Source organism: Ktedonobacter racemifer DSM 44963 (assembly GCF_000178855.1).
Classification (GTDB): domain Bacteria; phylum Chloroflexota; class Ktedonobacteria; order Ktedonobacterales; family Ktedonobacteraceae; genus Ktedonobacter; species Ktedonobacter racemifer.
This window is the reverse complement of the sequence record NZ_ADVG01000003.1, coordinates 2394898-2452568: the sequence shown is the minus strand read 5'-3', so window position 1 is coordinate 2452568 and position 57671 is coordinate 2394898. Positions and strand designations below refer to the sequence as shown.

Here is a 57671-nt window from a genome sequence, read left to right as displayed (position 1 = left end):
TGCAACGCTGGAAAGAAACCGGGTTCCCAGTCTTGCAAGGCGTCCCCACCTGGACATCCCGCGCATGCGCACGGGCGGACGCTGCCACTCTCGTTGGACCGCTCCCGCCCCAGACGCGTATGTTCCGCCTGCGCGAGTGCGTGATCGCCGTACCATCCGTGCCCAAACCCCGATCTCGTGCCCTCACCGGCTCAGATGACGTCTATAGCTTGCTTTCTACGGTCAGGCCTCCCTCATCGTGGGGAGGGTGACCGTAAAAGTCGAGCCCTTTCCGACCTCGCTGTCCACCGTGATGCTTCCCCCATGGTGCTTGACGATCTCCGAGACAATGTAGAGCCCCATGCCCAGGCCGGGGATCGCCTTCTGCCTGGGACCAGCAACCCGATAGAAGCGCTCAAAAATCTTATCGCGCTGCTCGCGTGGGATGCCCAGGCCATGATCGCGGACACGGATCGTGACCATATCGTCGGAGGCGGAGAGATCCATCTCGACCGTCTCAGCTCCCGGGGAATACTTGATGGCATTGCAGAGCAGATTGGCGAAGACCTGTCCCAGTCGGTCTCGATCCCCGATCAGACTGGTATGTACGGCACCATCCACCAGAATGCGATGACTGGGATAGATTTGCGGCAAGGTCTCGGTGACCTCCTGGAGCAACGCATCGAGATCCACGGGCTCCTGCTGATACTCCAGTTTGCCCGCCTGGATCCTGGAGACATCCAGTAATTCTGCGATCAGGCGTTCCAGTTGCTTGATGGGCCCCTCTACCTTGGAAAGTGCGGTGGCCGCCTTGTGATGGGATTGCTTTTCCAGTCGCTTTCGCACCAATTGGGTCTGCATCTTTAATGCGGCAAGCGGGTTCCTCAGTTCATGGCTGGCCATATTTATAAAATCATCTTTGCGTTGTTCCAGTTCCTTGCGGGCCGAGTTATCCAGCACAAAACCGATTGTCTGATGGGGTTGATGTGGTAAGGCGACAAGACCCATAAGCACCGGAAGGCGACTGCCATCTTGACACACGTACTCTTTCTCATAGGGGCTCGTTGATTGCTGAGCGATCAGTTCCTGGTGAGCTTCGAAAGTACGTGCCAGGCATTCTGGAGGGGTCATGTGCATCCAATTGATGCGCCCTTCATGGAGGTCCTCGCGAGTATACCCCGTCATATGCAGAAAGGCGTCGTTGGCGTCGACAATCTGCTCTCCTTCGGAGATCGTGATCCCAATAATACTGGAGTTCATCAAGGCATTCACCCGCTCCTGACTCTGGCGCAAGGCTGCCTCGATACGTTTCTGCTCCTCAATGTCGGTGTCGGTGCCAAACCACTTGATGATCTGGCCTGCTTCATCGCGCACCGGCATGGCGCGGGCTAAGAACCAGCGATACTTCCCAGTCTGAGCATTTCTGAGACGCACTTCGTGCTCAAACATGGCTCCCGTGTCCAGGGCATGCTGCCAGTGCACTCGGTTGCTTTCCTGATCATCAGGATGGACGAATTGGAGATGAGCCCATTGGTCGCTTCGCATATGCTCAAGCGTCAACCCCGTGTAGTCGCACCAGCGCTGGTTTGTATATTCGTGCGGGCCGTCGGGTCGTCTCACCCACACGAGTTGCGGGACCATTTCGGCCAGCACCCGCCAGTTCTCCTCGCTTTCCTTGAGCTGCTGCTCCGCTTGTTTCTGCTCCTCAATATCGGTGGCAGTCCCAAACCGCTTGACGATCTGGCCAGTCTCATCACGCACCGGCATGAGGCGGGCTAAAAACCAGCGATAGCGGCCCGTTTGACGCTCCTTGAGACGATATTCTCCCTCATAGGGTTCACCGGTTTCTAGCACATGACGTCGAGCTGCCTGAACACGCTCATAATCATCCGGATGCACGAACTGCCGCCATTCATCGCCCAGGAAGGAGTCAGGAAAAGCACCAAGGTAGGTAGACACATGCTGATTCGCGTACTCCAGACGGCCATCGGATCGCACAGCCCACACCAGGTGAGGCAGCGTTTCGGCCAGCACCCGCCAGTTCTCCTCGCTTTCTTTGAGCTGCTGCTCGATCCGCTTCTGCTCCTCGATATCGGTGCAGGTGCCAAACCATTTGAGGACCTGACCTGTGTCATCTTTCACTGGCAGGGCACGGGTTAAAAACCAGCGATACTCCCCAGTCTGGCCATTTCTGATCCGATGTTCGTGCTCAAACATGTCTCCTGTCGCCAAGGCATGCTGGCAGTGCGCTCGATTGCCTTCGCGATCATCGGGATGGATGCATTGGCGATGAGCCCATCGATCGCTTTGTCCAGGCTCATGCGTGAGCCCGGTGTAGTCATCCCAACGCTGGTTCGTGTACTCGAACTGGCCATCGGGTCGTGCCACCCAGACGAGTTGCGGCACCGCTTCGGCCAGTACACGCAAGCTCTCCCGGCTTTCTTTGAGCTGCTGCTCGATGCGTTTCTGCTCCTCGATATCGGTGTCGGTGCCAAACCACTTGATGATCTGGCCGGTGTCATCGCGCACGGGCAGGGCGCGGGCTAAGAACCAGCGATATTCCCCGGTCGTGCCCTGGCGCATCCGCTGTTCGTGTTCATATATGTCTCCCGTGTCCAGGGCATGCTGCCAGTGCGCTCGGCTGCTTTCCCAATCCTCAGGATGGACGGCCTGGAGATACGCACAGCAGTCACTCTGTAGCTGCTCAAGCGTCAACCCGATGTAGTCTCGCCTGCGCTGATTACAGTAGTCAACACGGCCATCGGATCGGGTCACCCACACGAACTGCGGGACCATTTCGGCCAGCACGCGAAAGTTTTCCTCGCTTTCTTTGAGTTGCTGCTCGGTGCGTTTCTGCTCCTCGATAGCTTGCTGTTTCTCTTGTACGAGACGAAACAGCTGACGGGTTTGGAGTGCGCGCCGTACGCCGGCCACAAAAAAATCGCGATCAATGGGTTTAAGGGTATAATCGTAAGCACCTTCTTGTAAGGCCTGCATTGCTAGCTCATGCTCGCCGTGTCCAGTAATAAGCAAAACTGGTATATCGGGCATCCGTTTATGAATGTTTGACAATAGTTGTATGCCATCCATCATCGGCATTTTGATGTCACTCACTACCACGTCGTACTCTCTGCTCTGTAGTTGTGCAAGAGCATCCAGTGCAGAGCTAGAAGTATCTACATCGACATCGCTCATACGTAACATGAATGTGCGAGAAAGAGCCTGTAGTGCTGCCATGTCGTCATCAACAAGAAGAATCCGCGGCTTACGTTTTTTATCGAATTGTTCTGTCTGCATTAAGGAAATGATATTTGGATGATATTCTTGTCCTATTCCTTCTTGGTGTTGCTGCACTTTGCTTCCCTCTTTCTTTTCTTAAGGAACTGTATCCCCTTTTTGCTCCAGAATGGGAAGCCGGATGATGAAGACGGCTCCTTCTCCTGGATGATTCTTAAGCTCAATAGTGCCTCTATGGTCCTGGATAATGCCATAGGTAATGGAAAGACCCAGTCCTGTTCCTAGCCCAACCTCTTTTGTTGTAAAGAAGGGATCGAAAATACGCTTTTCTAGTTCTGGCAGAATACCCGTTCCTGTGTCGCTTACATGCAACTCGACCATACTCTTTTGCATCGCACAACTGATGGTCATGCGTTTATCCCTGCTCGATGCCATAGCATCACGAGCGTTGGTGAGCAAGTTTATGAATACCTGTTCCAATTGGATCGAACTGCCCAGTACCTTCACCTCTTCAGAGGGGAAGTCGACATGCACTTCGATCTGGCGCAGGCGTAGTTGTTCCTGAAGGAGCATCAGTGCGCCTCGTACGACCGGCTCGAGTATCATTGGTTCGTGACGTGCCGAAGCCACACGCCCGAACGTACGCAGATGGGAAATGATGCTGGTTGCCTTGTGGACCTGTTGCATAGCGTTGTCCAGTTCTTGCAAAAGTTGTTGCGTCTCCGTCTCTGCCATGCCTAGTCTGATCATATCAATGGTGTTGCCCACAAACAAGCCGATACTATTCAGAGGATTATTGAGCTCATGAGCAACTCCAGTTGTCAGTTCTCCCAGCGTGGCAAGTTTGCCTGCCTGCACCAATTGTTCTTGCTTTTCAAGCAGCTCCCGCTCCTGACGTTTCACTTCCTCAGTGGTTTCCTTAAGATCGCTCATGATATGGATCATCGCTTTGCGGCTCTTTTCCAAGCGCAGATTAGAATCGTGTGAATCCTGTAGAATATGCACGAGCGCGCGCCGAGAATTGTCCAGGCGTTCTGTCTGCTGAGCCAGACTGCGGCGATCTTGCTCATAATCTGCCAGAATGTGTATCATCGCCTTACGCTGATCACAGAGTTTTTTATTGAGCTCACTCATATCATGGAGAATGTGTATGAAAGCTCGTCGTCTCTCCTCACTTTTGTGTATACGCAATTCAAGCGCCTGTCGTTGCTCCAGAAGACTTGTATGCTCATATTCCAAGCGCTGAAAGCGCTCCATCTCATCCGTAGAAATCACCACTGCATCTGGTAGATCTATCGCATTCATCTATTGTGTCCTTGCTCAAATTTCTTGCTGCTATGCATGATACTCCCTAATTGTTTTTCAAGTGCGATCATCTTCAGCTCACGGCCTACAACCACTTCTTCAAACTTCTCTAGATCTAAAATCTTTTCCTGCAGTTCTGCTTTAGATTCTTGAAGATCTCGTAATATATTCTCATAAGCTCGCATATCACGCAGAATGCCGATCGCGCCAATCACATGGCCATCGGTATCACGTAAAGCTGAAGCATTGAGCGTGGTTGGGATGACCTCTCCAGAAGCACTGCGTGGATTTAAGCGAGTATTACGGGTCACCCCGCGTTCAATAACCTCGCGTAAGGCAGCGGTAAACTCGCGGGTCTCTTCAGGACTGATGAAGCGGGAAAGAGATTGCTCCAAAACCTCGTCAGTACGGAAGCCAAGGAGTTCATAGACAGCGTCATTGGCTTGCAGGATTTTGCCTTCCAGGTCAGAGACAAAAACGGGGTCGGGTGCATTTTTGATGAGACTATCAGAGTAAGCAAGCGCTTTATCGAGCTCACGCATGTCACGCAAGATGCCAATTGCGCCAATCGCATGGCCATCACTATCGTGCAGCGCTGAGGCATTGAGACTTGTAGGAATGACTTCCCCAGAAGCACTGCGTGGATTTAAGCGAGCATTACGGATTACCCCGCGTTCAATCACCTCGCGTAAGGCAGCGGTAAACTCGCGGGTCTCTTCAGAACTGATGAAGCGGGAAAGAGATTGCTCCAAAACCTCGTCGGTACGGAAGCCAAGGAGTTCATAGACAGCATCATTGGCCGAAAGGATCTTGCCTTCCAGGTCAGAGACAAAGACGGGGTCAGGTGCATTTTTGATCAGGCTGTCGGCATAAGCACGCGCTTTATCGAGCTCACGCATGTCACGCAGAATACCAATTGCGCCAATCACACAGCCATCGGTATCACGTAAAGCTGAGGCATTGAGCGTGGTTGGGATGACCTCTCCAGAAGCACTACGTGGATTGAGCCAGGCATTACGGGTCACCCCGCGTTCAATCACCTCGCGTAAGGCAGCGGTAAACTCGCGGGTCTCTTCAGGACTGATGAAGCGGGAAAGAGATTGCTCCAAAACCTCGTCGGTACGGAAGCCAAGGAGTTCATAGACAGCATCATTGGCCGAAAGGATCTTGCCTTCCAGGTCAGAGACAAAGACGGGGTCAGGTGCATTTTTGATGATAATATCTGCATCAAGAGAACCGCGTGACTTTGCCCGGTTGAGTTTTGTCGAAGGGACGATTGTAGCACTTGCATCTAGACGATCGAACATGAAAACCTCCAACTTATGACAAGGTACAGGCTGACTGTAATATCTGTTTGGGTTGAGCAGCTTCTAACTAAGGGGTTACTATACTTTTATGCTCTACTGGTTCCATTTCCCCGTTATTCGTGATTTCCTATCATGAACAGTCTCTACGGTTTTTCATCGAATTCGCACAAGATATGACTACTTTTAGCGGGGAAGATATCCCAAGTTCCTTTGTCATTTGACATGATTAAAAACCTGTTTGCCAGATATCCTGCCACGCGGCCAAGCCGCTTCAGCGGATCGCGTCTGCCGCATAATACGGCGTGACACCAGACACTCGCCGGAGCACCAATGAATGTCATTCAGAACATACTTTTTCGTATGTCGCCGCCAGGTTATCTGGCAGAAAATGACGCCGCTCTGAAAGCGCCTTCTTCTCGGCTAACGCCATGTTGTCTGGCAAATTTGACGCCTTTCTTGCGACTTTCGTTGGAGACGAATAGATGAGCTATGATGTTTCGGCACATTATGCGGCAGAAAACACTGCTGAAAATCGGCTCGAATGGCCTCTCAAGCTAATCATTGGCATTAATCATGGCAGGAAACACCCATTCATCCTGGCAAATGACGTTATTGGGCTTTAGCCCGCCGCAAGCCACGGGGATTCATCCCGTGGTTAGGCGTTTGCGGCTTTAGCCCTTGCCCTTCCGTTTTTTCTGTACGCGAAAAGAATTGATCAGCAGTACATTGAGAACTGAATAGTGTATGGGTTCCATAGCGAAGGGCTATGGGTAAAAACGCTACCGTGTTAGCCAAAGACCACGGCTACTTGCTAAAGAGAGCAATTGCAACGTGTAGGCATTTCAATCAACGTACAAAAGTATCAGGGGATAATCGATTGCTCCCCTGTAGTTGGTCGAATGGCACGACCCACGGATAGCAGCAATGCTATGCGCGTAGCTCGCAAGGAGAAAATGTACTTGCGAGAAGCCACTGGTCTTTAGACCATGTGGAGTGTCACACACACCCACGCGTGTGCATGTCTTCCTGATCTTTGTCTCGCCTAGCCAGGAGTTTGAGAGCTCGGATGTATTTCTTGGGAGGGAGATACACCTCTAGCATCGTATAGCGTCGCCAGAGCCTGCCAGTTGTCACTGTTCCCATCGTGTGAAGGGATTTTACCCATCACATCATGAAGCCAGGTTGCGGCCGAGCGTAAAGTTCCTGCTGGGCCTCGAAGGTCTGAGCCAGATCGTCTGGAGGGGTCATGTGCAACCAGTTCATGCGCCCAGCGCGGAGGTCTTCGCGGGTAGAGCTGGTCACGCGCGGAAAGGTCTCTTTGGTGTCTACAATCTGCTCCCCTTCGGCACAAAAGATCCCGATCAGACTGGAGTTCATCAGCAGGTTCACGCGTTCCTGGCTCAGGCACAAGGCATCTTCCGTCCGTTTCTAGTCATCGAGATCTGTGCAGGTCTCTACCCACAAGACAATCTGCCCTGCTGCATTGCCCAGTGGCACACGCCGTGAGAGGAACCAGCGATACGCTCCCGTGCGTCCATCCCTGAGGCGATATGCAAGCTCGTGGGGTTCACCAGTTGTACATGCCTGGGGATGTAGGGCCAGGACACGCTTTTTATCCTCAGGATGAAGGTTCTGAAGCCACATCTCTTGCTCAGAGAGGAAACCTGTTAGCGGGCTGTGTGCGTTGCCTGTCCTGGACGCGTGGAGAGTCATCACACTGCTGATTCGCAAATCTCTCCTGTTTTCCAGTGTGCTGAAACAGCAACTGGCGATAGTCGCGCCAGCGTTGATTCTCATAGACGAGGGAACCATCAGACTGCATGAGCCAGACAAATTGAGGCAGGGCATCCATGAGTGCATGATACTCTTCTTTTCGCTCATTAATACGCAGTTTGCAAGTTGATGTGTCATTCTCTTCTTTTTTTCCTTTCATATGCCCCATCCTTGAGGAAAAAGCGGTTTTGCTTCGATGTGGTAGAGAGGGTTCTACATCACGTCTCGCCAGCATCTCTGCTGACGGATGACCTCTGACTCTTAGAGTATAGTAGAAGAGAGAGGGAAAGGCATGGATCGAAGGTGACAGAAGAAGGTGAGCAGTAACAATTGGCACCCAGCATGAAGGTCATATATCTTGGTCGATTGCCTGTGTCGGCGAAAGTGAATGCACAGGGGATAGTCAGAGAGAAAGAACGTTGCCACAGCAACAAGGAGCAAGGGATCTCCTTCCAGGGACAAGGGCCCACGCGGGTTCCAAAGCATTGACCTCCTCGCCGCACAAGGGCTAACGAGGATTCCTCCATAAAGGAGAAACGATCATGGACCATACGAACCAGAAACCACACGGCAACGCACCCGAACCTATCCCACGCGCCTCGTCTGATCCTCCGCTTGTGACAAAGTTTCTGCCCCCAGCACCTTCCCATGAGCTCATCGCTCGTCCTCATCTGCTGGCCCTGCTCCATGCTGGCCTCCGCCGACGCCTTATTCTCGTCTCCGCCGCCGTGGGCTTTGGGAAAACCACGCTCCTCGCAAGTTGGGTGCGCTCGTTGCCTCCAGGGCACCCCCCAGTGGCCTGGGTGTCGCTTGACGCCAGTGACAACATTCCCTTTCAGTTTTGGACCGATTTCCTGACTGCGCTGGACCAGTGCCAGCCTGGGCTCTCGCTGCTTCCCTTTGCGGCCCTCCACGATACCCCGCTCCCCTCCTGGCAAGCGATGCTCACGGCTTTGATCAATGGCCTTGCCCAGCGAAGCGAACCCCTGGTCCTGGTACTGGATAATTATGAGGAGATTACGGAGCCAGTGATCCATGCCCTGCTTGCCTCGCTGCTCCAGCACCTACCACCTCCCCTGTGTGTGGTAATCGCGACACGAACGGATCCCCCCTTTTCCTTGGCGCGGCTGCGCGCTCAGGCACAGATCCTGGAATTACGCACCGAGCAATTGTGTGCAACCGGAGAGGAGATGACTGCCTTTCTGCGTGATGTGATGGATCTTCAGCTTTCCGCGCAGCGAATCGAGCAAGTGGACGCACGCATCCAGGGCTGGTGGGCGGGTATGCAACTGGCGGCGCTCGCTTTCAAGGGGAGGGCGCAGCCCAAAGGTCTGCTCCAGGCGTTCCAGGGCAACCAACCCGCTCTCTTCGACTATCTGGTACAGGAGGTGCTGAACCGCCAGGAAGAAAAGGTGCAGACGTTCCTTCTGCGCACGTCCATCTTACCCCGCCTGTGCAACTCCCTGTGCAATGCCGTCCTGGAGCAACAGGACAGCCAGCTCTTCCTGGAGCAAGTGGAACGAGCTAATCTCTTTCTCAATCCCCTGGATAACCAGCGTCAGTGGTATGCCTATCATCCCCTTTTTGCGGAGGCATTACGTGCTCAGTTGGAGCAGATTGCTCCCGCAGAAGTGCCGCGTCTGCATCTGCGGGCCAGTCAGTGGTATGCGGCAGAGAAGATGCGCAGTGAAGCGATTCAGTACGCGCTGCAGGCGCACGAGTGGTCCTGGGCAGCGACACTCATGGAGCAGATTCCCGGTCAGGACCTCTGGAGTCAACTCGAGTACGCGTCGCTCCCTTCCTGGATGGAGCAACTTCCCCGCGAGGTTGTGCGTGAGCGACCTCGTTTATGCCTGGCCACAGCCCAGAGCCTCTTCTGGATCGCTCCGCCAGAGGTCACCGAAAGCTGGGTGCGCGATGCCAGAAGCGCCTGGACACGAGCCCATCGGCGAGAAGAACAGACAATCATGGCGCGAGGTGCACACGAACTAGAGGCACCAACGTCTCTCCTGGGGGAAATCGCCGCCTTGCAGGCCACGATTGTGGGTTTCTATCATGGAGATGCAGGAGCAAAGCGCGCATTCTGTCAGGAGGCGCTCACCCATCTTGAGGAGCAGCAATGGGCCGCGCGGGTCCAGATGATGTTTGCTCAGGCTCGGGCAAACGTCTCTGAGGGGTATGTCGAGCTGGGCGTGCTGCCTATGCAGGCTGAATGGAGCCGAATCAAAGCGGAGGGCGATCGAGCGCTCGAGAGTATCTATTGGCACGAGGCTGTCTGGGAAAGCCTGATGGCGGGGAAATTGCACCAGGCATGGCAATTGAGCCAGCAGGCGATCCACGCGCTCCAAACCCTCCTTGAGGGGTACCAGCCAGTTCAGCTGTGCTGGCTCTATATGTTGCAGGGCAGGATCTTGCACGAGTGGAACAGGTTGGAGGAAGCCCAACACCTCGCCGAAGAGGCGATCCAGCTGGGCGAACAAGCCGAAATCCTGGCGTTTTTGCCCCTCGGCTATACCCTGTTATTGCGGCTTGCCCTCTCGCAAGGAAGGCTGGAGGAGGCCAAAACAGCCTCGCAACAGATGGAATACGCCTGGAGAAGCATGTCATCGCCGTATCGCGCAGCGCTTTGGAGCGACGTCGATCAGATGCGTTTCTGGTTGGCAGGTGGCGATCTGGAACGGGCACAACGTTGGGTGAGCGATCTGGAGGGGAAGAAGCCGCTGGTTTCTCCGCTGGCGCGGGAACGACAGCGCGTTGCGTTCGTCCGCCTGCTGCTTGCCGAATCCCAACCAGAGCATGCGTTGCACCTGCTCCCCCCCTGGTGAAACGAGCAACGGCCACGCAGCGGTGGAGCCATGTGCTGGAAATGTGGCTCTTGCAGACGCAGGCGTATCAGATGCTAAAGCTCCAGCAAGATGCGTTGTCTCTGTTGGCGCAGGCCGTGCATCTAGGCGCACCAGAAGGCTACATCCGTTCCTTTGTAGATGAAGGGCCCCTCATAGCTGACTTGCTCTTCCAACTCAGAAAACAGGAGCATCAGGCGAAAGATCACCTCTATCTGGAGACGCTTTTGCGTGCGTTCAACCAGCAGCCGATACCCCAGCCGACGCATCTGGAAAAAGAGCCATCCCTGAGCCCACAACCGCTACTGGACCCCTTGAGCGCACGTGAACAGGAGGTGTTACACCTGATCGCACGCGGTGCCTCGAACCAGGAGATTGCGGAAGCCCTGGTGATCGTACCTGGTACCGTCAAGCATCATATCACGCATCTCCTCAGCAAACTTGAAGCCACCAATCGCACCCAGGCGGTTGCACGAGCACGGGCTTTTGGTCTCCTTGGGAAAGGAGCGTAAGCTTTTAGCACCACAACGCGAGAAGCTTCTCTGGGATCTCCGTTCTGACAGAACCACCTACGACTCCTGGCATGTTGACGAGACATACATCAAGGTGAAAAAAGAGTGGATGTATCTGTATCGAGCAGTTGACTCGCAGGGAAACACGCTCGACTTCTTTTTCAGCCCAACAAGAGACGCGCAAGCCGCCAAACAGTTGGCCTGTCAGTGTTTTTTTGACGAAAAAATACCTGGACTTTGCACATTTTACGCTGAGAAACAAACAATATCAACGAAGCGAGAGAGATCTGAGTGTGGGAGTAAAATGACATCAGGGCTTTGGGGTGATGTGGAATAACTGAAATCATGCCACAGGTGACACCGTACAGCAGCAAGCACATCAGTGAACGTCGCCTGACGCTTTCGATACCACGCTGGTTGCTGGAATGGAATGTCCCCTCTAGGATGCAGGCGCTGCCCAAGCAGCGCTACCAAGCTGTAAAGCCCAAAGAGGCAAGGTGTCATCCGCTCAATCGCAAGGTCTGACCATTGTCGCTGAGTCTCCACACCCAAATGCGCCCGGCTCTCTTCAAAAGTGACTTCAGCACACCAGCGTGCGCATAAAATCGGTAATGATGGAAAGGCCAGATTTGGTCTGATCGGTCGAGAAGTAGGCTCGTGGCTCATGTTTCCCTTTGGGATCACAGGTCAAGACCCATCGGATGGGTAAAGGAGTTTGACCACCCCGATACCACAGCGCCGTTCCACTGCACCATTCAATCTGCTGTTTGCCTTGCCCGTACCATGCGACCCAGGCTTTCTGCCAGAAAGTCTGTGGGTCATCGAGGACGTGATCAAGTTGCGGCAATCGTTGTCCGACCAGGCGTGGTCGCCCCATTTGGCGTGGTTGACGTGCTGGAGGAGGCGTATAGAGACAGGCATCAAAACGCAAAGGGGCAATCAACTGTACTCGTTGGTTCCGGCAAGCCGTTCCTAGCTCAACCACACTGTAAGCTCCGTCGCCAACGAGCTTGATATCTCGGTCAGGAAGCCATCGGCGCACGAGCTTTACAAGTTGCTTTGTCCAGTCTGGAACCGTTTTGTGACGGCGTCCTAGCCTTCTATCGACCTCCTCTGGAGTCAACAATACGCTGAGAAAAGGCAGAGCCCAGGAGCGACTCGTCCACGGCGGCGTCACGATAAGCATCAAAGATCAAGATCAGCATCATTTTTGACTTCGCCACCAGTACCACTTCGGGAGCTTAGTGCTCGCTTGCTCTTTATCACGAGCTGGAAGATTCGTACATTGCAGCGCTCCTCCAGCTCAGCAAGCAAGCCGTGAGCTCCCAAAGTGGACAAGAGCCAATTCTTTTCGTAAGGCTGTCTGAGAGAGCTTCTGGAGCGGCGTCATTTCTGCCACAAAACTTTTCGTGATTCTGGCAAAAAAGGTCTTTTGCGTGGGCCTCGCCTGCGCAAAATGTGTGATTTGACAGTCTCTTTGTCCTCGCCAGTGACTCATATACTGTCCACTAACTGGCTCTAATCCTTGCTTCCCACCCCGTACGATATGAAGCCAGTCCTCTTTTTGACACATATGTGCGACTGTGGCGCTCTCTTTGAACCATAATGTGTCCTGTAGTCCATTTCTTGAAAATATAGCTCTTTTTCGAGCTTTATGGGGGGCTACAGATCGCAGATATGCGTCAAAGCGGACAGCATATGGGTCCAAACTCTGTTTTTGTCTAGCCTGTGGTAAACTCCGCTTACTCCTCTATTCATTGAAAGGAAAAAACGTGCACGACCTTGATCACTCTCGCGTTGTACCCGAAGCCAGGCCAGTTGTAGAGGCTGCGGCTAGAGTGTATCTACGCCATACAGAACAATGGTTCCTCAGTCTGCTCATTCATGGCTCAGCGCTGAAAGGCGGCTTTATCCCTGGATGTAGCGATATCGATCTCCAGGTGTATCTTCGATCCGAAGCATTTACCATCTATGGCCAATTGCCGTTGGAGATTTGTAGTGCTATTCAACGCGACCTGGCACGCATCGATCCACATCCATTCCAGTATATTCAGGGGTACATGCTCTCCCCTGTGCCACGTTCTGACTATGTTGGACCAATCCCAGGAGCCTACCATATGCTCATTGGCCAACTTCCTATACCGGAGGCGAGCGAGGCAGATTTACAACGGTCAGCTCGCAAAAAACTGGCTACTATCGATGAACGCATCGCCTATTATTGTCGAGGTCTGCTCGAACATGGTTCAGGGAGGTTAGAGCTGCGTGTGCGCTATATCTGTACCGACCTCTGGCCTATGCTCTATCAACTCTTGACCATTCAGGAGCAGGATGGTTTGCGCGTATGGAGACTTCCCAAACCCGCAGCTATCGCTCTCCTGACGCCGGAGAGTCAGCTCGCGCAAACCGCTCACACCTTTTATCAGGCATTGCATCGCTATTATCCGCAAGAGACCTCAGTCGAAGACGCGATCCGTGTCATTGAAGCTGGTATTGCTTTCTTCGAGGAGGCTCGTGTCTGGTGGCTTGAGCGGGGCGAGGAGAAGCAGTCTTAGAGCGTGTTCGGCAAAAAAGCAGAAGCCCTTCACAAAACACACGCCTAGACTCTTCTGTAAACCTGGACAACTTTATGAAATTGACCCATATCTTGTCCAGGTTCTTTTTGACCCATATCCTGTCCAACAGGGACAAACTGGCTGGCAAACCACAAAATGGTTGCTCTGCTGTTTGGAATAGAATTGCGTCAGATTGCACCGGAAATGCGCCTTTCCTGCTTCTCGACTATCGAGATACACGAACGGTTATGGGTCAAACGGCGAAAAGAATTACGACAAACAACAAGTAACGACGATTTTTGTTCTTCTTCTGTGCTCGAAGAAAAGGGCAGAAACATCCGATAAGCTCATCCTTCACCGAAAGTGAGACAGATCCGAAAAGTGAGCACCTTTTGACCTCAAGGGTGAGCACTTGCCCCGAAATGTGAGCAGCTCAACCATTGACGCGCTGAAAAACCGCTCCAGATGCGGATGGTTGTGTACAGAAGGTGTCAATGTATCGAGAACGACCACACAGCAAGAGGACGAGGCGCATTTCCCAAGGTTCTCTGCCAGGTGGTGCGGCTGCGACGCATACTGTCTTCGGGCGGTCAGCGTGACGCTCGGTGGAAAAAATGGTATGGGTCATAGGGAGATGTTGAACCTGCTCCGATTAATGTAGGAAAACGTATGCAAGCATCGCTTTCCAGATCTTTCGTTGTTGCTGCTTCACTCGTAGGTGCCTCAAGACTGGTTGGCCTTTTTGGTCTTACCCCGCGTCCACAGCCAAGTTTACGCCATCGTCCGAGCCAGTACCGGTGGCGACTTGATCTATGAGCCCGATCAAGCGCAGGGCTTCCCGCAGCACATTCTGAGCGGCATTGTGATCCCGATCTTGCGGGAATTGATAGTACGGGCATGAGGGATTCTGACAGACAAACACCCGGTCTTTGAGCGTCATGTCTTCCCATTTCCACCCGCAGCAGTGACAGGTTTTACTGGAAGGAAAGAAGCGGCCCACCTTGATCACCTGTCCCCCGCGTTGCGCGACCTTGACCTCCAGCAGACGCCTGAGCGCGCCCAGCGAGGCATCAGAGAAGGAGCGAGCCAGGCGTCGGTTCTTGAGGAGTCCCTTGAGGTTCAAGGTTTCCACTCCCACGATCCCATAACTGTCCGCCAGTCGGGTGGTCAGTTTCTGGAGCGCATCTTCGCGTAGACAGGCAATGCGGTAGTGCAGGCGTGCGACCTGCCTTCGGGCTTGCTCCCGGTTGTTTGATCCTGGTTTGCGACGATGCAGGCGCTTGTTCGCCCGGCGCAGTTTCCCCAGAGCCGTTTTGAGGAAGGCTTGGTTCTCGACTCCCTCTCCCGTACTCAAGGTCACCAGGCGGTTGAGCCCGACATCGATGCCCACCGCCGCTCGTTTCTTCACCGGGATCTCATCAGGCATCTCCACCTGGATCGAGACAAACCACCAGTCCGCGGTTTTGGTGATCCGAGCACCGGTGACCTTGCCAGCAAAGCGGAGATTCTCGGCCATATTCACCCATCCGAGCTTGGGAACCCAAATGCGATGATCCCCGAGTTCAAACTGATCGTTGGCGAGATAGAAGCTGGGTTTACTGCGCTTTTTGCTTTTAAACTTCGGGTGACAGGCTTTGCCTTCAAAAAAGGCTGTAAAGGCTTTTCCCAGATCCAGGAACGGCTGATCCGAGGCGTTCTTGGTGACCTCCCAGGTCCAGGGGAATTGCTCGCGCCGAATTTCATTGAAGTGCTTCTTGAGTTTCAAGGCGGTTGGTTTCTCCCCCGCCTCATACTGCCGGTTCCATTCGGCCAGCGCCCAATTCCACACGAATCGTGCAACCCCTGCTGCTTTCGCCAAGTAGACGTGTTGTTCTTTGGTTGGATGCAGGCGTATTTTATGCGCACGAATCATGCATTTACCCACTTATTCTACACTAAAATATCTCATACCCTTTTATTATAGAACATTTATTCTTCTTTGTCAAGAGAAAAGCTTTGTATGCTCCTTGATACCCTCTCAATACATTTTCTTCGCTTTTGGTCAACTGTTAAATTCTCTTTTTTCACAAGTACCCCTGAGGTTTCTACATCTCATTGATGTGCAGAAGCCGATAGTCCTATGAAGAGGACAAGCGACTTCACCGGTTTCCCATTGTACAGCTTGCTTGTGACTCGAAGATATCACATCATTTCAATATACTTCTTGAGGTTTGAGCAGGTACGCATCATCGCTACCAGGGATGGGGACACGTGAAAGGGTCATTTACCGCACTATGTCGGATACACCGCAGATCAGGCGTCTCACTCCTGCGTCAAGTGAGACGCTCCTCACGATTCTTGAGACGCTTCCTGGTGCCTTGTTTGTCGTCGATGACGCCGCGACGATTGTCTATGCCAATGCGAGCGCGCAGACGCTCACTGGTGCCACACGAGAGGAATTATTGGGCAAGCCCTTGTGGCGAGGTGCTCCCCAGCTGGGGAGCACCTCGCTCTACCAAGCCGTCCAGCAGGCCACACAGACCCGAGAGCCGACCAACGTGGAGTATCGTTCTCCCGTAACCCAGCGCTGGCTGCGCGTGCAGCTCGCTCCCACGGTTGGGGGGCTGATGGTGCAGGCCCACCAGGGGAGAGTCGCAGCTCGACGAGAGGCGCCGGTCCCCCAGGACGAGCGTCTCTCCATCGATGATCTGGATGGCTTGTTGAGCAGGATCGGCGTTCTAACCCCCAAGGGGATCGTCCTGGAGATCAATGAGGACCCCTTAGCACATGCGCAGATCCGACGCGAGGAGGTCATTGGTCAACCGCTCGCCGAAGCCCGGTGGTGGTCCTTTTATCCGGCCAGTCAGGAGCAGCTGCGCGCCGCCATCGCGCGAGCCAGCAGGGGTGAAACGGTGCGGTTCGAGACGGTCATTCACCCCAGGGAAGGCCTGGACCGCCACCTGGACGTCGCGATCACCCCCCACAGGGATGCAGATCGCCACATCGCGTACCTCGTCCTCGCTGGCATCGACATCACCGAGCGCAAGCGCGCCGAAGCGGAACTCCATGCCCTCATCGATACCATCCCCCAGTTGGTCTGGACCATGCGACCCGACGGCTATATCGACTATTATAATCAACGCTGGCTTGACTATACTGGCTTGAGCACCGAACAAGCACAAGGTGACGGGTGGATCCAGTGCCTGCATCCCGATGATCAGCAACGCATCCGAGACGCATGGCAGATGTCCAGAGAAACAGGCACCCCCTTTGAGACAGAACAGCGCCTGCGCCATGGCACGACCGGAGCCTATCACTGGTTTTTAGCCCGCGCCATGCCGATGCGTGATGAAACAGGCCAGATTATCAAATGGTTTGGCACCTGCACCGACATTGAGGAGCAGAAACAGGCGGAGCAACAACTCAAAGAAAGCCAGGAGAGCTTGCGCGTGCTCGCCGAGACGGTGCCGCAGATGGTATGGGTGGCACGACCCAACGGCCTGCACGAGTACACGAACCAGCGCTGGCAGGACTATACCGGGTCCACGCTTGAACACATGCAAAACGGCCGCTGGGCTCATCTCCAGTTCATCCATCCTGAGGATCGGCAACGCCACCGAGCCCACTGGCAGCATGCCCTGGACACGGGAACCATGTTTGAGCACGAAGAGCGGATCAGAAATGGCCAGACCGGGGAGTATCGCTGGTTCTTAGCTCGCGGTATGCCAGTACGCGACGACGCAGGCCAGATCGTCAAGTGGTTTGGCACCAGCACCGATATCGATGAACAAAAACAGGCGGAGCGACAACTCAAAGAAAGCCGGGAGAGCTTACGCGTGCTCGCCGAAACCGTGCCGCAACTGGTGTGGGTGAAACGACCCGACGGCCAGCACGAATACACGAACCAGCGCTGGCGTGACTACACCGGGTTGACGCTTGATCAGATACAAAGCGACCGATGGGTTCATCTCCAGTTCATCCATCCTGAGGATCAGGAAGGCCACCGAGCGAGCTTCCAGCGTGCCCTGGACACGGGAGCCATGTTTGAGTACGAACAGCGTCTCAGACATGCTCAGACTGGGGAGTATCGCTGGTTCTTAACGCGTGCCATGCCGATGCGCAATGAAGCAGGCCAGATCATCAAATGGTTTGGCACCAACACCGACATTGAGGACCAGAAGCGGATCGAGGAAGCCTTACGCCAGAGTCAGGAGCGCGCGAGCGTCCTGATGAACTCCAACATTATCGGGATCTTTGTCGACGAGGGGGAGCAGATTGTGGACGCCAACGACACGTTCCTACGTATGACTGGCTATACCCGCGAAGACCTACACGCCGGGCGTCTGAACTGGATGCACATGACCCCTCCAGAGTATCTGGCTCAGACCCGGCAGGCCCATCAGGAACTGGCCGCCCAGCAGTCGTTGACGCCCTATGAGAAAGAGTACGTGTGTCAAGATGGCAGCCGCCTTAACGTGCTCGTGTGCGGGGACGTCTTACAGCATCACCCCTTCCAGGGGATCGCCTTTGTGCTGGATAACTCGGCCCCCAAGGAGCTCGAACAACGCAAGGATGACTTTATCAGCATGGCCAGCCATGAGCTCAAGACACCGCTTACTACCTTAAAGATGCAGACCCAACTGGTGCGAAAACGACTGGAACGGCAAGCTCATCACGAGGCTGCCACAGCGCTTTCCAAGGTGGAGGGACCTGTCAAGCAACTCGAACGCCTAGTCGGAGAGTTGCTTGACGTCTCCAAGATCCAGGCAGGCAGGTTGGAGTACATCCGGGAGACGGTCAATCTGGATGCGTTGCTCCATGAGGTGGCCGACACCATGCAGCAGATCTCTACGACGCATACCATTGTGGTACGTGGCGCAACTTCTTGCACACTCGTCGGAGACAAAGACCGGCTCGGACAGATCTTCACCAATCTGCTCAGCAATGCCATCAAGTATTCTCCGGGCGCCGAGACGGTCGAAATGGATCTCGAAGCCTCCGAAGATGCGGTCACGATCCGGGTGCAGGATCATGGTCTGGGCATCCCGCGCGAGCAGCGCGACAAGATTTTTGAGCGCTTCTATCGGGTCGCTGGTCCCAGGCAACGAGCAATCCCTGGTCTGGGCATGGGACTCTACATTGTGGCCGAGATCGTCATGGGCCATGGAGGAACCATCACGGTGGACAGCGCCGTTGGGAAAGGCTCGACCTTTATGGTAACCCTTCCCAAAAGGAGGGATGCCTGATCGTGGAAAGCACACGACGCACGTTGTGAGGAAACACCCTGAAAAGGAAGCAGCTTTTGCCTTGCCCTCTTGCTCTGTGGTCGTTCGAGATGTATTGACACCTTCTGTACACAACCATCCGCATCTGGAGCGGTTTTTCGGCGCGTCAATGGTTGAGCTGCTCACGTTTCGGGGCAAGTGCTCACCCTTGAGGTCAAAAGGTGCTCACTTTCCTCCGAAAATAGGCTTCTAATGCTGAGATAAAGCTTAGGTGCAGCTCATTTTCATTCGCTTTCATGTCGCGGAGCGACATCACGCTTTCAGGGCATTTACCAGCTGCTTCGCGGGAATTCCGCCGGGGAAACATGTCGTGACCCCATATCCTCTCAGTCGCTTCATGACCTCGACTTTTTCAAGAGATACCTCAAAAAGCATCCCAACTCGGCTCAGCTTCTTCAGGCAGGTCTCACGGCCTGGTTGCTGATCCCTTAAGTTGGTGCGTATGGGGATGTTCCCATGCCACCCTCTCATTTTCAGATGCTGTGTCGATCTTCCGCTCCCTGAACTGTACTGGTTTCTCTCGCAGTATCCTGGGGTTTCCACCCTATCTGACCTCTCTCCCTGACACTTTTTAGCTCATGTAGAACATCTTCAAAGAGGAAAGAAGTGAAGGGAGAGGCGTATTTAGACTCTGATATAATGAACAGCGAAATGAAGGAGAGGAGCCCTACAGCATGAGTGAGAACTGCATTTTTTGCCAGATTATTCACCATCAAGCCCCAGCCTATGTGGTGACAGAAGATGAGCACATTATCGTCTTTCTTTCCAAAGAAAATCACCCGCTGGTCGTGCCCAAGCAACATATTCCCACTATTTATTCCTTGGATGACGTAACTGGTGCCCACATCATGAGAGCAGCAAGAGAGATCGCTCGTGCTGTCAAACTGGGACTGGAGTGCGAAGGGATTTACCTGACGCAAGCTAATGAGTCAGCTGCTGGTCAAGAGGTCTTCCACTTTCATCTGCATATCTACCCTCGCTGGCGCGCTGTCGATTTTCGCTCACAGCAGACCGCCCACCACATCAGCAAGGCAGACAAGCAGGAGACCTTGCAGAAGATCACCGCATCCCTGTACAGAGAGCAATAGTCCCGGCGCATCAAAAGCGAAGAGAAAAACGCCATTTGACCGACGAACCTCGAAATAATAAACATTTCTTACGTTCGCAGAGACGAGAGGAGTTGCCCGCAAGATCTAACAGATACAGCCTGCCAATGCGGAAAATGCTCTTGTCGCGGCGGTCATGGCGATCATAGCGATCGCGTTTGCCATGATGCATACAGGAGGCAGCTCCATGAACCAGCCACCAGACGGCGAGAAAGAGCACGAGCAGCATCCGATCGATGCGATCCAACCGGCGCACATGACAGCTTTCCCACTGCCACCCACGACTCTTCAAATCCTGGAAGGTGGATTCCACTCGCCACCGCAAGCGATACTCTCGCAAGCGGGCTCCACCTGCGGGACGGTCAGAAATGACCAGCAGAGCTTCTTCCTCATGCGGGTCCCAATAGGCACTCAGGTTGGTCTCAAGCTGTTCCTCCTGCCATAACCGAACGCGTCCATAAAACCGCGAGCCTTGCGTGGCGACCACATCGCAGACCCGACGAGAAGGCAAGAGATGACCAGCAGGCGCGTAGGGCTGGCAGGTATGATGGGCACAAATTCTGAAGAGGTAATGCCAGCCGTATTTCTGACAAAGAGCGACCATCGGAGAGCAGCCAAATGCGCTATCGCCAAGCACAGTGCATTCCGCCTCGCCGATGTGAGGAGCCAGTCGCTTGAACAGCTCTTCAATGCACTCCCACAAGCCTTGATCCCACCTTTGCCAGCCTGGCATGACTTTCCATACCAGCGGTAAAACGCGAGAATGGTGCAGCAGACCGATGTAAATCACTTGCGCATGCTCTTCATAGGAGGTGAGATCGATGACCAGGCGCAACGGGCCTCGCCGAAAAAAGGGCAGCACTTGGGCAAGCAGCGCGTCCCAGGTCTTCTCGGTCTCAATACGCTCATTGCTTAAAAAGCGCTCCAGACGACGCTCGATGCTACTCGCCTTCGCTTCACTCTTGGCTAACAGCTCTTCGGCCACGACCGGGATCACCAGACTCCGGGCTTTGATCACTCCGACCACAAACAGCGCAAGCGTTTTGCTTTGATGCCCATGCAAGTGCGTAAAAAATTCCTTGACCTGGTCCTGCCACACAGTCCATAATGGATTCCTCATGGAGATTGTCCTCTTTCAGCTCACATTTCTGCTTGTAGGACGATCTCTTCTGTTCGCCGACCTCCTCCCAGACACAAAAGTCCTCTCTCAAGCTGCCAGGTACTCGGTGACGCGTGCGTCTCACCCCTTTTGCTCTTATTTACTCGTTATCTTCCATTGAAAAAGTGTCAGGGAGAGAGCCCTATCTGACTCCAGCGGTCAGGTCTTTGTCTTCCATTTCCCAGGCGTGGTCTAGCGTGTGAAACGCGGTATGCCGAATCAGATACCGCAGCGGCCAGGTTCGGGCCATTTTTCCCTCCGCATGAAACGCCCGAATGGCGCTGTAATAAGCGTCGCGGTGCGCTTGCAGACTCTCGTCGTTGAGTATCGCACTCTGGAGAGTGTACACCCCGACCTTCTCTGCCCACTGTTGTTCCGCACGAATCGTATGACCGACGATGTGATCCCGATCACGCCCTCCCCCTCGCGGCCCCTTGCGCATGTCAGCCGATACGCGCCCACGTACGTCGTCGAAAAATGCCCAGCACGCCTGCATCAGGGTCAGTTCACGTTCCAATGCTTCGCTCGATAGGTCTTGCTTATCGATGCTTGAGCATGCGAACGAGATGCTCCAGAAGTCGGTTGAGCTCATGCCTGGATAGTGTTCGACCACGTCAAGCGTGCTGAGAGTTGCAAACTCTGCATCCATCCCAGCCAGCTTTGCCACCTGGGCATAGCGTGGAAGATAGGATTGTAACCGTTCAAGCGCGGCCTCCCCTGTCTTTGCCCCGCGCTCTAGACCGGGCCAATCCGGCGCTACTGCCACCACCTTCTTGCCTTTGGGGCCAATTTCGAGCGCTACTCGAAGTTGCTTCGCCATCTTTGCTCCCCCTTTATGGTCAAGAGGCCAGGTGCTTGCCTCCTGGCCTTTTTTGCTTCTTTTCTCAATATGGTACCATCAAAAGCGGTTAGAAACGACCCTTATATCAAAGGCTTCATCTTTTTAGAGCGACGTTTTTGCCTTCATCGATTGCGCCCCCTTTTAAGTATTAATGCTGACGTAATTCTGGGCCGATGTGGAGCCGAAATGACAGTTCTATCAGGCAGGTTCATTGGAGGAATGGGTCTTCCGCGGGTTTGGTGAAAGCTCTTCACTAGGACAAGAGCGAGGTTCTGGTTCTCTGCTCAAAGAGCACAGGGTTTTTGTTCAATAAGCTCATCCTTCACCAAAGAAGCGGAAGACCCGCATAATGTTAGGATTTACGCCCAACGAGCTTGAAAAAGTTCTTTGCCGCTCGTTTTTCTTCATTTTCATCCAACAGATATGAATCACATGTGTGCACGAGGTATTGATTAGGTTTCCTGTGGATCATTAATGATCCCACCTTCCGCTTCCCCTTTGGGTTTACCCGGCGCCTGGTCACTGAAGCAACCATTGGTGATGCGCGACAAGAGCCATGGCCGAATAACGAGCGCCCAGTTGATTGTCTTTCAGAAGAGGAAATGAGAGCACTTCTCCAGCAAGAACAACGCGGGCGTTCTTAACACACACGACCTTGCACTGGATACGACTTCTTGAGAGGCCATATCCAGTGCAATGGAGAGAGTTCAAGAAAGCGCTTTTTTGGAGGCAATAATTCTATAAATAATAGAATACAAAATTTTGGTAATTTCGGACCCTCAAAAAGCTGGGGAGCAAAATGTTTCGTTCGTTCACACACGTGGTCCTTGGTTCCATCTCAATTGTATGGTGACTCATATACCCTTTCGTGGTGAACACAGGTGTAGCCCCTGTTCCTTTGAGGCATTCCTGTCTCCCACGCGATGCGCAACGAGAGGTGTATTGTTTTCGTAGCCCAAGGCTCTCCCGTAACAAAGGTGCTGAGGCAGAAAGGATGAGAGGAGGACCAACAGAGAATGACTCCTTGCCTCGACTTCCTCGAGGGTATTGGCTCCTTTTGTTCTCGGCCCAGACCTGGAGCACTGATCTCCATATGCCCAGCTTCCTCTGCATGCAGAGGAAGCTGGATACAGAAGAAGCTTGAGGTGCTGTCAACCAGAGGGCACAGGACGTGAATCGCTGTGTTCCCTGCCCGTTAGGCGGCCGAACCATAGGGGCGGGTGAGGATTTCTAAGCCGTGCCCAGTTGGGTCGCGGAAGTAGACGCCCCGTCCGCCATGATTGGTATTGATGCGACTGGGCAGGGTCGCCTGGGGATCGGCCCAGTGTTCGATCCCACCTTGGAGGATACGCGCATAGATCTCGTCGAAACTCCGGTCATCGACGAGGAAGGCGTAATGCTGCATCTGGATGTCGTTGATGCCTGGTTCAGCGAACTGGAGGAAGACGCCCTCGTCCAGCCTGACAGAGACGAATGGTCCCCAGACGGTTGGTTCGGGAAGGCCAAAGAGGTGCGTGAAGAAGGCTGCCGAGACGTGCCGATCTCGGGCGGCAACGATCGTGTGGTTGAATCTGATAGACATGTCTGTCCTCTCAACATCATGGCGCCTCCATGTCTGACGCTATCCGCCACCGACACGCGACGCTATCTATGTTATACCATCCTCACCCAGGCAAGAGCAAATAGTGGACGCACCCACGGGTTGCGCAACGAGCTGTATCTGTCACCTAAAGCGGCTCTGGAGGCCATGTCGTGACCTTTGCCCCCGTTGCGATCAGGCGGAGCTTCCACAATCTTGAGCGCCCGGAACCTTTCTTAGTGAATGGGCTTCCATAGCTCCTTTACACAATAGAGGCTTCTTGCTGCAAGCTCGTTGCGCAACCCGTGGGTGTCTGCGTCTCTGTCGAGGAGGCGCAAAGGTGTGAGAAACATTTGTCTATGATAAAGGGCAAGCAGTCAATGGCATCTGAAGTGAAACACAAACAGGCTAAGGTACTCATGCTGCCCTACTTGCATACGTTGAGTATCATTTCTTGTACAGATCTCTCCCTGTTTACCATGCCGTTGCCTGAGGAGGTTACTGAAGCCGATGCCTTGTCTCCCATGGCGATGATGGTGACAGATCACGATCCCAGACACGATCGTCATTTCCATAGGAATGAATGAAAGAGAGCCAGTAGTCACCAGACACCATGGGGTAAACCCAGGGGCTTGCACCTCACCTCTCTCTCACCAGGGGAGTAGGGGTGGATGCATTGACGAGCAAGACGGGCCTGCAAGTCGTGAGGACGGGTGACAAGCGGTTCAACCAACCGCTACTTCCCGGAGTTTCGTGGGGTAGATCTCTTTTCTCTCAAATAGTCGTCCCAAACGGCTTCTTACCTGTCTTTGAGCACTTCTGCTAGTGGCACCTGTGTTCCTGGTACCAAATTGGGTGTCTCATATGGCACACCCTTTGTTCTGAGTTGAGCGCAAAGGGTATGCTCAGTCGGCATATCCTTTGTCACTTCCGCTCAATTCTGTCGAGCACAAGGGATGCTTCTTCATGATTCAGGGTATTGTTGAGAGGAAGCAGGGTATTGTCAACTTAATTACAATTGTAGAGCTTATAGAAGAGAAATAGACCTCAAAGTGGGGATTGTGCCCTGTTTCTTGCCCTTGTTTATTCGAGAATTATGGCTGATATGGCATCGAAGTGGTGAAAGCTCATCAACAAAAAAATTTAAGTTGACAATACCCTTTCCGTTTCTGATTCGCCGGGGTGACGCGTTTTGTCGCCCTGGATCTCCACCGCACATATCTGGTTGTCGGAGCTGTTGATGGCCACCAGAACGTTGTGCTGACACCACGCCGTTTCGGCTTTGAGGCGTTCTGGGCATGGGCCTGGCGAACACCTGTTTCCATCCGATGCGGTCGTCTTGGAAGCAAGCACGAACGCCTGGGAGATGTATGATCGCCTTACACCTTTGGTGATCAGTGTAACCGTCGCTCATTCGTCAACGGTCAAATTGCTTGCCTCCGCGCGCATCAAGACCTTTTTGGCGAAGGAAGTCAGATTACGGATAATGAAGATCTCTCTGCTTTCTTCTTGACAAATTCACACATCGGTGCCGGATGGTTTCGTAGGTCAGCACGATCCCACGCTCAGCCATGAAGTTCTTCGATGTCACGGAAGCTGAGGGAGAAACGAAAATACAACCAGACAGCATGACTGATAATTTCTGGCGGGAAGCGAAACCCTTTGTAGGGAGATGTTGGGACCTTCTTTTTCATGGGTCATTGTATCACACTGTTCAGTTTTCTGTAGGTGGTCTCTCTAAGTTGACAATACCGATGAAGAGCAGGTATCCAGTAAGGATACCTGCTTTCTTTTGTTCCTTTGGAACAGTGGCGATGAGGCTAGCGGCGCCAGCCACGGTTATAATCCCAGTCGTGATTATAACCCCAGCCACGGCGATGATGATCGTCCCAGTCATAGCGACGATGATCGTCCCAGTCATGGTCATGATCGTGTCCGTAGCCTTGAGTACCTACGACCTGCTCCAACTCCTGTTCGGTGAGGTCGTGGATCCCTACTTGCTCTGTAAGAGAGGAATCACGTGTGATGGGGGCGAGTGTATGAGATTTCATGAGTTCGTTCCTTTCTCTATTTACAAAATGTCCTACAAAAAAGTGTTGTACTTTTCCGAATATCTTTTCTTGATGTCGTCAGATGGCGCTAGTTAATTGTAAGATAGCATATATTATGCTTCTTTTTTTATTGTACTTTTAAGTGCAAATAGTAACAAATTATGTTTTTTTGATATCATTACAGGTAGAACCCCGCTATCCGGTGGTTGCGCACAACTGCCCCTTGCGCAGTCGAAGGCTGGTTGGCTTGGCTACTGGAGCAGTGGGTTCACTTTGTTTCTTTCGCCGCCCTCGCCGCTTGGGCTCAATCCAGAGCGGGGAGCGACTTTGTACTGCTGAGGAAAATATGGTCTTTTGCATATCCATATCTTGTCAATGGAGCCTGATTTTTCCAGTCCCTCCCAGTTTCACCAGTTAATGATATTGTTGGCGAATGAGCAGAAGCTACGCAACAGCTACTTGCTTGACAGAAGCGAGCAATTCTGCAAAGCGAGATGTTGGGGTGGTTGCCAGCTTCGCTTCTGCGATCCAATGACAAGCCCGAAGCATGTTGATGGAGGTCGCCGTAAGAAACGCCTGGAGATTAAGTTTTTTCATGCCAATGTATCGGGACCTCCGTATCTCACAGGTACGTACACTTTGAGCAACGGTTCCTTCAATGCCCGCTCGCGCTGCATACAAGGCTCGAAATTCAGCGGTTTCCTGACGTTTTCGAGCCTGCTGAAGTGCCACATAGGTGGCTTCATCTGGTCGCAGAATGAGCACTTTGGCTGCGGTTGACGAACACTTCTCATGAAGCGTGCAAACCCGACAAAGGGGAAGAGGGAACCGGATACGCAGACGTGGCTTCCCATGTCGATCAGGGATGTGTCCCCAATCTCGGCTTGTCTGTCCAGCCGGACACAGGACCTGTTTGGCCTTCCAATCGATGTGGAAGTGGCTATGATCAAAACGCCCAGCTTCTTTTGAGGCCCAACTGGTATCAGGAAGAACCGGTCCAACGAGGTCAATCTGATGACGATGCTGACTCGTGGCAAGCAGTTCGGCATCCACATAGCCTTTATCAACTAGGTGTTGGCTGGGAAGGAGCCGATTGTCAGCCAAGCGTTCATGAAGATCTTCCATGACCTCTCCATCTGGGAGCGTGGATGCTGTCGTTGTGACTTCTAGCACAAAATGAGGCTGATCAGCATCGCATCCTTCAGTGAAATGCACCGATGTCTCCAACCCATCCAGTCTGCTTCTTCTTGCTGTATCGCGCCTCCATATCATATGGCGATTGGATCAAGAGCGCCGCTGGTGGAAGCTCTTGATCTTTTCTCCAAGGCGTTCCCTGCTCACACGCGTGATACTGCTGGATCCAAATTCTTCGGAGAATCTCTACTGCTGGGAGTTCTTGTAACCAAGCATGGGTTGTGCTGCCCCAGATGCTCTCTAGGAGCATTCGGCCGTCAGCTCCAATCTGCTCTGCGAGCTCTTGGCGCGATTTCTCTTCCTTTGGTAAACGAAAGTCGCTAAAGCGTGATCGATACCGTTTTTCCCATTCAGGTTGCACGCGCTCAAGAAGCCAATCGGGAGCTACTTCTGCCAGGATATTAAGGACATGGCGCATGGTTTCTCCAACACTTTCAAGACGGTTCACAGCTCGAATAGCTGCCAGTACATGTGTTGAATCGGTGCGTTGTTTGCCTCGTGCTTTGACCCAGCCTCGTTCTCGGAACTGAGATAACATCAGATCAAAGAGGCGCCGCTCGGCTTAATGAGCGAGGAGACGAGCGCGAAATTCACTCAACACGGAAAAATCAAATCCTGGATCCTTGATTTCCAAACTCAAGGCGTATTTCCAATCAATGCGCGTTTTCACTGCATCTGCTGCTTGCCGATCCGTCAACCCCTCTGCATATTGCATCACCATCACCAAAGCGAGTCGCCAAGGTGATTCTGCTGGTTGCCCTTTTGCTGGAAACAGATCGAGGAAATCTTCATCCTGAAAAAACGTTCCTAATGCATCTCGCATATGAATACACGTATTTCCATTGGGCAAAATGGCGCGTGCTATCTGTACGGTTTCTTCTGGAACTGGCGGGATCGCTTGGGGATGGAGTGACATAGGTTCTCTCCTGAATGCTTGTCTTTTTTGTGCTCCTTCAGTATCTCATATTTTGCTCCATATTAATTCGCCAACAATATATTCTGAAAAAGCTGCAAAAAAGCAAAAAAGACTCCCTAACGCCACACCATGTGGCTGTGGTTTTCCTCACCTGCCTCTTGAGATGCCAGCATCCATCAGGCTGCTGGCTGCGTGATCTGATACCCCAGACGTTTGAGACGTTGAATCAATTCGCGCTCCACCTTGCCGCGATCCCTCTGGCGGAAAAACTCCTCTCCCTTCTCTTCATAGTCTTGCCCCGTTGTCATCATCTCATAGTAGATGACCAGGATGCTGCGTCCCACGGCTAAGGCCGCACGTTTACTTCCTCGCCGCTTTTTCAGACGACGGTAGCGTTCTCCCAGGTAGGTATGCGAGCGGCGAACGGCATGGGCGGCTTGCACCAGGGCCGTTCGCACATAGCGATTGCCTTTACGACATCGTCCACTTTGTCGTTTGCCTGCGCTTTCCTTGTGTCCCGGGCAGACTCCGGCCCACGAGCTGAGATGTTCGGCATCGGGAAAACGAGAAAGATCGGTTCCTACCTCTGCCATCAAGACATGGATGATGTGCGAACTCACCCCATTGATCTTTTCGCAGCGTGTCATCTGTTCCTCAAAAGGGTGCAGATGCCGTTCGATTTCCCCTTCCAAATGACTGATGGCACGATCTTGCGCATCAATAAGTGTGAGAAGCTCTTGTAAAAGAAAGCGATGGTGGACTCGTACTTCGGCGGTCAGGGCCACGACGGCTTGCTCATGGGTCGCTTTCACACCTGGAAGCAACAAGCTCGCTAAGCGCTCGGGGTCACGTTCTCCGGCACACATGGCCCGTAACACCGCTCGGCCTGAGACCCCCATCACGTCAGTAACCACCGAGGGCAGTTTCATTCCTGCTTCTTCGAGCACTTTTTGCACTCGATTGACCAGGCGCGAGCGTTCCTCGACCAGGTGGATACGTGTGCGCGTCAGATCACGTACGTCTTGTTGCTCCTGGCTGGGAACAAAACTGGCCTTGACGAGTCCATGTTGCAGCAAATCGGCAATCCATTCCGCGTCTTTGACATCGGTTTTTCGCCCTGGGACGCCTTTGATGTGCTGGGCATTGGCCACCACCAACTCAAAGAAGCCCTCCAGCCGACGATACACCGGCATCCAATATACGCCCGTGCTCTCCATCCCCACATGCGTGCAGCGCTGCTCAAGCAGCCACGCGCGTAAGGCCAAGAGACCTGCTGTGTCGTGATTGAAGGTGCGAATCTCTTTCTGTCGTTTCCCCCCTTCAATCACACTGACACACACGACCAGAAAGCCTTGATGGACATCAATCCCTGCACATCGCTGATACATGACCTCCAGACTCATCGTACCTGCTCCTTTGTTTGTCTGCTCTTCTTCGTTGAGAGGGCAACCTCGAAGGCGGGTGTCTGTTTCAGTGCAGTATATTCTTCGTTCTCTTCTCACTCGACGCTCGCCGAGCGCCGAGGAGGCCACATGGAGTGGTTCGCCCAGACACCTCAGTACAGTTTCTTAAACACGCTCGGACACAGTATTTTGTTGGTCGTCTTTTCTCTGGGAGGTTGCTGTTTCGAGTATACTCCTTTTCATGCGGAGTGGTGCGCCGCCCCAGCGGCGCATGACGTTTCTTAATGGAGTCCTACCGCAATCCAGTCATCGACCGCTGGTCCGTCTTCGTCAGGAGCGACTGTGCTCAACCACCGGTTAGTGTGGCTCTACCCTGGTGGGTAAACTCCAAAGGAAAAAGATGTCTATTCAGGGATTATTTCCTATCCTGCACGCGGGTCATGGTTGCGTCGTATGCTGCACCATCTGTAACTTCTGCTCCTTCATCTGGTCGCCAACCGCCGTCGAGGGTGTTGCCATCTTCACTGAGTGTACCTGTATACTTCGCCCCTTTCGTCCAGTGAGTGACAATGTTGCCCTGAACATCCCATTCGTATGGAAGAACATTCCCTGACATATCTGAATAGACGTTTGAAGGGAACGTCTGACTGGTTGGATCATAGGAGATGATTTCCACGCTCTGGCTTCTCACCCCCTTAAAGGTTATCTCGCCTCTGATCTGCAGAAAAAATTCACCTGGTAACCACTCAAAAGTAGACCATCCACTAATGTTGTCCTCTTTCGAGTTCAGCGTCCGACCTTTTAATTCCCATGTGCCGACCAATTTTTCCAGGCGCGAGAGGGCAGGATCGGGTTGGGGTCGGGACATGTGCATTGATGATGTGTTTTCGTTCTTTGTCATGATACGGAATCTCCTTCTTCGCAATTTCTGTCCTTTTTGAGGATTCTTTACGGAGTCGGGTTGGGACCTCGCTACTCACCTTCTCCGTTGCGCCGAGACAATGTGACAGGTCTGCGCATCTCAGAGCCTCTCCATTTTTTTCAGCAGTTCTGCAAGATGCTTATAGGTCTCAGTGACTCCTTCTACTGCACCACCCTGGAGCATATTGTCGCGATCAGCAACTGATTGGAAAACAGATTGGGCCATGACCCTGGTTCTCCCACCAGGCAATGCCTTAAACCTGATGGTTTCCAGACCTACATGCCCCTTTTCTGGCGCCCCTTCAAATTCAAAGGTGTCAATAATGAGTTCTGGAGCAAGAACTTCGTGATACACCCCGTGAAATGCATGCGCATTGCCATTTTGATCTGTGTGGAAATATCGCCAACGTCCACCGCGCTCTGGCTCAAACACGTCAAGCGTCATAGTGAATCTTCTTGGTCCATACCATTGAATGTAAAGCGCCGGGTCGGTGAACGCTTTAAAAACAAGCTCTCGTGGTGCATCAAATTCCCGTGCGATAATTATTTCTGTTTTTCCTGGCTCTGCACTTATATTTGTTTCATTTGTTGACATCGAATGTTATTCATCTTCTTTCTTGTCTGTTCCTACGAGTTTCTTTTTCTCCATTTCGAGCACTGCATCTAATGTATCAAAGCTTTCGCTCCACCGCTGTTTCATTTGCAAAACCCATTCTTCAAAGTGAGACAGCATCTGTGGATTGAGGCGATACACATGCTTTTGCGCACGTTTCTCCATCTCCACCAAGTTTGCCTCACGTAAGACCTTGAGGTGTTGTGAGACCGCTTGTGGGCTGAGAGGAAATTGCACATAGATGGCAGTAGCAGGTAACTCCCCACTACTCGCAAGGAGTTCTAAAATGTTCCTTCTTGTTGGATCAGCAAGCGCAACGAACATATCCATAGACAGCATTATAAAGCCTTAGCTTAATTAAGTCAAGGCTTTATATCATACTCGCTTTATAAGTTTAGAAAGCAAAAGAGACGCACCTTACTCCGGTTTGGTGGTAGGAAGCTTTTGTGAGGGTGGTGCCGTCGCACGATTTCCTCGCGTACGATATCGACCTCGGGAGGGGCCGTGATCCCGAGTTTTACCTTCCCCTCATGTACCTCGAGCACTTCTACGAGAATAGTGCCAGAGATGAGAATTCTCTCTCCTTCCTTGCGCCGTAAAACTAGCATGATGGGTCGTTTCTTTCTTTTGTGAAGGGGTCTAATGGCACTGGCGGGTTCGTAGGTGGTGTTTCCTGCTCCGGAGGCACGATGTTCTCTTCGTAGGCGCTGGCGACGGCTTTTTTGATCACCTGCCGTTTGCGCAGCGCGGGGCGAAGTAGCGGGACCCACTTGGGGTCGGGATGCTTGACGGTGACCTCTCCCTCCCGCCGGGTGCCATCTTTGCGTGTCGGGTAGCTACGGGTAAAGGTGTCGATGATCCGCTGCTCATAGAGCAGATCCTCTGGTTGGGCCTGGGCCAGCCAGTTCTGGCGTTTGTTCGTGCTTGTGGGTTCTGGGGCTTCGGCCGCAGCAGGACGAGAAGCCCTCTCTGAGAGGTCGTAGGTGACGGTGGTGTACGTGCGCGAATGCGTGATCCACCTCTCTTTGGGCTTCCCTTTTCCGCGTTTTCGTGGGACGGATGCTTTGGTCTGGTAGGAGACAACACGATCAGGAAATGCTGGAGCCTGAGGGGAGCGTGCATAGCGTTTGTGGAGCATCCCGGCCGCGATGGCAAGCCAGCGTGTCCAGGGAAACACCTGGCTCATGTGCTGGTCGTGTGGCAGGACCCAACACGCGTACTGTGTATCATAGGATAGGCGCAAGAGGACCGATGCATTCTCGCCAATGATATCAATGTTCCAGCGCGCGGCTTCCTGCCCGAGGATCTGGTGCGCCTGAAGCCAGGCGTCCAGATGCATGCTCGGATCAATGAGTCTATTGAGCTCTCGTGCTGGGTAGCGTGGGTAGAGAAACACGGCTCGCACGCGGCCCAAGGGACCTGGTTGTGGCTCCTCAAACTCGATCCAGTACCGTTGATCCGTCTTGAAGAGGTCGGTGACCAGCGTGTTATAGTGGGCTAGCTGGTCATCAGGTGTGGTCCACCCCTTACGCACCCAGAACTCTTCAAGGGTCTGGAGGAGGTCCTGGTACATCTGCCTGGCAGAGGCTGTCCAGAGCCAGAGGTGTGCATGGTCCAGCATCTGGCTGAAGATGCTGACGTAAAAGGGGTCAGCCTGCACCGGGGGAACGCCTGACGTGATCCGCTCCCCGGCGAACATCATTTTGAAGACTTCCACGAAGGGTTTTCCCTCCGCAAGGATGGTCTCAATGGTGGCAATCCAGGCCTGATTTCGCCGGTCTCTCTCCTCCTGAGAGAGGATGCCGTTGGGCGTATCATGAAAGGCGACAGGGCGATACTGATGGGAAACATGGGTTCTGCCAAACTGTGTGTCTCTGGCAATTTCATGCTCTTTGCTCAAACGTGCGCGGACAAGCGCGTCGAGATGTGTCTCTTCAAGGGTCAGAAAGGGCCTATAATGCGTGAGAGGGGCTTCGAGGCACTTTTGTTTCTGCTCGGGAGGGGCTATGGCGCCTAAGCAAAAGACGATGATATAGTAGTTGCCACCCGCCATATAGGTGTTGACGGTCAACGTCAGGTCGATGGTCGCGACAATCTTTTCAAGCGCGGCGAAGAGCGCTTGTTGTGCGCTCCGACCAGGGACCTGAACCGCACGATACCAGGCGGGAAGAAGCAAATCCGTCATACGGATTCCTTTCCAAAAACACGCTCCCACCAGGAGCATATGCCTAGGATGCTGCGTGACGCGTATGATCGCGCTCCTGGTGGGAGTGAAGGACGAAGAGAAAGAAGTTGGAGAGCGGGAAAGGCTGCTGGAGGAGGGGGAGAACGGGCAGTAGGTGTGGGCGAAGAGCCCTGGCAAGAAGAGGTCTGTGTCATGCGTGAGGCTCTTCCCATTGGGCCGCCTCAAAGACCCTCGGCAAGAGGCGTTGCCAGAGGGTATAGAGATGAAAGATGGTGGTTGGCTCTTCCTGTGATAGGAGTGCCGCGTGGAGCAAAATCAGGGGATGGCGCGTAAAAAGCGCGCTGCTCAGCGTCTCGGGTAGTTGCCAGAGAAACCCTTGCCAGCCCATACCTGGCATAGGCTCGACCAGGTAGGCAAGGCGCGCCAGGTGAGCAGCGCCAAGTGGCTCACATTCATCGGCCCTTGGAGGAGGAAGGGTGCGTTCTCCCCAGCGCAGTTGCCAGGCGACGGCATCGAGTTCCCCGGGCAGGTCCGTTTGCCAGGTCAGCATGGCGTCCCCCATCTGTGTGAGCGACCAGGCGCTCTCACGTGGTGTCTGCTCTGCCATGGCAAAGAGAAAGGCCTGAGGAAGTGCGTCTCGTGCGGAAGAGCGCCTGTCGGTCGTAGTGACGATACCCAGGTCGGTCGTCAGAGGCTTCGAAGAGGTATCGGGGAGGGTATTGTCAACTTGATGAAGAAATGGAAGAGTTTTTTTGAGGGAAAGGGAGAAGAGGAGGGAAGAAGCGGAGGGTTGGAGAGGAGAGTATGGTGTTAGGCAGCAACTTTCCCGCCGATCACCTCGTTCCACATCTGGAAGCGATCCTGCATGAGGGCGCGGTAATCTCTAGCCGTGAGACGATGCCGTTTCGGCCGAAAGTGATCCAAGATCGGCCCAAAAGCGGAGAGAAACCGTTGGGCTTGGCCAGGGGATTTGAAGCGCCGCATGGTGCGCTCGCGTTGCCGCGTCGGTTGATGCGAACGTTCCGCGCGGTTATTTAACCCCTTGTGTTGGCGATGCTCAACACTCGATAGGATTTCCTTCTTTGCGGCGGCATAGCTGGCCAGCTTGTCCGTGATGATCACCCGTGGGACGTATTGGAGCCCTTTGAGTAATTTTCGAAAAAACTTCTTGGCCGCGTGTTTGTTGCGTCGGCTTTGCACGAGGATATCCAGGACATCGCCCTCCTGATTCACAGCTCGCCATAGGGAGTGGGTTTTGCCATTGATCTTCAGGTACACTTCATCCAGATGCCACTTGTCCCCCGTTTTCGGACGACGACGTTTCAGTTCATTGGCGTACGTCTGGCCAAATTTCAGACACCATTGCCGGATGGTTTCGTAGGTCAATACAATCCCACGTTGCCCCATAAGCTCTTCAATATCACGGAAACTCAGCGAGAAACGGAAATACAACCAGATGCAATGGCTGATAATCTCAACCGGAAAGCGAAAGCCTTTGTAGACGGGGGCAGATGCTTGTGTTTTCATAATGATTAGTCTACCAGACATTTTAGCCTCTCAGCAAGTTGACAATACCCGGGAGAGCCCCTCATGTATTGCCCCACGTGTGATGCGAGGGACCATGCCGACCGCAACGCCTCCCGCGTCATTGGCCAGCGGCTCCTTGCCCGCTTTCGCGCACAGGAACATCACCAGGAAAAGCCTCAGGCTCCTCTGCAGGCAGAGAGGCCCGCGAAAGCGGGAGGTGGGCGGGGCTCCCAGGCCGCCCAACCCCCATCCGGGGGCACGGCGCTCCGGAGAACCATCCATTCTCGGCGCAGGGCATGGAGCCGCGGTCGCGCAGGGCACCGCGCAGCACGAGACGTGAGGGATGGCAAGCGTCTCGCCAAGATATTGCTCACCCACTAGAGTCGTCCCCACGGGACATCCATTCAGAGGGTCGCGTACGTCGCAATGCCACAAGAAGCCGCGCGGTTTGAAAACCACCAGCGGAGTGTCACAGTATCTTTCTGGCAAACGGCAGCTTGCGCAGCAAGTAACCGCATCCAAAGCAGAGAGGCAGGCCAGTGATGCCTATGAGCAGGAATGTAAGCAGTGGATGGATCGGGAGCCCTTTCAGCGTGAACCACAGCAAGGCAAGGATCAATGGGTGCAGAATATAGACGGCGTAGGCGTTGCCTGCTAACCACATTGTAAATCTGTTTGCTCTATTGAGCCGTTTACGGAACAGGGCGAGCAGGGTAATGCACATCGTTATACCAAAGACAGCCTCCCACAGGGCATAGTTAAATGTTTGCCAATGCCAGCCTCCATCCATAACGTACGCCATGGCATTTTCTCCGCCATAGAAGATGATTGGCAGGAGAAGAATAAACGAGCCGAGCAGACAGAATAGCCCTGATCGGACAGTTTGTGGTAGCGTTGCCATCCAGTTATAATGGTAGGCGATCAGGCCAGCCAGGAACAAAGTGATATACTGAGCAGCATATCTTATTTCATAGTAAGGAAATAGCCCATCGAGCCATCCCAACCCATCGAGTGGAATACTACGTATCAAACCGGTAAGGGCCGCCAGCACCAGCACACAGAGGGCCAGTGAGAACAGACTCGGAAATGAGTGGGTCTTCGGGACTATTAAAGAGTGCTGGCCTCGCAGTTTACGCCATACTACATAGCCTGTGGAGAAGACGAGCAAGACTCCTACAAACCAGAGAGGACCGTTGAGTGCTCGCCAGGGTAGTAGATACTTGCTGAAAAAGAGCTGAAAAGGCTGTGGGAGCCCGTCTCCAATATAATTAGTGAGCGGGCCAATGAGCAGACCATACACTACTAGTGGAATACCCAAGCGGAGGAGGCGATCCCTCAGAAAAAGACCTGCCCCTTTGCGATCATAGGAACTGGGAATGAAGCAGGCTGAAATGAAGAAGAACAATCCCATGAAAAACGTCTGGTTCAGGATCATAAAGACACCAATGACAGCCAGTGTAGCTGCATCCTGTACTGGCTCTTTGTAATACCAACCTGGAATGTGATGAAAGACGACCAGACAGGTCAAAAAGACGCGCAGGTTATCAAGAAAATGCAGCCGTTCACTGCCTCTTTCCTCTCCCTGCATGTCAGTAGAAGAATGTTTCGTCAGGGGAAGCATAGCCTCTTTCCCTTCCTCTCTAAAATTTCATGAGATGAGCCGCCGGATCCCCTCTCTTTCAAAGAGGGGTAAGGCGGCCCTCACAGAAAGTTCACAAAAGTGAGAACAGATATTATACTGATGTGTATGGAGGCACAGCACACCAAACACGCCACCTACCCGCAATAGCTTTATAGCGTGTGACAGTTGAGGATAACAAGGATGGGGAAAAATCCCGTTCCTCTCGAAAGCGAACGACATGCAGCAGATCATCACCGCCAAACTCAAGCTCACAACCACGCCAGAGCAGGTGCAAGCGTTACGCCAGACGCAACTGGCCTATCGCGATGCCCTCAATGCGGTGAGTTGCTGGCGCCGCTCTCGTCTATCTCACATGTATCCCTATAAGCATTAGGATGGCCGTTGTGATCGCTGCCACCACCATGGTCTCTGTTTTCTCACTTTCATGATTCCTTCGCTATTTCCTTTTGCGCTATTTTTAGCTATCCAGCATGATAACGATCATAGTAAATGCCAAGTGAGACCTTTCCACTTAAGCGAACAGCTTAAGGCCGATCACCGAGAGGATCACGCCTACTAAGCAGAGCATTCGCAACGGGCTTTTCGCTTCGCCAAAGAAGGTCATCCCGACTACAGCAGCTCCGGCTGTCCCTATTCCTGTCCAGACAGCGTAGGCTGTAGAAAGAGGGATCGTCTTCATCGCGAAAATTAAGAGGCTAAAGCTGGTGGTAAATGCGCCGATGAAGAACACATAAGTAAGCCAGGTCTCCTTTTTCACCGTTTTCTGGAGGCCAATCACTCCGACTATTTCAAAAAGACCGGCGAGCAGAAGCAAAACCCAGTTCATTCAGTAACCCCCTTGTAGCTCGTCAGCTTCAGGCCGATGATGCAAAGCAGCAAAAGAAGGATAAGCCCCCCTTTGAGAAAGCTGACTCCTCCATGCGAAATGATCGACTCGACCACAATGGTTCCAACGGTCCCGATCCCAACGAAAACGGCGTAAGCTGTCCCGATGGGGATTCTTTTTGCTGCCCGAATGAACAAATCAAAGCCGAGAAAGAGTGCAGGGACCATAAGAAGGTAGGGGACAAATTGGTATTTCAAGCCGCTGGCCCAGGCAATCTCCAGCATCCCTGCGAGTATTACGAACAGCCAGGCTCTATTTGTTTTCCTGGCGGAACCTGCCTTCACTGCGGAATCGGTTTCCATGATGGCGCCTTTCATCTGTAAATGTGTACATCCGGTGGAAAAAAATTTGATCACTATTCGGGCGAATAGCGGCTCATCCTCCCTCTTCTATTTGTTCCTCTCATGCTCTCACGAGCCAAGAAAGTCCCCTTCTTTTCAGAAACATCACCCCATCCATTTACCGGAGAATGGTGCAAAACTCCCCGCCGAATGGAAAAATTCGTGCATCAGTCACAACTCGTTGTTCCATGCCTGGAGATCCATCGACGAGGCGTTCTGCTGCCGTGTCTCAAGCACCTGCTCAGAGTATAGAGTAGAGGTAGGGAGGGGGGCATCACCCAGTCGGGTAGTTCTATAGGTAGTAACCAATGAGGAATATCAGCGCGGAGATATTTAGAGGAGCTTCAGGTGACGTGCCGCCTCGCTGGCCTCCAGGCGTGTGCTCACCCCCAGTTTACTGTAGAGCCGTTTCACGTGATGCTTGACGGTGTTGACCGACACGACCAACGCTTGCGCAATCTGCTGATTCGTACGCCCGCTCACCAGCAGCCGCAATACCCGTTGCTCCTGTGCAGAGAGGGGTTCAACGAGCAGATGCCGGGGGGCGGAAACGACGGGAGCATCTGCTTCGCCAGGTACCGCAAAAGCGCGCAAGATCGTCTGCGCATAGGAACGCAGCGCTGTGTCCTGGAGGGCTGGCACAAGCTGACGCAACAGGTGAGCCAGCACCTCTCCCTCGTCCAGAAAGAGACGCAGGAACCTTTCGCTGCGCGTCTGGATGAGCACTTGCGTGAGCCACTGATGGGCGGCCTGCTTCTGTCTGCAAGCGGCGTGGGCCAGTGCCAGGAGCAGCCGAATTTCCAGGCCCTCGAGCGCCAGCCGTCGCTGCTGGGCAGTGGAAAGCAGATGCTCTAGCTCAGTGCGAGCAGCGGTCGCCTGTTCCTGAGCCAGCAGCAAGCGCGCATGAAGGATCTGTCTTTTCAGATGTTGTGTGAAATCGAGCAGTTGAGCGCTGCGGGTCAGGGTTTCCAGACCCTGCTGTACCGCCTGGAGATTCCCCGTTGCCAGATGGAGACGTGCCTGCCAGATCAGCACATCGGGGAGTATCCACAAGGCCCAGGGCGTCGATTCTGCCTGCAAGCGGGCCAGAAGGGCGGCAAGCTGCTGCTGGGCTGAGAGGGTTTGCCCTCGTGCATGCTGCAGCAAGGCGAGCAGCAAGGTCCCGCGGTTCTGGATATCGTGGTTGTCAGGCATCAATGCCAACGCTTCACGTGTCTGCTGCTCTATCGCCGCCAGGTCGTTCCATTCAAACGAGAGCATGGCCAGACCGAGCAATGCCTGCGCCCTGTCCTCGCGATCTTCCTGCTCAGGGACAGCGGAGAGCACCTGGTGATAATACTCGGCTGCCTGGTGCAATTCGCCTAGCATGAGGGTACTCAATCCCAAGAGCATGATCATTTGCCGAGTGAAGCGCTTGTCTCCCACAACGAGGCTGCATGCATGCGCTTGCAGGATGTCCTCTCGGGCCTCACTGTACCGCCCTTCGCGTATCTTTCCGAGTCCGACAAAGCTCAAGCAAACGCCGCGCCCTGCCTGCACGAGATGATCCGGGTCATCATCTGGGAGCAAGACGAGCGCCTGCTGTGCGTACTCCATCACTCGGGGAAGTGGTTCCTGCCCCTGGCTCGCCATCACGCGGAATGCGTAGATGCCGCCGATGAGGGCCGGCTTCCCCTGGTGGCGCCAGCTCTCTTCAGCCATCTGAAGCAGCGCATCAATGCGTTCCCCGACTTCCACGGGGGTCGGTGCCTCTTCCTTCCCCTCCTGCGGAAACCGGAGCGCCCAGGCATAATCAAGACAGAGCGCCGGGTGGGCGCGCAGGACGGGCTCCGGTATCTGCGCCAACCACCGGCATAGCGTCTGTGGCCCCCAGTTTTGCCTGTCTGGGTCCGCTTGCTCAATCAACAGGGCACCCCGCTCCAGGTCACGCGCCAGCAGGGCGGCCTCGATCGCCTCAGAGGAGAGCCCATGCTGCTCATACCAGCTGCTCGAGCGCCTCGACAACGTTCTCAGTGCTTCTTCACCCAGGCGGAGGGCCGCTTCCTGGCGCAGCGCCTGCGCGAAGAGGGCATGATATCGGTACCACTCTCCAGACCCATCCAGTGCCTCCAGAAAGAGACCTGCCCGTCCCACCGTTTCTAAGAGCGCTGCTCCCTTCTCACTGTCGATGATGGCGTTGCAGAGGGAACCGCTCAGATGGCCAAGGGCGCTTGTTTCTAACAGGAAGAGCTGCAACGCTTCCGGCTGGGCATTGAGGATCTCCGTCACAAAGTAGTCTAGTAGCGACTGATGTGGCGGGGAAACATCTAGCGAGAGAAGATAGTGCTCGACCTCATCCTGGGTTTGCCGACCGCGTAGGGCAAGCGTCAGGAGGCGCAACCCGGCCACCCAGCCTGCCAGAGAGACATCCAGCCGAGTGCGAGCCGCCTCTGAGAGAGGCATTGGCAGTGTTTGACCCAGCGCCTGAGACAGAAACGCCACTGCCTCTTCCGAAGAGAAGCGGAGATCGGCAGAGTGCAGTTCGTAGAGCTCTCCTTTTGCCCGCCACCGCAAGAGAGGAAATGGCGGATCTCCGCGTGTCAGCACGAGCACACTCACCGTCCTGGGCAGGTGGTCAAGGAAAGAAATCAGCGTTTCGTGAATACGCGGCTCTGCGATGACATGATAGTCGTCCAGGATAAGCAGCCCGCTCTGGATGCACTGCACCATATCGTTGAGCAACAGCGCCAGTACCGTGTCCAGAGGTTGCTCCTCAAAGGGAGGCCGCATGGCGGAGGTGAGGTGTGCCAGCGCCGTCTGCCCCACGCTTTCCTGCCACTTCTGGCAGGCAACAATGACAGAGCGCCAGAAGCGGAGAGGATCATTGTCGCTGGTATCGAGTGTCAGCCATGCCACGGTTGGAAAGGTCGATTGGGTGCAGCGCTCTGCGATCCACCTGCTTACAGCCGTTGTTTTGCCAAAGCCAGCAGGCGCCTGCACGACGGCCAGCTTGTGGACGAGAGCGGCATCAAGCCGGGTCAGTAGGCGCGAACGTTCCACCAGTCCGGCTGGGAGGCGGGGGGGAAACAGCCTGGTGGTCAACAGGAGATCGCCAGGCGCAGGCAGAGCATCCGATGGAGATACAACGGGCGATAGCACGCGGGTGAGGGTCTTTGCCTCCTCCTCCAGACGGGCGAACGTCACGTTGGCTGTCCGTCCGAGATAGCGCTTGCGGGTGCCGCTAGAGGTCGTATGGTAGGCATACCAATACAGCCCTCCTCGTGGCCGCGCCTCTTTGTAGACATTGAGGCGGCCAGAAGCGCCCTGGAACGCAAAGGAGGTCGAAGCCTCAAGCCAATTCAGCCACAGCTCTTCATCTCCTGGACGAAAACGCTGCTCGGGATGACCATGGGTCGAGAGCTCATACTGAGTATGGTCCTTAGACCAGATAAGTGCGTGAAGAGGTGACCTAGGCATACGACCTTTCTTCTGCTCTCGCATTGTTCCCAACTCTGCTTTATTTCTCCCAACGCCTCTAAGTATAGCAGAGACAAGGCAAGCAGGTAAATAGCGCTTTGTATTCGATGGCCACGCACGAGTCGCAGAAGCCACGCAAAGAGGGAACTGAAAGCGGAAGTGCCAGAACTGGGTGAACTTGCCCAACCTTCCTGGAGAGATGAAATGCGTGCATACTTGCCACGAAAGAGGAAAACTATGAAAAAAGCCAAAAGTAAGGCAAGCTCACCAGACGCTCCTCTCGGGAACGGAGGAGCAATTTCTGCGAGAACGCTTCTCTGTGGAGGATAGCTGGTGTGATCCTGGTTCAACAATTCGGTAACGGCTCCTCACCCTGGCACAGGTGACGCCAGTAATGAGCAAGTTCTTCAGACGAAACAGGTCTCTCGTTCTCAAGCCCCAGAAAAGCCCACGAGAAACCCGCCGCAAGCCGCTGGGGCCTACAGATCCAGCGGCTTGCGGCGGGTTTCTCTGCCAAGATCCCACCTCCCTAGAGGGTGAGGCAACGTTCCAGCATATGCAGAGACGAGCCATGTCGCTGGTTCAGCTTTTTTCAACCTGGTGAACCAGATCCCGGAATTCCTGCGTTGCCTGGCTCGCGTATCCTCCCATGATGCCTGCTCTGTTGAATGAGACGGTGGGGCAACTTGAAAAAGCGGTGGCAGAGACAAGCCAGGCACCCTCCTGAAAAAAAGTCAGCACATCATAGCTGCCTTCCGCTCCCTGCAAGTTACAGCTGGAATCCTTGTTGGAGGGCCAGGGGAGCAAGTTGTACGCAGTGTGATACAATTTCTGGATGGTGCTCTGGTCTCTAGAAATGCGGAAATCCGGCCCGGAGCCTGGCTGTATGCTAACAGGAGCGTGCTCGATTTCCAATATATCGGGCCTGGCTGGCGCGAACGTCATGCTGGGAAGCTCCTGGTCCAACTGCTGCTGAAATTGCCCGGTCAGGCGCAAGGCAGGAAACGTTGTCTTTCCGAGCATTCTGACCAGTGAGCAGTCACCGCGAAACACCTGGGCGCGCAGGAGGACCTCGCCCTCGTAGAAGAAGAGGTCATCGTAGGGGGAGGTCTGATCTCCGCACAATCCGGTTGTGGACGGTGATGTAGAGAGGAAGGTAGAGAGATATGTGAAGAGCCTTTGAACCTTTCCGGCCGATGTGATCTTTGCGTAGAGCGGGACCTGGACGTTGCCCTGGTAGCGAACAATTTCCAGGCGATCAGGATGTGTGACGTGAGGAACGCTGGTGATGGCTTGATCGAGGAGTGACCAGAAATCCTGGTTGGCCTGGCGCAAATCGCCGCCGCGCAAAAAGAGGTCACTGCAGCCACCCCGGTCAGCTATGATGGTCTCGGCCCTTTGCGCACCTGCCCAGAAAACCAGTTGATATCCAGGGCCAGCTACGGTTGGACAGGCTCGTCCTGGCGCTGGCTGTGGAGAGGCCAACGCGGCCTTATAGAGTTGTTGTGCGGTTTCCTGTTTGATGACATATAACGTCTCTGGAGATGTATTCCCATATTCAAAAAACTTGATCTGGAGTTTAGTCAAATCGGCGCTGCTATGCAGATTCACCAGCGGTTTCGGATCGCAGGCGGTAAAGAGCAAGGCGCAGAGTATCGCTATCAAAGCAAGCGTAGCAAGGTGCACTGGTGCCCTCATCATTCTGTCTCCCTTGATTCTGGTCATTACGCGAAGAAGATATTCCTCTTAGGAGGAGACGTTTTCGGTCGTGTCTTTGTTGCAATAATCGATCGGGGAGCCACAGTATAAAGAAAGTGGTGCATGCACCAAAACCGGTTGTGTTGCAAGAATGAAGGCACGATGATAAACTCTTCTTTATTTGGAGCGTCGCAGAGGAGTTCTTCATCATGATCAAGCAAACTCCGTTCAAATGGCGTCATTTTGAAGCCGAGATCATTCTTTTGTGCGTACGTTGGTATCTGCGCTATTCGTTGAGCTATCGCGACTTGGAAGAGATGATGCTCGAACGAGGTCTGCACGTTGATCACACGACGATCTATCGCTGGGTGCAGCGGTATGCGCCGGAACTGGAAAAACGCTGCCGGTCGCACCTGAAAGCGTGCAACGACTCCTGGAAAGTGGATGAGACGTACATCAAGATCAAAAAAGTCTGGACATACCTTTATCGAGCCGTCGATTACGAAGGGAACACGCTGGAGTTTCTCTTGAGTCCAACGCGGGATGCCGAGTCCGCCACACGCTTTTTCGTCAAAGCGCTTGCATCGACTGCTCGATCAGTTTCTCAAGCTCGTCCAGTCAAGAAACAGGGAGCTCAGCCCATGGCTCCGACGGTTCCCACTCCCACGATATTGACTCCTCGTGTGATCAATGTCGACAAAAACGCGGCCTATCCTAGGGCCATTGCCGGCTTAAAAGATGTTGGAGTCCTGCCTCAGCATGTGGAATTGAGACAGGTGAAATATCTCAACAATCTGATTGAACAAGACCATCGGTTCATCAAACGCTTGACGAAGCCGGGGATGGGCTTTTTCTCGTTCGAGACAGCCAGCAGAACTTTACAGGAATATGAGGCATACAACATGATCAGAAAAGGACAACTGCAAGGGGTGAACAAAGGAGATGTGCAGGGTCAGGTGGCCTTGGTTGCCAAGCTGTTTGGAGTGGTAGCCTGACCGAACGAGGAGAACTCTTCACGTCTTCTCCCCTTCATCATCGTTTTTGCAACACAACCCTCTTCATGCCTTCTTTGCCCGGATTTTTTCTTTGTTTCCCTCATCTTCTGTTCTTTTTGCTTCATCCTCCCCTCTTTTTCTTTCCTCTCCTGGGCATACTTTCCCATTCTGAGGAGCTTTCGCCTTCTCACCTCGTAATTAGCTCTTCAACTGGCTCGTTGCGCAATTCGTGGGTACAGCGTCGCATGCTGTGAGAAAAGTATACAGAGGGATAAGTACCAGTTATCCAAGCAACTTTTCCGATGCAGAGTGGGAATATTTGCAACGCTGTGTATAAAAACACGTAGAGAAAGAAAGAACACTCGAATATGGTAAAAAGGAGGAATGATGCTTGTGCGTCAGAGAAATCTTTTACAAACCGTCGCTATCTGGACTGGCCTCGCTGTGTTTGGAATATTCTTAGGTTTAATGAGTGTCTATCCATTGGGGCTCCCCGCCATTACCGCAGTGGTGGGAGGATGGATGGTCTTCTGTGTAATCATGAATAATGTTGCACGAAGGGTAGGGTGGCGCACTGTGCTTATGAGAACAGGGTTTTTCCTGGTAGGCGTGCCACTGGCTCTACTGCTTTCCCTCAATCATACTCTGCCAGATCTTATCAATCCCTTGATCCATTTGGGAGGAAATCCTAGTGTAGCGATCTTTTTCTGGGCTCTTTGTCTCTGGTTTGCTTTGTGTGGACTGCTCACCGGAAGCGCACGTGGAATGTATATGGCTCTCCACCTGTTCAACTGGCTCTTCTGGCTGGGCATCGTAAGTGTGTTCGGATTGGGAAGTGGCCCATTCTTGCTCATCCCTCTGGGTGTCATGCTTCTCTTGCTAGGCTTTTCCAGGCCAATCATCCGAAAACTGGCATTGCTGCCCCTGTTCCAAAAAAGCTGGCGATCTGATACAGCCCCAAAGTCAGATGACCCGCGGGACTACGAGCATGGTTATCAGCCAGTCTACCAGGAAGGGAGAAACATCTACACAATGGAGCCAGATGAGATGGACGTGCCTACAGTCTACGCTCCACGGGCAGATATGCAACAATACCAATGAAGTTCCTGTAGAGGCTTGTTGAGGGTTGTGTTGCAAAGATGACGCCAATGTGATACGTTTGGGCTTATTTTCTGAAGAGAGGCCCTGTCATGGAAAATACCAAACTGTTCAAATGGCGTCATTTTGAAGCGGCGATCATTTTGCTCTGTGTTCGTTGGTATCTTCGGTATGCTTTAAGCTACCGAGACCTGAAAGAGATGATGCGGGAGCGGGGCCTTATCCATCGACCATACCACTATTTTTCGCTCTCGTCCAGCAACTATGCTCCAGAATTGGAAAAACGCTGTCGGCCTCACCTGAAAGCCTGGAATGATTCGTGGAAAGTCGATGAGACATACATCAAGGTCAAGAACGTCTGGATGTACCTCTATCGCGCAATGGATTCTGAAGGAAACACGATCGAGTTTCTCTTGAGTCCAACGCGGGATGCCGAGGCGGCCAAACGCTTCTTTCTCAAAGCGCTGCATGCCACTACGGATTCAACGCCTCAAGCTCAACAGGTAGCCTCGCCCACGGCTCCAACGGTTCCCACTCCCACAAGACGAACTCCTCGTGTGATCAATGTCGACAAAAACGTGGCCTATCCCAAGGCCATTGCCAACTTGAAAGCCGCTGAAGTATTGCCTCAGCACGTGGAATTGCGACAGGTGAAATACCTCAACAATCTCATTGAACAAGATCATCGGTTTCTCAAACGTCTGACGAAGCCAGGGATGGGCTTTTTTACCTTTGAGACCGCATGGCGAACCGTACAAGGGTTCGAGGTGATGAACATGATCAGGAAGGGGCAACTGCAAGGCGTGGCAAAAGGAGATGTGAAAGAGCAAGTTACATTGATCGCCAAGCTCTTTGGAGTAGCAGGATAAACTCAACAATCAGAACCCCTTTCTACTTATTTTGTCTTCCTTCAATTTCTTGCAACACAACCTCTCTACGGGCAACAGGTGCCCTTGGAAGACTATTTCGCCCTCATGATGCAGGAAGCCCTGGCCGAGGAGCGTCGCCTCTCGGCCAGCCAGCGCCATTTTCGGCAACTGGCGCTCTGGTGAAGCGGAGCTTGGACGACGAACACAACGGAGACGTTCTCTGACCTGTTCAGCTCTGCGGCTGAACGGTTGGAGCCGTATGGCCAGCGACGTCCTCTGCACATCACTTCCCACCACGTCCACACTCTCTCAACCTCAACCATCCACACTCTTTTTTCCGCTTTCCATGAGCAGGGACATATCATGTTCAGGTCTGTTGCTTCTCTTCCCTGATGTGGTTTCAATGAGGCTACTTGGTTGGGGAGACGATGACGCAAAGTCATACAATCAGCGTGAAGAGTGGACAGTTCAACCATTGAATGTTCGAGAACCCGCTCCATCTCCCGCTTCATTCAGCACTGTTTTGTAAATTGACAGGCACAGGATGATACCTCGCGTCACATAATGCGCAGATTTGGGTGCGCCGTCGAATTGGGGAAAAAACTTCATGAAGAACTTGGCAAAAATGACCTTCAAGAGCAAGATTACAACCGGCAAAAAGAGGATCAATCTTGCCCTCATTGGAAGATAGAATAGAGCAAGCAATGAGGTACGCAACCAATAACGTTCAGAAAAGAGAGGCAACACCTATGACCCAGAATCCAGAAGAGAGCCCAATCCACGGCTCAGTACAACATCTCATCCCTGAGACTCTGCATAAAAATCCTGCTTTCACACAGGTAATCACCGTCACAGGACCGGCAAAAACGATCTACATTGGTGGGCAAGATGCTGTTGACACCCAGGGCAATATCGTAGGGAAAGGAGACCTCGTCGCTCAGACGCACCAGGTCCTGAGAAACTTGCGCACTGCCCTCGCTGCTGCTGGCGCCAGGCCAGAACACATTATTAAATGGAATGTTTACCTGGTTCAGGGGCAATCATTGCAAGCAGGTTTTGCGGCCTTTCAACAGTTCTGGGGACACCAACCAAATCCACCCACTATCACCGGAATCTTTGTCTCAGGGCTGGCACACCCGGATTTTCTTGTGGAGATGGACGCTATCGCCGTCATTCCGCTCTAGCTCCGGGCGATGAGCAGTGGGAAGACGGTTCAATCCAGAGAAAGAGAGCTTTTCCCAGGGACAGATGTACGAGTGATCACTGGTAATAAGCGCCAATAGTGAGCCAAAATCAGCGCGAAATGTAGGAAATCAGCGCCAATCATGAGCAGCACAGCCATTGACTGCCTGAAAACCCGCTCTACAAGAGAACGTTTGCACACCGTTTTTGTAAATTCGAGCTTTTCTTGCATTAGTCCACACGAGAAAATGAGCTGAAGGTTCGACAAAGGCTCTGGATGTAAATTTGGGAATCCGTGTGGGCGAAATTTTGATAAATCTGTGAGTGGATCTCCTCTCAAAAAGAGAGCAGATTCCTCATCGAATTATCCTGATTCCGCATACGGAATTCCCAAATTTATACCTCACCGCTTGATAGTTTGCGTCAGGCTACGTCTATGCTACTAGAGATGAGATCGTTTCAATCACTGCCACACATTGAAGAGGTATTTTATAATGGAGTTCATTGGTTTTTTATCGAGTTCACTAATCATCATCGTCTATCTCGCGGGCGCTGCCCTAATCATCTACATCCTGATTCTGCTTGTGCAAGTGTTGCGCCTGAGCATTCGGGCGCTACAGAAATATCTCCAGTAGTACTCGCTCTGAAGCAGGGACAGGGTTTTCTGCCAGAATACTCTGTTCCTGCTTGTAAATTCATCTGAAACTCCTGGAGAAAATGAAAACACTGCCATATTTCGCCCGGTTTCATACTGGGTGGCGCGGCTACGCTGCATGGTATCTTGGGAATTCCCAAATTTACAGATCTGGAGTTGCCATATTGTTTGCTCTTTCTACCTCTTCTCAACGCAAAAAAGCGAATATGAGGCGAATCATTTTGCCGTGAATTTACAAATATTGAGCGCCATGAACCGCTCATATAATAATTTGGGAGCAGTGGGAGAGAAGCCATAGGATTTGTCAAGCCCCTTGTGGGCCATGCCGAAAAAACGTGTAGTCATATGTAAAATAACTCCCTCCTTGCGCTTGAGGACAAGCCTGAAGCACCCGAGAACGGTCTACCTGGGGGTGGGGCCAGCGGGCTAACCCCAACAAGTCACACAGTTAGGGTTAGCCCGCTGGCCCCACCGCGACTTTGGTGGGATCAAATTCCTCCTCCTCATGCATAAGTAAATGGGCAGCCACGGCCAGCATTTTGCGCATGACGGCCATCAGAGCTGACCCCTTTTTGAGACCGCGTGCCACCTGGCGCTGATAGTAGGTTCCAAACACCGAACCTTCCAGAGAAATGCTGCGCAGAGCGGCCATGTAGAGCATGCGTCGCAGCAAGCCGCTGCCGCGTTTGGAAAGTTTGGCTTGGCCCTTCCACAGACCACTTTCCTTGATCTCGATGTCCATTCCTCCGTAGGCGATCACCTCGTCTGTCCGTGCAAACCGTTGCGCGTCTCCCAGTTCAGCGCGGAGTACTGCCACCGTCTTGGAGCCCGCATCCAGGAACTTGTTGTAATCCTTTCACTCCTGGGTCATTCGTCAGGAGTTCTTCAATCTCGGCCTCCAAACGTGCCAGATTCGCTTGGGTGTGCTCCAGTTGATCGCAGAGAATCCGCAAGCTGAGCGATCGCCCGGCGAGTGCTCGCCCACTACTCACACTCGCTTTGGCCAAAGCTACCCGCTTCTGGGCGGTTGGACGGCCATAGTGTGCAGGCTTCAGCGTGCGCAGCAGTTGGAAGAGGGGCTCAACACCTACCTCGGCCACAGCCTGAGCGCTGGGAAACGCTTTGAGCACAGTGAGCGCCGTCTGTCCGCAGGGATCAGTAAAGATCTGGGTGAACTCAGGGAAAAGTACCACGACCAGAGCCCGGATCTCGTTTTGATAGGCTGCCGCCTCATCGCTCAAGCGCATATGCAAGCGAACCAGTTCCCGATACGTGACCACTAGCTCGCTGGGCACATAGCCGACTCGCGCTTCCCCACTCGAACCGCGACTTTGGCGATCGTCATCGCGTCCAGCCGATCGGTCTTCGCGCGTAATCCCTGCCGCTCGTGGAATTGATGGGTTTGGCGAGGATGCAAGAGACGCAGGACATAGCCACGTCGCTCCAATTCGTGGTAGAGATTCTCATGGTAGCGGGAGGTGGCTTCCATGCCGATCACGATCTGGTTGGGAGGTGTATCCAACTGGCTCAACTTCTCTTCCCAGACCTTCCAGCCTTCTCTGGCATTGGCAAAGGCGATTGACTTGACCACGATGCTTTTGTCAGGCCGGCAAATGCAGCCTACGCAGGATTGGCTTCCCACGTCAACACCACAGACGTACTTGATGCTCGCTTCCTCTTCAGCAGGGGAAGCCGATGGAGTCGTATTCATCGCGCACCTGCTTTGCTTCTTCTTCCTATCCCTGGATGTGCCGTTCGGTGCTGCCTAGCACCATTCTCAGCGAGAAACCCGACCAACCGGGGCGAGCGTCAGCGCGTGTCCGGATAGGCAATCGAGCCTGGTGGTTCCTGGGTACGGACCACTGGCGGTTGCAACAAGCCTCATAGACCCTTTCTGCCCTGGCGGACGGGGAGCCGTCTCTCGAAGGCGGGTCACTGTTCAGGTATCTGAACAGGCCACAAGCCTAAACGTCGGCTCTCCCGCTGCTCTCACCAGTATACCCTCCAGAGGGATCACTCCTCAGGGGCTACACTCAAACTATTATATGAGCCCAGGTGCTTGCTCGTGGCCTGTTCAACAACAGTGACCTCCTTTCCAAGACAGCTCCCCGTCCACCAGGGTACCAAGGGTCTATGAGGCTTGTTGCAACAGCTCGCGGCTGCTCGAAAAGCAGCCCCACGGGCCAGATTGCCGATCCGATGTGAGCTGACGCTCACCCTGGATGGTCGGGCTTCTCGCTAGTTTATCGCGGTGCCAGGCTGCACCAGATGGAAGAGCCACGGATGGAGAGAGTCAGCAAAAGCAGGTGTGCGATGAATACGACTCCATCGGCTTCCTCCTCAGAGGAGGAAGCGACGACCAAGTACGTCTGTGGGATTGACATTGGAAGCCAATCCTGTTCCGGCTGCGTCACACGGCCAGACAAAAATGTGGTGGTCAAGCCGATCACCTTTGCTAACACCCAGGAGGGATGGAAGGTGTTCGAGGAGAAACTCACCCAGTTGGATGCCGCCCCCAACCAGATCGTTATTGGGATGGAGGCGACCTCGCGCTACCATGAGAACCTGTACTACGAACTGGAGCAGAGAGGCTACCAGATGCGCCTGTTGCATCCTGGACAAACCCACCATTATCACCAGCAACAGGGCTTGCGAGCCAAGACCGACCGACTGGATGCGATGACCATTGCTCGTGTCTTGCTCAGCGGGGAAGCGCGTGTTGGCTCTATTCCCGGTGAGCAGGTCGCCACATACCGCGAATTGGTGCGTTTGCACACGTGCGACCCGTTTCCTCGAAACTATGCTCTCGCATAGAGGATGAGGAGAAAGGCCACAAACCTTTACAACTTGATATTCGATGTTGGGTGAGACCGATACCTGTCAATTCCCAACCCTTTGTGAACGAGGAAAAGCCTCTTCCCCAGGGTAGCGACTGACCATCAATCCCTGAAGCGGGAAGAGCGCAGGAAGAACCTGAACTCACCAGAGGAGACCTGCATGCAAGTAGCTATGGAGAACGCGAGCGAAGGTACGGTAATCCACCGTTAGCGCACACAAGCCTACGTGAGCTATTGGCTTGACCAAAATGGTACCGGATAGGGGCCTGGCAATGTATGCATGACCAGGGTTCACCCCTGAGAAACCCGGTGGAGAGTGCCCTTCCTAACGCTACAGAAAACGAATATCAGGAACGGGATAACCATCATTGTGGTTCTTCACGGAAGGTCGATACGTGGAGCAGGTGTCAACCGCAAGCTCAATGATGGGAGGATTGTCTGAGAAGCTAATGCCTGGGTGAAGAAGTAAACCCAGGATACGCCGACGCAGACACGATAGTCTGGATGATAGAGACTTAAGTAGGAGTACACACGCTATGAACACTTTCATGTATAGATGGGAGCACTTGCCCTGGGAAACCATCGAACGGCAAGTGTACAAGCTCCAAAAGCGTATCTATCAAGCCTCGCTTCGTGGCGAGACGAAGGCGGTTCACTCACTCCAAAGACTCTTACTCAAATCCTGGTCAGCGAAATGTCTCGCAGTACGGAGAGTTACCCAGGACAACCGAGGGAAGAACACCGCCGGGATCGATGGGATCAAACGCCTCAGACCGAGCGAGCGGATGGCCCTTGTCCTGCGATTGGACCTAGACCTCAAAGCCCAGCCTGTGCGACGTGTCTGGATACCGAAACCAGGCACCACCGAAAAGCGCGGGTTGGGCATTCCTGTCCTGCAAGACCGCAGCCTTCAAGCTCTTATCAAGCTTGCTTTAGAGCCAGAATGGGAGGCCAAATTCGAGCCGAACAGTTATGGCTTTCGACCAGGACGTTCAGGCCATGATGCGATTGAAGAAATATACAGCGTCATCAGCAAGAAGCCGCGGTACGTGCTCGATGCGGATATCGCGAAATGTTTCGACCGAATTGATCAGCAAGCGCTGCTTACCAAACTCGCCACCATCCCGGCAATAGAGCGTGTCATCAAGGCATGGCTTAAAGCAGGGATTATGGATGGGGAAACCCTATTCCCGTCCGAAGAAGGAACTCCCCAAGGAGGAGTCGCTTCGCCATTACTCGCCAATATTGCGCTGCATGGCTTAGAAACAGCCATACGCTCGCACTTTCCCAAGTCAAAAAGACTGAACGGGAAAGTCATCGACAACTGGAAGCCCTTTGTCGTACGTTACGCTGATGACTTTGTGGTGCTGCATCAAGAATTGGCGGTTATTGAGCAGGTGAAGCAGATCGTGAATGAATGGTTAGCAAACATGGGCCTGGAACTGAAACCGAGCAAAACGCGCATTACTCACACACTGGAAAGGTATGAAGGGAATGTAGGCTTCGACTTCCTGGGCTTTCACATCCAACAATATCGTGTCGGGAAGACACACACGGGAAAGATGGGAAGCCCAAACTCGTTTCCACTCGGCTTCAAAACACATATCACGCCAAGCAAAGAAGCAATATCCCGACATCTCAAGGCAATGGGACAAGCGATTAAACAACGCAAAGCCCAGGACCAGAGAAGTGTGATTGGACAACTCAATCCAATGATTCGAGGCTGGTGCAATTACTATGCCAGATGCATGGCCAGTGAGACGTTTTCTAAAGCTGATCATCTGACCTGGATAAAGCTCATGAGTTGGGCGAAACGTCGCCATACTAACAAATCCGTGGATTGGGTTACCAACAAATATTGGCATACTCATGAGCGGATTGGAAAGAAAGACGTTAAATGGGATTTTGCCACACTCGATGGGACACGATTGTTGAAACACCAACAATTCCATATCCATCGGCATGTCAAAATCCGCGAAGACAAAAATCCTTTCGATGGCGATTGGGTCTATTGGGGGGCACGCATGGGCAAACACCCTGACCTGACCGACAGAGAAGCACAACTTCTCAAAAGGCAACAAGGGAAATGCCCGTGGTGCAAACTGCACTTTAAAGATGGAGACCTGTTGGAACTCGACCACATCATTCCCCGCTCACTCGGAGGGAAAGATGCCTATGTCAACTGGCAAGTCCTCCATCGACATTGCCACGATCGAAAAACGGCAGAGGATGGCTCCTCAACTGTTAGAGGTACTCATGACAAGAGCCAAGCTATTGAGGAGCCGGATGACGCGAAAGTGTCACGTCCGACTTTGAAGACGAGCAAGGGAGGTAACAAACTTGCTTAGTTTAACCCAGTCTCTCGCGAAGAGGCAGCCCGCTATCAGAACCAGATCCAGGCTCTGGTGGTCGTGCTTTTTCCCGAGTTCAGCCAGATCTTTGCTGATCCCTGTGGGCAAGGTGCCCTGGCCGTGCTCAAAACGTATCCGCATGCTCAGGCGGTTGCAGAGGCTGGGGTGGAGGCGGTGTACCAGGTGCTGCGAGTCGTTCCTGCGGCCCATTTCGGTCGCCCCACCGCCAAGAAATTGGTGGCGGTGGCCCAGGCGTCCATCGGCAGCGGACGTGTCGTGAGCGGACGGACGAGCAGTTTGCGTATCCTCTGCGATCAACTTGAGCATACCCAGGCCAATCTTACGCGGCTGGAAGAGGAGTTGGAGCAGCTGATCACGACGGACCCAGGAACCAAGGGCTTACGGCAGATGCCAGAGTTGGGACCGAAAACAGTGGCAGTGTTGCGGGCTGAACTGGGGGAGGTGAATCGCTTTACTCGCACGGACCAGGCGGTAGCCTACGCTGGCATGGATATCGAAATCAAAGAGAGCGGCAAATGGAAGGGCAAAGCCAAGCTCTCCAAGCGAGGCAGTGGTTTATTGCGCCAGATCCTCTACCTGGCCGCCATACGCAGCATTCACCTGGAAGGCTCTGCCTTTGGAGCCTATTATCATCATCTGGTGGAGCGAGGACTCAAGAAAATGTCTGCGGTGATGGCTGTCATGCGCAAAATGGTGGCGGTGACAACTCACCTGATGAAAACCGGAGAGGACTACGATCCCAGCAAAGTCTGGGTGGGCGCTAGCAGCTAGCGCCCACCCAGATCCGGGGTCACGCTCAGGCTAGCCGCTTTGCACAAGGCGGCTTCAGGGGGGCATGGTGTGCCACCGCGCTCAGCTTGACCTTCGGGTGACTTGCCGGAGGGTTGACAAATTCTATAGCTTCTTGGAAAAGCGTTTCCCCTCGCGAACTGGCCAGGCTTTGCAATAGATCTCCAATCCATCGCTCCGCTCATGCACGAGATGGCTACTCAAGTAGGCCCGATCGATATGGATTTCCTTTAAATAGACTCCCTGCTGCTCCAGGTCTGCACTGATTTCTCTGGTCACGCTGGCTTCGGGGACATTGGCAGGAGTAATTCCGACCACGCGGATAAGACCAGTGTCCAAATCGTGGAGCACGTGCCGCTTGTATCCATCCACACGCACGCTGCGACTTTTGCGACCATGACGCATTTCGGCATCTTCAATGCTGATGCGTCGATCTTTGGCCACGCCTTTGATCAGATGGGCTTTCCCATGCTCATCGACCTGCACATTTTGCTCTTTCACCTGGCAAGCGATTTCCAGAGGCGGTTTGGCCAGTTCCGCCTCATCCTGTTGTAACGTCTGCACCCATGTTTCTACTGTCTGCAAGACCTGCAAGACCAGGCTCAGCGCTTCTTCTCGCTGCCCTGGTCGATCCCAATCCCGATCGAGTGTCGCCTTCAGACTGGCCCCACAGACCACCTCTGCTCCGGCCTCTTGCCCCACTTCGACTAAATCTCTTCCCTGCTGCTCGGCCACCACGCGCATCATCTTTTTCAGCGCGTGCCCAATGAGATTGTACGTATCTTCGACTCGACCCGCTCCCCACAGCGGACTGCTATCCAGTGCCGCACGTAAAGCTCGCGATACAACCTCCTGATTTTGGCTGGCCAACTCAATCGTCCGTTCAATGAGCCGTCGATCCATTTGCGCGTCGATGAGGCGCTTGCGAAAAGCAACGAATGTGCCCTTGCTAAAGGGTGCCTGATCAGTGTCTAAACAGTCCAGCACTAACTGCCAGCGCCGATCCATGAGTGTCGCTTCGATCACCTCGTCATCGGACACCCCTGTGTACGCTTGCAGAATGATCGCCAGGGCGACTTGTGCGGGGGCGATGGGTGGATGCCCACGCTTGCTGGACCGGTAGAGATTCGCCAGTTCCTGTTGGAATGTTCTATCGAACAATTCGTGCCGATGGTGGCGGAGGAACACAAATAACCTGGCTCTTCGTATCCGTTGGACAATGTGTTCTTCTCGCTCGGAAAGTGCTACTGGAGGCTGCCAATCGAAAGGTTGCATGCATCTTCTCCTTGCTTTCATGAGAGGCGGAGGCGTGAATGTCGAGTGCGTTCAGGCCGCTTTCTGTATGAATGGAACGAAACATAACGCTAAGGAAACTGAGAAGGAATTTCCTTTATGTTCTCCTTTCCGGCGGCTGTCGGGGGAGAAGCGCCTTTCGGGATCGCGCGGTCCTGCGTTCCACTGGCAAAGATCCAGAAGCGCATGAGGAGGTACGAGAGCACCGCATTCGCGGCCACTGCCAGCAGTTTTGAGGTATTGCCCCACACGGCCACATTGGCCATGAAGGGAGACAGAGCCATCCCTGCGAGCCACAGGAGAGCATTGTTCGAAAGAATTTCGAGAGCCACGCTGATGAGAAAGCGCCCTACCTCCTGGCGTGTTGGCTGCTGCTTGCGCCGAAACGTCCAGTATTTGTTCAAGAAAAAACTACTCACCGCGCCGCTGGCATACGCCACGGAGTTATAGGCCACCAGAAGTTGGACATTGTGCGAAGGATCGCGCCAGAGCAGGGCATTGAGGACCGACACATCGATGATTGTGTTGATTCCGCCCACCAGGCAGTAGCGAAGAAACTGGAAGCCTGTGCTACCCGCACTCTTCGCCCGCTTTGCTTCGGACTGGGGTGGTACTTGCTGGGAAAACGAATGGTTCCTCCTCTGATCGATTTCATCCATATGGCTTATCTCGTCAGCAGTCTCATGAAGCCGCCTCCCGAGTAATGGCGCAGGCGCAACACTGCCAGAGCAACTTTTGGGAGGGCGAGCCTGGAATCGACGACCAGGTAGCGGCTCTCCCAGCAGGGAGCAAATTTCTGTTTGAAGCGCAAGAGCGTCTGGCGCTGCTCGAATAGGGCCATGCGGCGGGCGGCAAGATCGACGAGGTACCGCCAGGGTTGGGCCATTTCCTGCCTGGTATCAGCCAGTGCGACCAGGGCCAGGCTGGCCCTGTGTGCTCCCCGTGCCCGGAAGCGTTCGAGAGCCTGTCCCAGTAACAGATCCATCGCGCCAGAAGGGGCATCCACCGTGCGGCGCATCAGATCGAGCGCCCAGCCCCAGCGTTGACCGGTGCCTTCCGAGCCCTCTGCCACGCCGTAGATGGGAGTAAAGGTGACAAAAGCGCACGCCTGACCAGAGCGGGTCAGGGCGACGCCGGTCACGAGTGGCAGCGCAGGTAACGCACCATGCGATGGGACAAGCAGGCCGGTAAGCCGGTCAGCTCGTCGAGCGTTCGTCTGTATCTCAGAGCATTTCCCCGTGCTAAAGCCCGTCTCCTCTGCCTGTTGGCCTCCTTTGCTTTCGAGCCAGGCGTCGGAAATGGAGACAAGCTGCTGCATCACTGCGGCTGGTAAAACGCCCTCGTACCACTGGATCTGCACTCCTTCCCGCTGCGCGTGCCGACACCGGGTGCGGACTTTGGCCAGAGCTGGGCCTTGCAAACTGAAGGTCTGGGGAAAGAGCATCGCCTCTTCCCCCATCTTGAACGCATGCAGATGGAGGGCCCGATAGATCGCCAGAAAGTCGGGACCTGTCTGATAGAACGCTACGGTCCAGCGATGCACGCGGCAAAAGGCGAGAAAGCTGCGCGTGACTGCTTTGACTGCCTCCGGCGCGCACAAGGGGTCTCCGAGGGCCACCGCCACGCGATTGACCACGCGATAGGTGATCAAGCCCTGATTCCCTGGTGCCAGGAACTGCTCATTTTCTGGTGCCATACCAAAGAAGGCCAGCGAGTGGCTGCCATAGAGCTGGAGGAGGTCCGCTTCTGGATGACGAAATGGGACGCGCTGGTCCATTGGCTCGGTGTCAGCTCCTAGTGGTCGTCTGTTCATCATCGGTGCAAGTCCCTTCAGCAAAACAGGTCGGGAGCCGTGTCCTGGTGCGGATGTCGGCACGCAGAACACGGGCGCTCGTGGATCAGCGACGCAGTGTAGCGCAATCGTACAGGATGGTGGTGCCCAGTTGAGCACTCACGGCAGCAGGAGGGCTGGGCAGGGGGGATTGCCACAAGCTCGGCGACACGATCGCGCAGTGCTGCGCCACCCAGGACGTCACGGAGCTGGGTCCGCCTTCATGTGGGCCCCCTCCCCCGCTTGTCAGCAGGAAGAAGCGCACCGTCCCACTGGCGACCAGGGATGCCGCTTCGCTGGCCGTCAGCGGATAGCTTGAAAAACCGCTCAGTGGCATCACCGGCCTGTTTGTAGCGAGAATGAGGGCATCAGCATTCACATCGGTGGCGACCAGCACATGTGCGTGGCCCTGATGCTCCTCCAGGTAGCGGACCAGCGCCGGATCAGCGGTGGCCTGCCCGCCAGGGCTCACGACGAGACCGCCATTCTGGAATGCCTGCTCACCGGTGGTCGTCCCACCAGCGCCCTGGACAGCGAGGCCGGCACCATTACCCCCCCGCGCCGGACCGGCCAGGGGGAGATCCGATTCGGTCCCCTGGAGGATGGGGAGAGCTGCCCACACTATGGGGGCAAACACCAGGGCGATCAGCCCGACGACCAGAGCAGGCAGGAGCAAGCGGACCGCTTTCGCTTTACCCGTCCGAAGCGAAGCGATGCGGGCGCTGATGAGCATGCCTGCGGCCAGCAGACACGGAATGGTGAGCAAGGGGATCAGAAACTTCCCCCACGTGGGATAACTGGCGAGCAGCACGATTTGCTCAGCCGCGGTGAGCAGCAGGGCAGCCGGCAAGAGCCAGCCGCGCCAGCCTCCACCGCGATAGTCCCGCCACATCACGACCAGGCCGATCCCGCAGAGAGCAGCGATGGCCGGGGCCATCACCGTCAGGTAGTACTCGTGAATGAAGCCTGCGACGCTGAAGAAGATGCCCATGGTGAGCAGCCACATCCCCCAGAGCAGCAGCGAGTGCACGTGGCGATCTTCTCGCGGGCGAGGACGTCCCTGCCAGGCGAGCGCGACCAGCCCCAGAATCGCCAGCGGCAACTGCCAGCCGGTCTGTCCTGCCAGTGGCTGCTGCGCGAAGAGACGCAGTGGACCAGGAGCCCTCGGCCCCCCCGTAGCTCCTGGGCCCCCCGCAGATTTAGCCGGAGGTGTAGAGCTTCCGTTAGATGGTTGTGCCGACCCTCCGTTTCCTTGAATAAGCTTCCCCCTCCCTAGCCCTAGCAGACGCCCGATGCCATTGTAGCCCAGGGCCAGACTGAGCTCCGAATCGTCCTGAGTATTGCCCACATAGGGCCGCTGCGACGCCGGGGTCAGGTCCACCGCCAGCACCCAGGAGCACGAGACGACCAGGAGCACGAGCAGGGCAAGGGCCAGGTGGAGCACTCGTTTTCTGATGCTG

At 53.9% G+C, this 57671-nt stretch carries 48 protein-coding genes and 4 pseudogenes (2 of these 52 only partly in view); 19 read left to right on the top strand and 33 right to left on the bottom strand.

Going from position 1 to position 57671, the window contains the following annotated elements; genetic code table 11:
• Positions 1–199 carry the 3' portion of a hypothetical protein gene (locus KRAC_RS74015; RefSeq protein ID WP_169460997.1) on the top strand. 80 nt of this gene lie to the left of the window's left edge, so 199 of the gene's 279 nt are visible here — the last part of the coding sequence; the start codon falls outside the window, past its left edge; it ends in the stop codon at positions 197–199.
• 23 nt (positions 200–222) lie between these two features.
• On the opposite strand, the gene KRAC_RS39795 is transcribed toward KRAC_RS74015, so the two are convergent.
• The 6 genes from KRAC_RS39795 to KRAC_RS72265 all read right to left on the bottom strand — a co-directional run bounded on the left by KRAC_RS39795 (position 223) and on the right by KRAC_RS72265 (position 7761).
• Positions 223–3333 carry a PAS domain-containing protein gene (locus KRAC_RS39795; RefSeq protein ID WP_007917170.1) on the bottom strand — a complete coding sequence of 1037 codons (3111 nt, stop codon included), beginning with the start codon at positions 3331–3333 and terminating at the stop codon, positions 223–225.
• A gap of 21 nt (positions 3334–3354) precedes the next feature.
• Positions 3355–4521, bottom strand: a complete 1167-nt coding sequence (locus tag KRAC_RS63450; RefSeq protein ID WP_007917169.1) for a sensor histidine kinase — start codon at positions 4519–4521, stop codon at positions 3355–3357.
• A complete protein-coding gene (locus tag KRAC_RS39785) occupies positions 4518–5828 on the bottom strand; it encodes a PAS domain-containing protein (protein ID WP_007917168.1) in 1311 nt (436 codons plus the stop codon). The genes KRAC_RS63450 and KRAC_RS39785 overlap by 4 nt, the downstream gene beginning before the upstream one ends.
• A gap of 1164 nt (positions 5829–6992) precedes the next feature.
• Positions 6993–7205: a hypothetical protein gene (locus KRAC_RS39780; protein WP_169460996.1), complete on the bottom strand. Its 213-nt coding sequence runs from the start codon at positions 7203–7205 to the stop codon at positions 6993–6995.
• A 51-nt stretch (positions 7206–7256) separates the two neighbouring features.
• The gene (locus tag KRAC_RS72270; protein WP_040445740.1) at positions 7257–7472 is read right to left on the bottom strand and encodes a PAS domain-containing protein; all 216 of its coding nucleotides are present in this window, start codon (positions 7470–7472) and stop codon (positions 7257–7259) included.
• Between the two features lie 7 nt (positions 7473–7479).
• A complete protein-coding gene (locus tag KRAC_RS72265; RefSeq protein WP_040445739.1) occupies positions 7480–7761 on the bottom strand; it encodes a hypothetical protein in 282 nt (93 codons plus the stop codon).
• Positions 7762–8143: 382 nt separating this feature from the next.
• Between KRAC_RS72265 and KRAC_RS39765 the strand changes: the two genes are divergently transcribed.
• The 4 genes and pseudogenes from KRAC_RS39765 to KRAC_RS76890 all read left to right on the top strand — a co-directional run bounded on the left by KRAC_RS39765 (position 8144) and on the right by KRAC_RS76890 (position 11481).
• Entirely contained in the window at positions 8144–10426 is a 2283-nt protein-coding gene (locus KRAC_RS39765; RefSeq protein ID WP_040445738.1) for a winged helix-turn-helix domain-containing protein, read from the top strand.
• 41 nt (positions 10427–10467) lie between these two features.
• Positions 10468–10956 (top strand): response regulator transcription factor, encoded by a 489-nt coding sequence (locus KRAC_RS78645; protein ID WP_040445737.1) that lies wholly within the window; start codon positions 10468–10470, stop codon positions 10954–10956.
• A gap of 49 nt (positions 10957–11005) precedes the next feature.
• Positions 11006–11173: pseudogene (locus KRAC_RS80040) on the top strand (DDE-type integrase/transposase/recombinase); the annotation flags it as partial.
• Between the two features lie 128 nt (positions 11174–11301).
• Complete coding sequence (locus KRAC_RS76890; protein ID WP_052568957.1) at positions 11302–11481, top strand: hypothetical protein; 180 nt, start codon at positions 11302–11304, stop codon at positions 11479–11481.
• A gap of 55 nt (positions 11482–11536) precedes the next feature.
• On the opposite strand, the gene KRAC_RS76885 is transcribed toward KRAC_RS76890, so the two are convergent.
• A complete protein-coding gene (locus KRAC_RS76885; RefSeq protein ID WP_083815025.1) occupies positions 11537–12142 on the bottom strand; it encodes a transposase in 606 nt (201 codons plus the stop codon).
• Between the two features lie 586 nt (positions 12143–12728).
• Here KRAC_RS76885 and KRAC_RS39745 point away from each other — a divergent pair.
• Entirely contained in the window at positions 12729–13508 is a 780-nt protein-coding gene (locus KRAC_RS39745; RefSeq protein ID WP_007917164.1) for a hypothetical protein, read from the top strand.
• Between the two features lie 748 nt (positions 13509–14256).
• On the opposite strand, the gene KRAC_RS39740 is transcribed toward KRAC_RS39745, so the two are convergent.
• On the bottom strand, positions 14257–15420 hold the full coding sequence (locus KRAC_RS39740) for an RNA-guided endonuclease InsQ/TnpB family protein (RefSeq protein ID WP_007917162.1): 1164 nt from the start codon (positions 15418–15420) through the stop codon (positions 14257–14259).
• A gap of 361 nt (positions 15421–15781) precedes the next feature.
• On the opposite strand from KRAC_RS39740, the gene KRAC_RS39735 reads away from it, so the two are divergent.
• Together KRAC_RS39735 and KRAC_RS39725 are read left to right on the top strand one after the other, a co-directional pair.
• Positions 15782–18733 (top strand): PAS domain S-box protein, encoded by a 2952-nt coding sequence (locus KRAC_RS39735; RefSeq protein WP_007917160.1) that lies wholly within the window; start codon positions 15782–15784, stop codon positions 18731–18733.
• A gap of 713 nt (positions 18734–19446) precedes the next feature.
• Complete coding sequence (locus KRAC_RS39725; protein WP_007916323.1) at positions 19447–19860, top strand: HIT family protein; 414 nt, start codon at positions 19447–19449, stop codon at positions 19858–19860.
• 10 nt (positions 19861–19870) lie between these two features.
• Here the strand turns inward: KRAC_RS39725 and KRAC_RS39720 are convergent, their stop codons facing one another.
• The 14 genes and pseudogenes from KRAC_RS39720 to KRAC_RS39655 form a co-directional block, all read right to left on the bottom strand.
• On the bottom strand, positions 19871–20998 hold the full coding sequence (locus tag KRAC_RS39720; protein ID WP_007917156.1) for a transposase: 1128 nt from the start codon (positions 20996–20998) through the stop codon (positions 19871–19873).
• Positions 20999–21179: 181 nt separating this feature from the next.
• Positions 21180–21857 (bottom strand): hypothetical protein, encoded by a 678-nt coding sequence (locus KRAC_RS39715; protein ID WP_007917154.1) that lies wholly within the window; start codon positions 21855–21857, stop codon positions 21180–21182.
• A gap of 1216 nt (positions 21858–23073) precedes the next feature.
• Positions 23074–23460, bottom strand: a complete 387-nt coding sequence (locus KRAC_RS39710; protein ID WP_007917152.1) for a VOC family protein — start codon at positions 23458–23460, stop codon at positions 23074–23076.
• Between the two features lie 1528 nt (positions 23461–24988).
• Positions 24989–25151 (bottom strand): annotated as a pseudogene (locus KRAC_RS76880) (IS6 family transposase); the annotation flags it as partial.
• Between the two features lie 126 nt (positions 25152–25277).
• A complete protein-coding gene (locus KRAC_RS67250; protein WP_007917150.1) occupies positions 25278–25508 on the bottom strand; it encodes a hypothetical protein in 231 nt (76 codons plus the stop codon).
• A gap of 444 nt (positions 25509–25952) precedes the next feature.
• Positions 25953–27618, bottom strand: a pseudogene (locus KRAC_RS67245) (IS1182 family transposase).
• Between the two features lie 176 nt (positions 27619–27794).
• Positions 27795–29021 carry an IS110 family RNA-guided transposase gene (locus KRAC_RS39690; protein WP_007917147.1) on the bottom strand — a complete coding sequence of 409 codons (1227 nt, stop codon included), beginning with the start codon at positions 29019–29021 and terminating at the stop codon, positions 27795–27797.
• 415 nt (positions 29022–29436) lie between these two features.
• Complete coding sequence (locus tag KRAC_RS39685; RefSeq protein ID WP_007917145.1) at positions 29437–29922, bottom strand: DUF1579 family protein; 486 nt, start codon at positions 29920–29922, stop codon at positions 29437–29439.
• A 120-nt stretch (positions 29923–30042) separates the two neighbouring features.
• Entirely contained in the window at positions 30043–30537 is a 495-nt protein-coding gene (locus tag KRAC_RS39680) for an SRPBCC family protein (RefSeq protein WP_007917143.1), read from the bottom strand.
• A 6-nt stretch (positions 30538–30543) separates the two neighbouring features.
• Positions 30544–30885 carry an ArsR/SmtB family transcription factor gene (locus KRAC_RS39675; RefSeq protein WP_040446747.1) on the bottom strand — a complete coding sequence of 114 codons (342 nt, stop codon included), beginning with the start codon at positions 30883–30885 and terminating at the stop codon, positions 30544–30546.
• A gap of 56 nt (positions 30886–30941) precedes the next feature.
• Complete coding sequence (locus KRAC_RS39670) at positions 30942–31163, bottom strand: carbon storage regulator (protein WP_007917139.1); 222 nt, start codon at positions 31161–31163, stop codon at positions 30942–30944.
• Positions 31157–32740: a hypothetical protein gene (locus KRAC_RS39665; protein WP_007917137.1), complete on the bottom strand. Its 1584-nt coding sequence runs from the start codon at positions 32738–32740 to the stop codon at positions 31157–31159. Before KRAC_RS39665 ends, KRAC_RS39670 begins: the two co-directional genes overlap by 7 nt.
• A 190-nt stretch (positions 32741–32930) precedes the next feature.
• On the bottom strand, positions 32931–33587 hold the full coding sequence (locus KRAC_RS39660) for a hypothetical protein (protein ID WP_007917133.1): 657 nt from the start codon (positions 33585–33587) through the stop codon (positions 32931–32933).
• Positions 33551–34267, bottom strand: coding sequence for an IS6 family transposase (locus KRAC_RS39655; protein WP_007917126.1), 717 nt, complete (start codon positions 34265–34267; stop codon positions 33551–33553). The genes KRAC_RS39660 and KRAC_RS39655 overlap by 37 nt, the downstream gene beginning before the upstream one ends.
• 63 nt (positions 34268–34330) lie before the next feature.
• On the opposite strand from KRAC_RS39655, the gene KRAC_RS39650 reads away from it, so the two are divergent.
• Complete coding sequence (locus KRAC_RS39650; RefSeq protein WP_007917124.1) at positions 34331–34648, top strand: hypothetical protein; 318 nt, start codon at positions 34331–34333, stop codon at positions 34646–34648.
• Positions 34649–34736: 88 nt separating this feature from the next.
• Here KRAC_RS39650 and KRAC_RS39645 read toward each other — a convergent pair whose 3' ends face one another.
• On the bottom strand, positions 34737–35888 hold the full coding sequence (locus KRAC_RS39645) for an acyltransferase family protein (protein ID WP_007917122.1): 1152 nt from the start codon (positions 35886–35888) through the stop codon (positions 34737–34739).
• Between the two features lie 238 nt (positions 35889–36126).
• Between KRAC_RS39645 and KRAC_RS72260 the strand changes: the two genes are divergently transcribed.
• Positions 36127–36282 carry a hypothetical protein gene (locus KRAC_RS72260; protein WP_007917121.1) on the top strand — a complete coding sequence of 52 codons (156 nt, stop codon included), beginning with the start codon at positions 36127–36129 and terminating at the stop codon, positions 36280–36282.
• A gap of 138 nt (positions 36283–36420) precedes the next feature.
• On the opposite strand, the gene KRAC_RS39640 is transcribed toward KRAC_RS72260, so the two are convergent.
• The 4 genes from KRAC_RS39640 to KRAC_RS39625 all read right to left on the bottom strand — a co-directional run bounded on the left by KRAC_RS39640 (position 36421) and on the right by KRAC_RS39625 (position 42293).
• Entirely contained in the window at positions 36421–36735 is a 315-nt protein-coding gene (locus KRAC_RS39640; RefSeq protein WP_007917119.1) for a DMT family transporter, read from the bottom strand.
• The gene (locus KRAC_RS39635) at positions 36732–37097 is read right to left on the bottom strand and encodes a DMT family transporter (protein WP_007917117.1); all 366 of its coding nucleotides are present in this window, start codon (positions 37095–37097) and stop codon (positions 36732–36734) included. Before KRAC_RS39635 ends, KRAC_RS39640 begins: the two co-directional genes overlap by 4 nt.
• 372 nt (positions 37098–37469) lie before the next feature.
• Positions 37470–40592, bottom strand: coding sequence for a winged helix-turn-helix domain-containing protein (locus KRAC_RS39630; RefSeq protein WP_157507595.1), 3123 nt, complete (start codon positions 40590–40592; stop codon positions 37470–37472).
• Between the two features lie 582 nt (positions 40593–41174).
• A complete protein-coding gene (locus tag KRAC_RS39625; RefSeq protein WP_007917113.1) occupies positions 41175–42293 on the bottom strand; it encodes a hypothetical protein in 1119 nt (372 codons plus the stop codon).
• Between the two features lie 206 nt (positions 42294–42499).
• On the opposite strand from KRAC_RS39625, the gene KRAC_RS39620 reads away from it, so the two are divergent.
• The 5 genes from KRAC_RS39620 (at position 42500) to KRAC_RS72255 (ending at position 47069) form a co-directional block, all read left to right on the top strand.
• On the top strand, positions 42500–43285 hold the full coding sequence (locus KRAC_RS39620; RefSeq protein WP_007917112.1) for an IS6 family transposase: 786 nt from the start codon (positions 42500–42502) through the stop codon (positions 43283–43285).
• Positions 43286–43678: 393 nt separating this feature from the next.
• Complete coding sequence (locus KRAC_RS39610) at positions 43679–44386, top strand: hypothetical protein (protein ID WP_157507593.1); 708 nt, start codon at positions 43679–43681, stop codon at positions 44384–44386.
• An 89-nt stretch (positions 44387–44475) separates the two neighbouring features.
• On the top strand, positions 44476–45252 hold the full coding sequence (locus KRAC_RS39605) for an IS6 family transposase (RefSeq protein WP_007917108.1): 777 nt from the start codon (positions 44476–44478) through the stop codon (positions 45250–45252).
• A gap of 749 nt (positions 45253–46001) precedes the next feature.
• Complete coding sequence (locus tag KRAC_RS39595; protein WP_007917102.1) at positions 46002–46436, top strand: RidA family protein; 435 nt, start codon at positions 46002–46004, stop codon at positions 46434–46436.
• 492 nt (positions 46437–46928) lie between these two features.
• The gene (locus KRAC_RS72255; RefSeq protein ID WP_007917100.1) at positions 46929–47069 is read left to right on the top strand and encodes a hypothetical protein; all 141 of its coding nucleotides are present in this window, start codon (positions 46929–46931) and stop codon (positions 47067–47069) included.
• 236 nt (positions 47070–47305) lie between these two features.
• Here the strand turns inward: KRAC_RS72255 and KRAC_RS78640 are convergent, their stop codons facing one another.
• Positions 47306–47434, bottom strand: coding sequence for a hypothetical protein (locus KRAC_RS78640; protein ID WP_007917098.1), 129 nt, complete (start codon positions 47432–47434; stop codon positions 47306–47308).
• A gap of 109 nt (positions 47435–47543) precedes the next feature.
• Positions 47544–48800: pseudogene (locus tag KRAC_RS80745) on the bottom strand (IS110 family RNA-guided transposase).
• On the opposite strand from KRAC_RS80745, the gene KRAC_RS72250 reads away from it, so the two are divergent.
• The 4 genes from KRAC_RS72250 (at position 48785) to KRAC_RS39565 (ending at position 53069) form a co-directional block, all read left to right on the top strand.
• Positions 48785–48976 carry a hypothetical protein gene (locus KRAC_RS72250; RefSeq protein WP_157506299.1) on the top strand — a complete coding sequence of 64 codons (192 nt, stop codon included), beginning with the start codon at positions 48785–48787 and terminating at the stop codon, positions 48974–48976. The pseudogene KRAC_RS80745 and the gene KRAC_RS72250 sit on opposite strands and share 16 nt — an antisense overlap.
• Positions 48977–49402: 426 nt before the next feature.
• Entirely contained in the window at positions 49403–49903 is a 501-nt protein-coding gene (locus KRAC_RS39575; protein ID WP_040445729.1) for an IS110 family transposase, read from the top strand.
• Positions 49904–50462: 559 nt separating this feature from the next.
• A complete protein-coding gene (gene ltrA, locus KRAC_RS39570) occupies positions 50463–52274 on the top strand; it encodes a group II intron reverse transcriptase/maturase (protein WP_007917087.1) in 1812 nt (603 codons plus the stop codon).
• 57 nt (positions 52275–52331) lie between these two features.
• Positions 52332–53069, top strand: a complete 738-nt coding sequence (locus KRAC_RS39565; RefSeq protein ID WP_040445728.1) for an IS110 family transposase — start codon at positions 52332–52334, stop codon at positions 53067–53069.
• A 123-nt stretch (positions 53070–53192) separates the two neighbouring features.
• Here KRAC_RS39565 and KRAC_RS39560 read toward each other — a convergent pair whose 3' ends face one another.
• From KRAC_RS39560 to KRAC_RS39545, 4 genes are all read right to left on the bottom strand, one after another.
• Positions 53193–54362 carry an IS1182 family transposase gene (locus KRAC_RS39560; RefSeq protein WP_007917086.1) on the bottom strand — a complete coding sequence of 390 codons (1170 nt, stop codon included), beginning with the start codon at positions 54360–54362 and terminating at the stop codon, positions 53193–53195.
• Between the two features lie 89 nt (positions 54363–54451).
• The gene (locus tag KRAC_RS63410) at positions 54452–55039 is read right to left on the bottom strand and encodes a GtrA family protein (RefSeq protein ID WP_007917085.1); all 588 of its coding nucleotides are present in this window, start codon (positions 55037–55039) and stop codon (positions 54452–54454) included.
• A gap of 5 nt (positions 55040–55044) precedes the next feature.
• Positions 55045–56196, bottom strand: a complete 1152-nt coding sequence (locus tag KRAC_RS39550; RefSeq protein WP_157507591.1) for a bifunctional lysylphosphatidylglycerol flippase/synthetase MprF — start codon at positions 56194–56196, stop codon at positions 55045–55047.
• A gap of 82 nt (positions 56197–56278) precedes the next feature.
• Positions 56279–57671, bottom strand: partial view of a glycosyltransferase family 39 protein gene (locus tag KRAC_RS39545; RefSeq protein ID WP_007917082.1) — the 3' portion only. Its footprint extends 662 nt past the window's final position; the window shows 1393 of its 2055 coding nt (coding positions 663–2055); its start codon lies beyond the right edge, outside the window — the gene reads right to left on this strand; its stop codon occupies positions 56279–56281.

Coding starts and splice junctions, on each gene's coding strand:
- KRAC_RS63450 (WP_007917169.1), bottom strand. CDS start 4,521: ATGAATGCGATAGATCTACCAGATGCAGTGGTGATTTCTACGGATGAG.
- KRAC_RS39785 (WP_007917168.1), bottom strand. CDS start 5,828: ATGTTCGATCGTCTAGATGCAAGTGCTACAATCGTCCCTTCGACAAAA.
- KRAC_RS39780 (WP_169460996.1), bottom strand. CDS start 7,205: ATGAACTCCAGTCTGATCGGGATCTTTTGTGCCGAAGGGGAGCAGATT.
- KRAC_RS72270 (WP_040445740.1), bottom strand. CDS start 7,472: ATGTGGCTTCAGAACCTTCATCCTGAGGATAAAAAGCGTGTCCTGGCC.
- KRAC_RS72265 (WP_040445739.1), bottom strand. CDS start 7,761: ATGAAAGGAAAAAAAGAAGAGAATGACACATCAACTTGCAAACTGCGT.
- KRAC_RS39765 (WP_040445738.1), top strand. CDS start 8,144: ATGGACCATACGAACCAGAAACCACACGGCAACGCACCCGAACCTATC.
- KRAC_RS78645 (WP_040445737.1), top strand. CDS start 10,468: ATGTGGCTCTTGCAGACGCAGGCGTATCAGATGCTAAAGCTCCAGCAA.
- KRAC_RS76890 (WP_052568957.1), top strand. CDS start 11,302: ATGCCACAGGTGACACCGTACAGCAGCAAGCACATCAGTGAACGTCGC.
- KRAC_RS76885 (WP_083815025.1), bottom strand. CDS start 12,142: ATGCTTATCGTGACGCCGCCGTGGACGAGTCGCTCCTGGGCTCTGCCT.
- KRAC_RS39740 (WP_007917162.1), bottom strand. CDS start 15,420: ATGATTCGTGCGCATAAAATACGCCTGCATCCAACCAAAGAACAACAC.
- KRAC_RS39735 (WP_007917160.1), top strand. CDS start 15,782: ATGTCGGATACACCGCAGATCAGGCGTCTCACTCCTGCGTCAAGTGAG.
- KRAC_RS39725 (WP_007916323.1), top strand. CDS start 19,447: ATGAGTGAGAACTGCATTTTTTGCCAGATTATTCACCATCAAGCCCCA.
- KRAC_RS39720 (WP_007917156.1), bottom strand. CDS start 20,998: ATGAGGAATCCATTATGGACTGTGTGGCAGGACCAGGTCAAGGAATTT.
- KRAC_RS39715 (WP_007917154.1), bottom strand. CDS start 21,857: ATGGCGAAGCAACTTCGAGTAGCGCTCGAAATTGGCCCCAAAGGCAAG.
- KRAC_RS39710 (WP_007917152.1), bottom strand. CDS start 23,460: ATGTCTATCAGATTCAACCACACGATCGTTGCCGCCCGAGATCGGCAC.
- KRAC_RS67250 (WP_007917150.1), bottom strand. CDS start 25,508: ATGAAATCTCATACACTCGCCCCCATCACACGTGATTCCTCTCTTACA.
- KRAC_RS39690 (WP_007917147.1), bottom strand. CDS start 29,021: ATGAGTCTGGAGGTCATGTATCAGCGATGTGCAGGGATTGATGTCCAT.
- KRAC_RS39685 (WP_007917145.1), bottom strand. CDS start 29,922: ATGACAAAGAACGAAAACACATCATCAATGCACATGTCCCGACCCCAA.
- KRAC_RS39680 (WP_007917143.1), bottom strand. CDS start 30,537: ATGTCAACAAATGAAACAAATATAAGTGCAGAGCCAGGAAAAACAGAA.
- KRAC_RS39675 (WP_040446747.1), bottom strand. CDS start 30,885: ATGGATATGTTCGTTGCGCTTGCTGATCCAACAAGAAGGAACATTTTA.
- KRAC_RS39670 (WP_007917139.1), bottom strand. CDS start 31,163: ATGCTAGTTTTACGGCGCAAGGAAGGAGAGAGAATTCTCATCTCTGGC.
- KRAC_RS39665 (WP_007917137.1), bottom strand. CDS start 32,740: ATGACGGATTTGCTTCTTCCCGCCTGGTATCGTGCGGTTCAGGTCCCT.
- KRAC_RS39655 (WP_007917126.1), bottom strand. CDS start 34,267: ATGAAAACACAAGCATCTGCCCCCGTCTACAAAGGCTTTCGCTTTCCG.
- KRAC_RS39650 (WP_007917124.1), top strand. CDS start 34,331: ATGTATTGCCCCACGTGTGATGCGAGGGACCATGCCGACCGCAACGCC.
- KRAC_RS39645 (WP_007917122.1), bottom strand. CDS start 35,888: ATGCTTCCCCTGACGAAACATTCTTCTACTGACATGCAGGGAGAGGAA.
- KRAC_RS72260 (WP_007917121.1), top strand. CDS start 36,127: ATGCAGCAGATCATCACCGCCAAACTCAAGCTCACAACCACGCCAGAG.
- KRAC_RS39640 (WP_007917119.1), bottom strand. CDS start 36,735: ATGAACTGGGTTTTGCTTCTGCTCGCCGGTCTTTTTGAAATAGTCGGA.
- KRAC_RS39635 (WP_007917117.1), bottom strand. CDS start 37,097: ATGGAAACCGATTCCGCAGTGAAGGCAGGTTCCGCCAGGAAAACAAAT.
- KRAC_RS39630 (WP_157507595.1), bottom strand. CDS start 40,592: ATGCCTAGGTCACCTCTTCACGCACTTATCTGGTCTAAGGACCATACT.
- KRAC_RS39625 (WP_007917113.1), bottom strand. CDS start 42,293: ATGATGAGGGCACCAGTGCACCTTGCTACGCTTGCTTTGATAGCGATA.
- KRAC_RS39620 (WP_007917112.1), top strand. CDS start 42,500: ATGATCAAGCAAACTCCGTTCAAATGGCGTCATTTTGAAGCCGAGATC.
- KRAC_RS39605 (WP_007917108.1), top strand. CDS start 44,476: ATGGAAAATACCAAACTGTTCAAATGGCGTCATTTTGAAGCGGCGATC.
- KRAC_RS39595 (WP_007917102.1), top strand. CDS start 46,002: ATGACCCAGAATCCAGAAGAGAGCCCAATCCACGGCTCAGTACAACAT.
- KRAC_RS72255 (WP_007917100.1), top strand. CDS start 46,929: ATGGAGTTCATTGGTTTTTTATCGAGTTCACTAATCATCATCGTCTAT.
- KRAC_RS78640 (WP_007917098.1), bottom strand. CDS start 47,434: ATGACTACACGTTTTTTCGGCATGGCCCACAAGGGGCTTGACAAATCC.
- KRAC_RS72250 (WP_157506299.1), top strand. CDS start 48,785: ATGGAGTCGTATTCATCGCGCACCTGCTTTGCTTCTTCTTCCTATCCC.
- KRAC_RS39575 (WP_040445729.1), top strand. CDS start 49,403: ATGAATACGACTCCATCGGCTTCCTCCTCAGAGGAGGAAGCGACGACC.
- ltrA (WP_007917087.1), top strand. CDS start 50,463: ATGAACACTTTCATGTATAGATGGGAGCACTTGCCCTGGGAAACCATC.
- KRAC_RS39560 (WP_007917086.1), bottom strand. CDS start 54,362: ATGCAACCTTTCGATTGGCAGCCTCCAGTAGCACTTTCCGAGCGAGAA.
- KRAC_RS63410 (WP_007917085.1), bottom strand. CDS start 55,039: ATGGATGAAATCGATCAGAGGAGGAACCATTCGTTTTCCCAGCAAGTA.
- KRAC_RS39550 (WP_157507591.1), bottom strand. CDS start 56,196: ATGATGAACAGACGACCACTAGGAGCTGACACCGAGCCAATGGACCAG.